Annotated in this window: 66 protein-coding genes and 1 riboswitch (1 of these 67 running past the window's edge); of the genes, 55 read left to right on the top strand and 11 right to left on the bottom strand. The window is 42.4% G+C overall.

From position 1 onward, the window contains the following. From M3204_RS13105 to M3204_RS13080, 6 genes are all read left to right on the top strand, one after another. Nucleotides 1-1,034 carry the 3' portion of an acetyl-CoA C-acetyltransferase gene (locus M3204_RS13105; RefSeq protein ID WP_251482543.1) on the top strand. The gene continues 154 nt to the left of window position 1, outside the view, so the window shows 1,034 of its 1,188 coding nt (coding positions 155-1,188); its start codon lies off the left edge, out of view; it ends in the stop codon at nt 1,032-1,034. A 102-nt stretch (nt 1,035-1,136) separates the two neighbouring features. Beyond that, nucleotides 1,137-1,826, top strand: a complete 690-nt coding sequence (locus M3204_RS13100; protein ID WP_251482541.1) for a CoA transferase subunit A — start codon at nt 1,137-1,139, stop codon at nt 1,824-1,826. Nucleotides 1,827-1,855: 29 nt separating this feature from the next. After that, nucleotides 1,856-2,524 carry a CoA transferase subunit B gene (locus M3204_RS13095; protein ID WP_251482540.1) on the top strand — a complete coding sequence of 223 codons (669 nt, stop codon included), beginning with the start codon at nt 1,856-1,858 and terminating at the stop codon, nt 2,522-2,524. 210 nt (nt 2,525-2,734) lie between these two features. Continuing rightward, entirely contained in the window at nt 2,735-2,983 is a 249-nt protein-coding gene (locus M3204_RS13090) for a YqkE family protein (protein WP_251482538.1), read from the top strand. Further along, nucleotides 2,980-3,504, top strand: a complete 525-nt coding sequence (locus tag M3204_RS13085; RefSeq protein WP_251482537.1) for a GrpB family protein — start codon at nt 2,980-2,982, stop codon at nt 3,502-3,504. Before M3204_RS13090 ends, M3204_RS13085 begins: the two co-directional genes overlap by 4 nt. Before the next feature lie 65 nt (nt 3,505-3,569). Continuing rightward, nucleotides 3,570-4,304 (top strand): hypothetical protein, encoded by a 735-nt coding sequence (locus M3204_RS13080; RefSeq protein ID WP_251482535.1) that lies wholly within the window; start codon nt 3,570-3,572, stop codon nt 4,302-4,304. A gap of 144 nt (nt 4,305-4,448) precedes the next feature. On the opposite strand, the gene M3204_RS13075 is transcribed toward M3204_RS13080, so the two are convergent. Then, nucleotides 4,449-5,360 (bottom strand): aldo/keto reductase, encoded by a 912-nt coding sequence (locus tag M3204_RS13075; RefSeq protein WP_251482534.1) that lies wholly within the window; start codon nt 5,358-5,360, stop codon nt 4,449-4,451. A 57-nt stretch (nt 5,361-5,417) separates the two neighbouring features. Continuing rightward, nucleotides 5,418-5,567, bottom strand: coding sequence for a Z-ring formation inhibitor MciZ (mciZ, locus tag M3204_RS13070; protein ID WP_251482532.1), 150 nt, complete (start codon nt 5,565-5,567; stop codon nt 5,418-5,420). Between the two features lie 76 nt (nt 5,568-5,643). Between mciZ and M3204_RS13065 the strand changes: the two genes are divergently transcribed. The 19 genes from M3204_RS13065 to M3204_RS12975 all read left to right on the top strand — a co-directional run bounded on the left by M3204_RS13065 (nt 5,644) and on the right by M3204_RS12975 (nt 23,064). Beyond that, a complete protein-coding gene (locus M3204_RS13065) occupies nt 5,644-6,195 on the top strand; it encodes an NUDIX domain-containing protein (RefSeq protein WP_251482529.1) in 552 nt (183 codons plus the stop codon). Further along, entirely contained in the window at nt 6,195-7,361 is a 1,167-nt protein-coding gene (locus M3204_RS13060) for an endonuclease Q family protein (RefSeq protein WP_251482527.1), read from the top strand. Before M3204_RS13065 ends, M3204_RS13060 begins: the two co-directional genes overlap by 1 nt. A 377-nt stretch (nt 7,362-7,738) precedes the next feature. Then, entirely contained in the window at nt 7,739-8,380 is a 642-nt protein-coding gene (spoIIM, locus tag M3204_RS13055; protein ID WP_251482523.1) for a stage II sporulation protein M, read from the top strand. 115 nt (nt 8,381-8,495) lie between these two features. Next, on the top strand, nt 8,496-8,954 hold the full coding sequence (locus tag M3204_RS13050; protein WP_251482520.1) for a Fur family transcriptional regulator: 459 nt from the start codon (nt 8,496-8,498) through the stop codon (nt 8,952-8,954). Between the two features lie 220 nt (nt 8,955-9,174). After that, nucleotides 9,175-9,402 (top strand): YqzK family protein, encoded by a 228-nt coding sequence (locus tag M3204_RS13045; RefSeq protein WP_251482518.1) that lies wholly within the window; start codon nt 9,175-9,177, stop codon nt 9,400-9,402. Between the two features lie 5 nt (nt 9,403-9,407). Beyond that, nucleotides 9,408-10,301: a site-specific tyrosine recombinase XerD gene (gene xerD, locus M3204_RS13040; protein WP_251482515.1), complete on the top strand. Its 894-nt coding sequence runs from the start codon at nt 9,408-9,410 to the stop codon at nt 10,299-10,301. Nucleotides 10,302-10,647: 346 nt separating this feature from the next. Next, entirely contained in the window at nt 10,648-11,829 is a 1,182-nt protein-coding gene (gene deoB, locus M3204_RS13035) for a phosphopentomutase (protein WP_251482512.1), read from the top strand. A gap of 12 nt (nt 11,830-11,841) precedes the next feature. Beyond that, complete coding sequence (locus tag M3204_RS13030) at nt 11,842-12,666, top strand: purine-nucleoside phosphorylase (protein ID WP_251482510.1); 825 nt, start codon at nt 11,842-11,844, stop codon at nt 12,664-12,666. A gap of 41 nt (nt 12,667-12,707) precedes the next feature. Continuing rightward, nucleotides 12,708-14,012 carry a pyrimidine-nucleoside phosphorylase gene (locus M3204_RS13025; protein ID WP_251482881.1) on the top strand — a complete coding sequence of 435 codons (1,305 nt, stop codon included), beginning with the start codon at nt 12,708-12,710 and terminating at the stop codon, nt 14,010-14,012. A gap of 454 nt (nt 14,013-14,466) precedes the next feature. Continuing rightward, a complete protein-coding gene (locus tag M3204_RS13020) occupies nt 14,467-15,639 on the top strand; it encodes a D-alanyl-D-alanine carboxypeptidase family protein (RefSeq protein ID WP_285856983.1) in 1,173 nt (390 codons plus the stop codon). 186 nt (nt 15,640-15,825) lie between these two features. Continuing rightward, complete coding sequence (gene spoIIAA, locus M3204_RS13015) at nt 15,826-16,176, top strand: anti-sigma F factor antagonist (protein WP_251482507.1); 351 nt, start codon at nt 15,826-15,828, stop codon at nt 16,174-16,176. 3 nt (nt 16,177-16,179) lie between these two features. Continuing rightward, complete coding sequence (gene spoIIAB / locus M3204_RS13010; RefSeq protein ID WP_251482504.1) at nt 16,180-16,620, top strand: anti-sigma F factor; 441 nt, start codon at nt 16,180-16,182, stop codon at nt 16,618-16,620. Between the two features lie 13 nt (nt 16,621-16,633). Further along, the gene (gene sigF, locus M3204_RS13005) at nt 16,634-17,392 is read left to right on the top strand and encodes an RNA polymerase sporulation sigma factor SigF (RefSeq protein ID WP_251482501.1); all 759 of its coding nucleotides are present in this window, start codon (nt 16,634-16,636) and stop codon (nt 17,390-17,392) included. Nucleotides 17,393-17,572: 180 nt separating this feature from the next. Further along, the gene (locus tag M3204_RS13000) at nt 17,573-18,190 is read left to right on the top strand and encodes a stage V sporulation protein AA (RefSeq protein WP_251482498.1); all 618 of its coding nucleotides are present in this window, start codon (nt 17,573-17,575) and stop codon (nt 18,188-18,190) included. Then, entirely contained in the window at nt 18,180-18,602 is a 423-nt protein-coding gene (locus tag M3204_RS12995) for a stage V sporulation protein AB (protein WP_251482495.1), read from the top strand. Before M3204_RS13000 ends, M3204_RS12995 begins: the two co-directional genes overlap by 11 nt. A gap of 30 nt (nt 18,603-18,632) precedes the next feature. After that, entirely contained in the window at nt 18,633-19,211 is a 579-nt protein-coding gene (locus tag M3204_RS12990) for a stage V sporulation protein AE (RefSeq protein ID WP_251482877.1), read from the top strand. Beyond that, nucleotides 19,195-20,673, top strand: coding sequence for a spore germination protein (locus M3204_RS12985; RefSeq protein ID WP_251482493.1), 1,479 nt, complete (start codon nt 19,195-19,197; stop codon nt 20,671-20,673). The genes M3204_RS12990 and M3204_RS12985 overlap by 17 nt, the downstream gene beginning before the upstream one ends. 262 nt (nt 20,674-20,935) lie before the next feature. Beyond that, nucleotides 20,936-22,255, top strand: a complete 1,320-nt coding sequence (gene lysA, locus M3204_RS12980) for a diaminopimelate decarboxylase (RefSeq protein ID WP_251482490.1) — start codon at nt 20,936-20,938, stop codon at nt 22,253-22,255. Nucleotides 22,256-22,689: 434 nt separating this feature from the next. Beyond that, on the top strand, nt 22,690-23,064 hold the full coding sequence (locus M3204_RS12975; RefSeq protein WP_251482487.1) for a GNAT family N-acetyltransferase: 375 nt from the start codon (nt 22,690-22,692) through the stop codon (nt 23,062-23,064). A 3-nt stretch (nt 23,065-23,067) separates the two neighbouring features. On the opposite strand, the gene M3204_RS12970 is transcribed toward M3204_RS12975, so the two are convergent. Both M3204_RS12970 and M3204_RS12965 read right to left on the bottom strand, forming a co-directional pair. Continuing rightward, nucleotides 23,068-23,601, bottom strand: a complete 534-nt coding sequence (locus M3204_RS12970) for a DUF309 domain-containing protein (protein ID WP_251482485.1) — start codon at nt 23,599-23,601, stop codon at nt 23,068-23,070. Between the two features lie 150 nt (nt 23,602-23,751). Beyond that, nucleotides 23,752-23,853 carry a YjcZ family sporulation protein gene (locus M3204_RS12965; protein WP_251482482.1) on the bottom strand — a complete coding sequence of 34 codons (102 nt, stop codon included), beginning with the start codon at nt 23,851-23,853 and terminating at the stop codon, nt 23,752-23,754. A gap of 198 nt (nt 23,854-24,051) precedes the next feature. Between M3204_RS12965 and M3204_RS12960 the strand changes: the two genes are divergently transcribed. From M3204_RS12960 to M3204_RS12900, 13 genes are all read left to right on the top strand, one after another. After that, entirely contained in the window at nt 24,052-24,792 is a 741-nt protein-coding gene (locus M3204_RS12960) for a segregation/condensation protein A (protein WP_285856984.1), read from the top strand. 6 nt (nt 24,793-24,798) lie between these two features. Further along, nucleotides 24,799-25,392: an SMC-Scp complex subunit ScpB gene (scpB, locus tag M3204_RS12955; protein WP_251482476.1), complete on the top strand. Its 594-nt coding sequence runs from the start codon at nt 24,799-24,801 to the stop codon at nt 25,390-25,392. Nucleotides 25,393-25,533: 141 nt separating this feature from the next. Beyond that, entirely contained in the window at nt 25,534-25,953 is a 420-nt protein-coding gene (locus M3204_RS12950) for a hypothetical protein (RefSeq protein ID WP_251482474.1), read from the top strand. Between the two features lie 29 nt (nt 25,954-25,982). Beyond that, on the top strand, nt 25,983-26,471 hold the full coding sequence (locus tag M3204_RS12945) for a DUF3907 family protein (protein ID WP_251482471.1): 489 nt from the start codon (nt 25,983-25,985) through the stop codon (nt 26,469-26,471). A gap of 261 nt (nt 26,472-26,732) precedes the next feature. Then, nucleotides 26,733-27,872 (top strand): D-alanyl-D-alanine carboxypeptidase family protein, encoded by a 1,140-nt coding sequence (locus tag M3204_RS12940; protein ID WP_251482468.1) that lies wholly within the window; start codon nt 26,733-26,735, stop codon nt 27,870-27,872. Continuing rightward, nucleotides 27,865-28,452 (top strand): nucleoside recognition domain-containing protein, encoded by a 588-nt coding sequence (locus tag M3204_RS12935; RefSeq protein WP_251482465.1) that lies wholly within the window; start codon nt 27,865-27,867, stop codon nt 28,450-28,452. Before M3204_RS12940 ends, M3204_RS12935 begins: the two co-directional genes overlap by 8 nt. A gap of 6 nt (nt 28,453-28,458) precedes the next feature. After that, nucleotides 28,459-28,989: a spore maturation protein gene (locus tag M3204_RS12930; RefSeq protein WP_251482463.1), complete on the top strand. Its 531-nt coding sequence runs from the start codon at nt 28,459-28,461 to the stop codon at nt 28,987-28,989. Between the two features lie 195 nt (nt 28,990-29,184). Then, entirely contained in the window at nt 29,185-29,910 is a 726-nt protein-coding gene (rluB, locus tag M3204_RS12925; protein WP_251482460.1) for a 23S rRNA pseudouridine(2605) synthase RluB, read from the top strand. 63 nt (nt 29,911-29,973) lie between these two features. Further along, on the top strand, nt 29,974-30,498 hold the full coding sequence (gene resA / locus M3204_RS12920; RefSeq protein WP_251482457.1) for a thiol-disulfide oxidoreductase ResA: 525 nt from the start codon (nt 29,974-29,976) through the stop codon (nt 30,496-30,498). Nucleotides 30,499-30,525: 27 nt separating this feature from the next. After that, complete coding sequence (gene resB / locus M3204_RS12915) at nt 30,526-32,151, top strand: cytochrome c biogenesis protein ResB (protein ID WP_251482454.1); 1,626 nt, start codon at nt 30,526-30,528, stop codon at nt 32,149-32,151. A 12-nt stretch (nt 32,152-32,163) separates the two neighbouring features. Further along, nucleotides 32,164-33,351 (top strand): c-type cytochrome biogenesis protein CcsB, encoded by a 1,188-nt coding sequence (ccsB, locus tag M3204_RS12910; RefSeq protein ID WP_251482451.1) that lies wholly within the window; start codon nt 32,164-32,166, stop codon nt 33,349-33,351. A gap of 109 nt (nt 33,352-33,460) precedes the next feature. Continuing rightward, entirely contained in the window at nt 33,461-34,177 is a 717-nt protein-coding gene (locus tag M3204_RS12905) for a response regulator transcription factor (RefSeq protein ID WP_251482448.1), read from the top strand. Further along, a complete protein-coding gene (locus M3204_RS12900) occupies nt 34,174-35,961 on the top strand; it encodes an ATP-binding protein (RefSeq protein WP_251482445.1) in 1,788 nt (595 codons plus the stop codon). The genes M3204_RS12905 and M3204_RS12900 overlap by 4 nt, the downstream gene beginning before the upstream one ends. 232 nt (nt 35,962-36,193) lie before the next feature. Here the strand turns inward: M3204_RS12900 and M3204_RS12895 are convergent, their stop codons facing one another. Further along, nucleotides 36,194-36,331 carry a hypothetical protein gene (locus M3204_RS12895; RefSeq protein ID WP_251482442.1) on the bottom strand — a complete coding sequence of 46 codons (138 nt, stop codon included), beginning with the start codon at nt 36,329-36,331 and terminating at the stop codon, nt 36,194-36,196. 381 nt (nt 36,332-36,712) lie between these two features. Here M3204_RS12895 and sigX point away from each other — a divergent pair, with 381 nt between their 5' ends. From sigX to M3204_RS12875, 4 genes are all read left to right on the top strand, one after another. Further along, on the top strand, nt 36,713-37,264 hold the full coding sequence (gene sigX / locus M3204_RS12890; protein WP_251482440.1) for an RNA polymerase sigma factor SigX: 552 nt from the start codon (nt 36,713-36,715) through the stop codon (nt 37,262-37,264). Next, entirely contained in the window at nt 37,239-38,474 is a 1,236-nt protein-coding gene (locus M3204_RS12885; protein WP_251482437.1) for a hypothetical protein, read from the top strand. The genes sigX and M3204_RS12885 overlap by 26 nt, the downstream gene beginning before the upstream one ends. Before the next feature lie 420 nt (nt 38,475-38,894). Further along, nucleotides 38,895-39,869 carry a peptidoglycan DD-metalloendopeptidase family protein gene (locus M3204_RS12880; RefSeq protein WP_251482434.1) on the top strand — a complete coding sequence of 325 codons (975 nt, stop codon included), beginning with the start codon at nt 38,895-38,897 and terminating at the stop codon, nt 39,867-39,869. A gap of 69 nt (nt 39,870-39,938) precedes the next feature. Further along, nucleotides 39,939-40,751 carry a histidinol-phosphatase gene (locus M3204_RS12875; protein ID WP_251482431.1) on the top strand — a complete coding sequence of 271 codons (813 nt, stop codon included), beginning with the start codon at nt 39,939-39,941 and terminating at the stop codon, nt 40,749-40,751. Between the two features lie 39 nt (nt 40,752-40,790). On the opposite strand, the gene serA is transcribed toward M3204_RS12875, so the two are convergent. Continuing rightward, nucleotides 40,791-42,365, bottom strand: coding sequence for a phosphoglycerate dehydrogenase (serA, locus tag M3204_RS12870; protein WP_251482428.1), 1,575 nt, complete (start codon nt 42,363-42,365; stop codon nt 40,791-40,793). A 302-nt stretch (nt 42,366-42,667) separates the two neighbouring features. After that, a riboswitch (FMN riboswitch) is annotated at nt 42,668-42,801 on the top strand. 163 nt (nt 42,802-42,964) lie between these two features. Here serA and M3204_RS12865 point away from each other — a divergent pair. Continuing rightward, nucleotides 42,965-43,546 carry an ECF transporter S component gene (locus M3204_RS12865; RefSeq protein ID WP_251482426.1) on the top strand — a complete coding sequence of 194 codons (582 nt, stop codon included), beginning with the start codon at nt 42,965-42,967 and terminating at the stop codon, nt 43,544-43,546. A 112-nt stretch (nt 43,547-43,658) separates the two neighbouring features. Here M3204_RS12865 and M3204_RS12860 read toward each other — a convergent pair whose 3' ends face one another. Next, the gene (locus tag M3204_RS12860) at nt 43,659-43,907 is read right to left on the bottom strand and encodes a ferredoxin (RefSeq protein ID WP_041965701.1); all 249 of its coding nucleotides are present in this window, start codon (nt 43,905-43,907) and stop codon (nt 43,659-43,661) included. Nucleotides 43,908-44,188: 281 nt separating this feature from the next. On the opposite strand from M3204_RS12860, the gene M3204_RS12855 reads away from it, so the two are divergent. The 5 genes from M3204_RS12855 to M3204_RS12835 all read left to right on the top strand — a co-directional run bounded on the left by M3204_RS12855 (nt 44,189) and on the right by M3204_RS12835 (nt 48,930). Next, entirely contained in the window at nt 44,189-45,250 is a 1,062-nt protein-coding gene (locus M3204_RS12855; RefSeq protein WP_251482423.1) for a helix-turn-helix domain-containing protein, read from the top strand. Continuing rightward, nucleotides 45,241-46,740, top strand: coding sequence for a RecQ family ATP-dependent DNA helicase (locus M3204_RS12850; protein WP_251482422.1), 1,500 nt, complete (start codon nt 45,241-45,243; stop codon nt 46,738-46,740). The genes M3204_RS12855 and M3204_RS12850 overlap by 10 nt, the downstream gene beginning before the upstream one ends. Next, nucleotides 46,740-47,333 carry a CPBP family intramembrane glutamic endopeptidase gene (locus M3204_RS12845; RefSeq protein ID WP_251482417.1) on the top strand — a complete coding sequence of 198 codons (594 nt, stop codon included), beginning with the start codon at nt 46,740-46,742 and terminating at the stop codon, nt 47,331-47,333. The genes M3204_RS12850 and M3204_RS12845 overlap by 1 nt, the downstream gene beginning before the upstream one ends. A gap of 1 nt (nt 47,334) precedes the next feature. Beyond that, nucleotides 47,335-48,051 (top strand): LysM peptidoglycan-binding domain-containing protein, encoded by a 717-nt coding sequence (locus tag M3204_RS12840; protein WP_251482414.1) that lies wholly within the window; start codon nt 47,335-47,337, stop codon nt 48,049-48,051. A gap of 420 nt (nt 48,052-48,471) precedes the next feature. After that, nucleotides 48,472-48,930 (top strand): YpbF family protein, encoded by a 459-nt coding sequence (locus M3204_RS12835; RefSeq protein WP_251482411.1) that lies wholly within the window; start codon nt 48,472-48,474, stop codon nt 48,928-48,930. Between the two features lie 31 nt (nt 48,931-48,961). Here M3204_RS12835 and M3204_RS12830 read toward each other — a convergent pair whose 3' ends face one another. The 3 genes from M3204_RS12830 to M3204_RS12820 are packed head-to-tail and all read right to left on the bottom strand — an operon-like array spanning nt 48,962 to nt 50,044. After that, nucleotides 48,962-49,531: a manganese catalase family protein gene (locus M3204_RS12830; protein ID WP_251482408.1), complete on the bottom strand. Its 570-nt coding sequence runs from the start codon at nt 49,529-49,531 to the stop codon at nt 48,962-48,964. Between the two features lie 25 nt (nt 49,532-49,556). Then, nucleotides 49,557-49,817 (bottom strand): spore coat protein CotJB, encoded by a 261-nt coding sequence (locus M3204_RS12825; protein ID WP_251482407.1) that lies wholly within the window; start codon nt 49,815-49,817, stop codon nt 49,557-49,559. Then, nucleotides 49,814-50,044 (bottom strand): spore coat associated protein CotJA, encoded by a 231-nt coding sequence (locus M3204_RS12820; protein ID WP_251482404.1) that lies wholly within the window; start codon nt 50,042-50,044, stop codon nt 49,814-49,816. Before M3204_RS12820 ends, M3204_RS12825 begins: the two co-directional genes overlap by 4 nt. 144 nt (nt 50,045-50,188) lie before the next feature. On the opposite strand from M3204_RS12820, the gene M3204_RS12815 reads away from it, so the two are divergent. The 7 genes from M3204_RS12815 (at nt 50,189) to M3204_RS12785 (ending at nt 56,325) form a co-directional block, all read left to right on the top strand. Further along, on the top strand, nt 50,189-50,821 hold the full coding sequence (locus tag M3204_RS12815; RefSeq protein WP_251482401.1) for a CBS domain-containing protein: 633 nt from the start codon (nt 50,189-50,191) through the stop codon (nt 50,819-50,821). A gap of 61 nt (nt 50,822-50,882) precedes the next feature. Next, a complete protein-coding gene (locus M3204_RS12810) occupies nt 50,883-51,269 on the top strand; it encodes a hypothetical protein (protein WP_251482398.1) in 387 nt (128 codons plus the stop codon). A gap of 24 nt (nt 51,270-51,293) precedes the next feature. Next, on the top strand, nt 51,294-52,082 hold the full coding sequence (locus M3204_RS12805; protein WP_251482396.1) for a metallophosphoesterase: 789 nt from the start codon (nt 51,294-51,296) through the stop codon (nt 52,080-52,082). Between the two features lie 63 nt (nt 52,083-52,145). Continuing rightward, a complete protein-coding gene (locus M3204_RS12800; protein WP_251482393.1) occupies nt 52,146-53,057 on the top strand; it encodes a MerR family transcriptional regulator in 912 nt (303 codons plus the stop codon). A gap of 65 nt (nt 53,058-53,122) precedes the next feature. Next, nucleotides 53,123-53,707: a genetic competence negative regulator gene (locus M3204_RS12795; RefSeq protein ID WP_251482390.1), complete on the top strand. Its 585-nt coding sequence runs from the start codon at nt 53,123-53,125 to the stop codon at nt 53,705-53,707. A gap of 226 nt (nt 53,708-53,933) precedes the next feature. After that, nucleotides 53,934-55,211, top strand: a complete 1,278-nt coding sequence (locus M3204_RS12790; RefSeq protein ID WP_251482876.1) for a Glu/Leu/Phe/Val family dehydrogenase — start codon at nt 53,934-53,936, stop codon at nt 55,209-55,211. Nucleotides 55,212-55,350: 139 nt separating this feature from the next. Next, on the top strand, nt 55,351-56,325 hold the full coding sequence (locus M3204_RS12785; RefSeq protein WP_251482388.1) for a YpdA family putative bacillithiol disulfide reductase: 975 nt from the start codon (nt 55,351-55,353) through the stop codon (nt 56,323-56,325). A gap of 388 nt (nt 56,326-56,713) precedes the next feature. Here the strand turns inward: M3204_RS12785 and M3204_RS12780 are convergent. Then, nucleotides 56,714-56,915, bottom strand: a 202-nt coding sequence (locus M3204_RS12780) for a transposase (RefSeq protein WP_251482385.1), incomplete at its 5' end; no start/stop codon positions are given.

The raw sequence follows: 56,915 nt of genomic DNA, 5'->3' as shown, positions 1-56,915 counted from the left end.
AAGTCATCATGGGCAATGTCCTGCAGGCTGGCCTTGGGCAGAATCCTGCGAGACAGGCAGCAATAAAAGCGGGCCTTCCTGTAAGCGCTTCCTCTATGACGATTAATAAAGTATGCGGATCCGGCTTGAAGGCCGTCCACCTGGCAGCACAGGCGATTATCGCGGGAGATGCAGAAATCGTAGTGGCTGGCGGAATGGAGAATATGAGCCAAGCCCCTTATCTTTTGAAAAATGCCCGAGATGGCTTTAAGATGGGTGACCAAAAGCTCGTTGACAGCATGATTTCAGACGGTCTGTGGTGTGCGTTCAATGACTACCATATGGGTGTAACGGCTGAAAATCTTTGCACTAAATATGAAATCGGCCGCACGGAACAGGATGAATTTGCGGCTTCCAGCCAGGAAAAGGCCGCAAAAGCAATTGAAGATGGCAAGTTCAAGGATGAAATTGTCGCGATCCAAATTCCGCAGCGAAAAGGCGACCCGATTATTTTTGATACAGATGAATATCCGAAAAAAGGGACAACAGCTGAGAAACTTGGCGGACTGCGCGCTGCGTTCAAGAAGGATGGAAGCGTAACCGCAGGAAACGCTTCAGGAATCAACGACGGGGCAGCCGCTTTGGTTGTGATGAGCAGGGCAAAGGCAGCGGAACTGGGCCTTAAGCCGCTAGTTGTCATCAAAGGAAATGCGAGTGCGGGTGTAGATCCGAGCATCATGGGAATTGGTCCGGTCAACGCAGTCAAGAAAGCATTGGACAAAGCCGGCAAGACGATGGAGGACATGGAGCTGATCGAGGCGAATGAAGCCTTTGCTGCCCAGTCATTGGCTGTGGACCGTGAACTTAATTTTAACAAGGATATTTTAAACGTGAACGGCGGTGCGATCGCGCTGGGGCATCCAATCGGTGCGAGCGGGGCAAGGATTCTTGTAACCTTGATCCATGAAATGAAGCGAAGAAACGCGAAAACCGGACTTGCCACATTATGCATCGGCGGCGGACAGGGTGTAGCTACAGTCGTCGAACTCGCTTAAGATTCACATAAGTCATTTTTTTATTACTTAAATTACTGTCTAGCTCCAGCGCTTTCCGGCAGCCGGCGGCGCTTGAGCTTTTCGAATAAGGAGGAGAAACGAATGAAAAGAATTTGTACATCCTTTCAAGAAGCAGTAGCTGATATCCAGGATGGAGCAACCTTGATGGTTGGCGGTTTCGGGCTCTGTGGCATACCGGAAAATGCTGTGTTGGCACTTGTAGAAAAAGGGGTAAAAGATCTGACCGTCATCTCCAACAACTGCGGCGTGGATGATTGGGGCCTTGGCCTGCTGCTTAAAAATAAGCAGATTAAAAAAATGGTAGGTTCCTATGTAGGGGAAAACAAAGAGTTCGAAAGACAGGTTTTATCGGGTGAAATCGAAGTTGAGCTGATCCCGCAGGGCACTCTTGCTGAAAAAATCAGGGCAGGCGGCGCTGGCATTCCGGCATTTTATACTCCAGCCGGAGTAGGCACTCCTATCGCTGACGGAAAAGAAACACGGATGTTCAACGGCAAGGAATACTTGCTGGAAGAAGCGCTGACTGCAGATTTCAGCATTGTCAGGGCCTGGAAGGGCGACAAGATGGGCAATCTCGTCTACCATAAAACAGCAAGGAACTTCAATCCGATGATTGCTGCTGCCGGAAAGGTCACCATTGCAGAAGTCGAAAATCTATATGAAGTGGGCGAATTAGATCCGAACAGTATCCATACTCCAAGCATTTATGTCCAGTCATTGATTGAAGGCAATCAGGAAAAAAGGATTGAAAGGCTGACAGTGAGAAGTTAACTCTGGCTGATCATGAAAGGAGAAGGCATATGATTAAAAACAAAGGAAATGTACGGGAGAAAATTGCGCGCCGGGCTGAAAAAGAAATCGAGAACGGCTTTTATGTTAACCTTGGAATCGGGATGCCAACGCTTGTGGCTAACTTCATTTCCGAAGACAAGCAGGTTGTCCTGCAGTCAGAGAATGGATTGCTCGGAATTGGTCCATATCCGACTGAAGACAGCGTCGACCCTGATTTGATCAACGCCGGAAAAGAAACTGTTACAGCCATTCCAGGATCAGCCTACTTTGACTCTGCTGAATCATTTGCAATGATTCGCGGCGGACATATCAATATTGCCATCCTTGGGGGAATGGAAGTCTCAGAATCTGGTGATCTTGCAAACTGGATGATTCCAGGAAAGATGATCAAGGGAATGGGAGGCGCCATGGACCTCGTTCATGGAGCACGAAAAATCATCGTCATCATGGAGCATGTGAACAAGAATGGAGAAGCAAAGATTTTAAAGGAGTGCAGCCTGCCGCTGACAGGCAAAGGTGTTGTCAACCGGATCATTACCGATATGGCAGTGATCGACGTTACGCCTTTCGGGCTGAAGCTTGTTGAAGTTGCTGCAGGTTATACAGTTGACGATGTGATCAAATCAACAGATCCTGAATTGCAGGTAGATGATTCAGTAGTGTTAGATGCATATTGATTAATCCGGGGACGCCTTTAGTGGGGCGTTCCTTTCTTCTTTAGGAGGAGGAGCGTTAGATTTATTTAATTTACCTCAATTCGGTGATATAATTTTAAAAAAAAGTCTCAGTTATAGCCTAATGTAACAGAGCCGAAAAATGGTTCTGTTAAGCTGGTAAAATGAGAAATTGTAAACAAACTTAACAGACAAAGAACTGAGGGATCCACTGTGAAGAAGAAACAGAAACGCCAACAACCAGTTAAAAAAGAGGAGAAACCAGCAACATTGGGGGATCTTCTAAATCAGGATATCATGCAAAAATTAAAAGCCCAGCAACAGCAATTAAAGGAAGAAGAAGAAAAGAACAAGCAGGAAGAAATAAAGCGTAAAAAAGAAGAGCAGCGATTAAGGGAGAAGAACAAATCATTTGAAGAATTGTTTTCCGAAAGTGATATGGATTGGAAGAAGTTCAAATGACCAGAAGAAGAGTAGAGGTAGTGCCTTATCGAAGTGAGTGGAACGAGCTTTTTGACCAGGAGAAGAAACTCCTTGAATCACTATTAGAACCAGCAGAAGTGATCATCCACCATATCGGCAGTACGTCTGTTCCCGGACTCAGTGCCAAGCCGATCATAGACATAATGTTAGCAGCAGACAGTCTTGAACAAGTGGAAAAAGCAACTCCTGCCATTGTGGCTGCTGGCTACGATGCAAAGGGAGAAAACGGCATCCCAGGCCGCCGCTATTTTCAAAAAAGTGATGAAAATGGCATCAGAAAAATTCATCTGCACTCGTATGAAAAAGGCAGTCCTGAATTGCACAGGCACCTTGTTTTTCGCGATTATCTAAGGGCACACCCGGAGGAAGCCAGCAGATACGCCGCAGTAAAAGAAGAAGCTGCCCGCAAATATGAATATGATATCGAGTCGTACATAGAAGAAAAGTCTCCGCTTGTGAGGGAGCTTGAACAAAGAGCTATGCAGTGGAAACCTAGTTAATATACCCAGGTTTTGCTCCGGTTGCCAAAGGGCAATAAGGTAAAAAAGACAAAGGGGCAATTTTTGTGGTATTTTTTACATTTATACTGGCACTGGGATTCGTAGCAGTCCATTTATTTTCAAGGTACCTCCCATTCCTTGACAGCGCTCCGAGAAGCAGGCTGTTGTCAGCCGCCGGAGGTATTTCGGTCGCTTATGTATTCATCCACCTGCTTCCGGAATTGAATAAACATAATGAAGTTCTCGATAAAAACATCCAGTCAGATGCCCTGAAGTTTTTCGAAAACCATACTTATATTGTAGCTATGATCGGCTTGGCCATTTTTTATGGATTAGAACGTATGGTAAAAGTCTCAAAGAAGAAACAGCAAGAGCAGAACAATTTTAACCGTACGTCAAAAGGTGTGTTTTGGATCCATATCACCGCATTTCTCCTTTACAATGGCTTGATTGGATATCTATTGCTGCACGGTGAGCAAGAAACAGTTATAGGATTATTTTTTTATTTTATCGCGCTCGCGGTCCATTTCATAACGAGTGACCATGCACTTAGGGAAGCTCACAAAGAAGTATATGACAGAATCGGCAGATGGCTCCTGGCCGGAGCGATTGTGGCTGGCTGGGCAATCGGTATTGCTGTAATGGTGAACGAAAGCGTCATTGCCGTTTTATTTGCATTGCTGGCCGGCGGGGTAATTTTGAATGTAATGAAGGAAGAACTGCCTGAAGAACGTGAAAGTAATTTTTGGGCATTCGCGGCCGGGTTAATGGGATATACGATTTTGCTAATGATTGCTTAAGGGTAAATATTTAAAAACTTTTTAGCATACATTGAGTAGTCTAAAATACCCTTATTGGCAAACAAGGCGCCAAAGTTTAAAAAAAGGAACACATTTCGCAGGTAATTAACGAAATGTGTTCCATATTGAGGTTCAATTTAATTTTCACCTATGCTGCTCATACTTATTTGCTTTAGTAAACGAACGAATAAAGCTGAGTTCCTCTGGTGACAGCGAATCGGCTCTCGCTGCTCGGGCATTTTCTTTTATTTGCTCAACTGTGCTCGCGCCAGCAATTACAGATGCTACGGCTGGCTGTGCTAAATTATATTGAATGGCGACTTCAGCGAGAGAGCGTGTTGAAGCAAGATTTTCTTTTAATGACGGCAGCACCTTTTGCAGTTCCTCATAGGTATAGTCAAGATAGCCTTTGGCTGATGCCTTCTCTAGCATTTTGTCGCTAAGCATCCCTTTAGCGACTGTACCTCGTGTTACGACGCTGATGCCTTTTTCATGAAGCAGAGGAAGCACTGCTTCTTCTGGGCGGCGGTCAAGGATGCTATACTGCATCATAACAGATACGATATTTGATTTTTGAGCATACTCACGAATGACATTCGGCCTGATGGAGGAGATACCATAATACTTGATATATCCTTCAGATTTTAATTCTTCAAAGGCCTCAATCGTTTCTTCGATATTATCTTCGATTGTTCCGCCGTGCAGCTGATAGAGGTCGATATAATCGGTATTAAGCCTCTTTAGGCTCTGCTTGACGGCTTCTTTGATGTAGGCTTTTGAAGGATCCCATGTCCAGCTGTCCTTCGCCTCGTTCCATCGGTTCCCAGCTTTTGTTGCAATGATGATTTGATCTCTGACATTGCGCAATGCTTGTCCGACGATTTTTTCATTCTGGCCGAAGTCGTATAAATCCGCAGTATCGAAATAATTGATGCCTTCATCAAGTGCAGCTTCTAATACAGCCGCAGCATTTGCTTCATCAGTCCCCAGTGACATGCAACCAAGTCCAATTTCACTTACAAACAAATCAGATGAGCCTAATTGCCGTTTCCTCATAAAAATCACTCCGTTCTTTCGGGCTGGTTCCATTTTAACGAAAGGGAGGGAGTGCGTTCAACTTATCCGATTGTTAACTGTTTTATTGACGGAATTGATCCAGTCTTTCACCAGCTTGTGCTGTTTTTGGTATTCTTTTAGCTTTTGCTTGATCTCCCATGCCTTCCCTGCAAGTGTTATGCCTTGATCATGCACGTAAATCTTCATCAGCATACTCCTTTCGGATAAGTATGATAAAATGTATGAGCATTTAATAACGGAATAGAACAGGAGAGAATAAGTAATGAGACCTCTTGATGAAAAAACATTGAAAACGGAACAGATTTTTGCGGGAAAGGTAATCAGTCTGCAAGTAGATGATGTAGAACTGCCGAACGGAAAAGTTTCCAAAAGGGAAATCGTCAAGCATCCAGGGGCAGTAGCGGTGATTCCTGTAACTGCTGATAATAAGATCATCATGGTAGAGCAATATCGAAAAGCTCTGGAAAGGACGATCGTCGAGATACCCGCCGGGAAGCTTGAGGCTGGCGAGAAAACGGAGATTTGTGCTGCTCGCGAGCTTGAGGAAGAAACAGGCTATGAGTGCGCCAGCATGGAATGGCTCATTTCGTTCTATACGTCACCAGGGTTTGCAGATGAAATCATTCATGTATATAAGGCGATCGGCTTAGCAAAAAAGGAGAACCCTGCGACTACTGATGAGGATGAATTCGTCAACCTTATGGAAGTTACTTTGGAAGAAGCTGTCCAGTTAGTAAAAGAGCAAAAAATTTACGACGCGAAAACTGCCTTTGCAATCCAGTATTTGCAGCTGCAAGAGGCTTTGGGGAAATAATGCAGCAATACTTCGTCGATCTACATATCCATATTGGCAGGACGAAATCAGGACGGGCAGTTAAGATTACGGGCGCGAAATCGCTTACCTTCCACAATATAATCAGCCATGCGAGGGATCATAAAGGTCTGAATATGATCGGTATCATCGACAGCCATTCGCCTGAAGTACTCGAGGAAATGGAACAGCTCCTTAACGCAGGTGAGCTGCAGGAAAATCCTGATGGCGGTTTAATGTATGGTGGAATGAGCATCATCCTCGGGTCTGAACTCGAGATAAATGATAAGGATACACTGGGGCCAATCCATGTATTATGTTTTTTTCCATATTTGCAAACGATGAAGGATTTTTCCGGATGGCTGGCAAGGCATTTGAAAAACGTACATCTGAGTTCCCAAAGAGTGTACGTTTCAGGCAGAGATTTGCAAAAGAAGGTTAAATCACTTGGAGGAATCTTCATTCCTGCTCATGTGTTTACTCCTTTTAAAAGCCTGTATGGGAAAGGTGTACGTCAATCTTTAACCGAAGTTTTTGACCCGGAAATGATTGACGGCATTGAACTTGGTTTGAGTTCAGATACGAGGATGGCAGACCATATTTCGGAGCTCCATCGATATACGTTTGTCACGAATTCCGATGCCCACTCCCTGGCAAAAATCGCGAGGGAATACCAGAAAATTGAGATGGTCGCACCTTCATTCCATGAACTCTGTCTTGCTTTGAAACAAACAGACGGGAGAGGCATAAAAGCGAATTACGGCCTGGATCCGCAGCTCGGAAAGTACCATCGCACCGTTTGTGCAGAATGTTTCAGGCACAGCCTCTCAAACGACGCAACCTGTACCGAATGCGGGTCAATGAAAAAGGTAAAGGGAGTTGCCGACAGGATTTCGGAATTAAAGACAGCTGAGGAAGCGAATGTCAGCAGACCGCCATATATTCATCAGGTACCGTTGGAATTCATACCCGGTCTTGGCCCGAAAATGCTAGAAAAGCTTTTGGACCACTTCGGTACAGAAATGGCTGTCCTTCATTCAGTGCCTCTTGAATCATTGAAAGAAGTAATCCCGGAAAAGACAGCAATAATGATAGATAGAGCCCGCAACGGCCAGCTCGCCTTCCTTGCAGGGGGCGGGGGCAAATACGGAAAAATTGCGGATGTGTAAACCCGGTCATCTTTGGCCGGAATTTTTTTATCTAGGCTCTGTTAAGCTCAATGTTGTTATTTAACCCTGTTGATTGTAGTGGAGGGCGCGCAGACTCCTCAGAAAATGCTAACGTATTTCCATCGTGCGTGGGCAGTTTCGACGAAGCTCAGGTCAATGTCCTGCGGGCTTAGCTGGTCAGGTGAGACCCCGCAGGAGCTTGCGACGAGGCGGCTCAGCGCCAAGCCCCGCGGAAAGCGAAGCGCCTGGAACGAAAATCAACAGCCTAATTTAACAGAGCCTTTATCTATTAAAAGGACCGGAAATTCATCACTCTTAGTCATAGACTGCTAGACCGTGCATATGATGATAGTAACCAATATGCAGGAGGAAGAGTGATGAAGAAACGAAAGTACCAGGACGTCGTAGCAAATCATTTGCGAGAATATTCCTCAATCTATCTTTTTGTTATTGTCCTGTTTTTGATGGGAGTCATTTTTGGCGCTGTTATCGTAAACAGCCTCAGCTTCACACAAAAAGAGGATTTATTCTATTATTTATCGCAATTTTTTGGACAGGCAGCAACCGGCAAGGTAGCCGATGGCAGGGATCTATTTCTGCAAAGCTTCTTGCACAATGGGAAATTCATTGGTCTCATCTGGATTTTAGGGGTCTCAATCATTGGCCTTCCTGTAATATTGATCCTTTTATTCATGAAAGGTATGGTCGTTGGCTTTACGGTAGGATTCCTTGTAAACCAAATGGGCTGGGATGGCTTCCTGTTATCATTTGTCTCCATTCTGCCGCAGAACTTTATCATCATTCCGGTATTCATCATTACAGCGGCAATGGCAGTTACTTTTTCATTGAAGATGATCCGCAATCAATTCATGAAAAAAATAAACCAGCCGATCATGCCGCAGTTTTTCAGGTACATTTTTTCATTTGTAGCTGCAATCGTGTTCCTGGCTGCAGCGGCAGCAATCGAAGCTTATTTATCACCGGCGCTTTTAAAAGCGGTTATCAACTCGGTTAATTAAAATGATTTTTATTTTATAATAACTATTGTTTCTTATTTGTAATAATTTTATTTTGAATCTTATTTCCCTTCTGATATAATAAAAGAACAGTGGCGGGGGAGTGAGAGTTATCGAAATGGAAAACAGAATTGAGAGAATCAAGAAACAGCTGCATTCGTCCAGCTATAAATTAACGCCGCAGCGTGAAGCGACCGTTCGCGTTTTACTTGAACATGAAGAAGACCACTTGAGTGCAGAGGATGTTTATTTGCTTGTCAAAGAAAAATCTCCTGAGATCGGGTTGGCAACAGTATACCGGACACTTGAACTACTGACTGAACTGAAAATTGTCGATAAAATCAACTTTGGGGACGGCGTGTCCCGTTATGATCTCCGCCAGGAAGGCGCTGCCCATTTTCATCACCATCTTGTCTGCATCGAATGTGGAGCGGTTGATGAAATCCAGGACGACCTTCTCGAAGATGTAGAAGAAATCGTTGAAAGAGACTGGAAATTTAAAATCAAAGACCACCGCCTGACTTTCCACGGCATTTGCTATAGATGCCAGGAAAAAGAAACGGCTGCATCTGAATGATATGATACCCTTTTCTCCCTAGAGAAAAGGGTTTTTATTTTAGCTGCGTTTTTTTGGCTGTGAAATCAACAAGTCTACGAAAAGAGCCTTTGATAAAGAATTCGTAGTAGTTGGGATGATAAAGTGACACAGGTTCTGAAAATAGCGAGGCTGCAAGGTATAATTCTTGTCCAACATGGCATAAAGATTAGTAAATGATCTATAGACGGGGGCAAGAAATATGAAATCCTGGTTCGGATTGATCCTGCACACTTTGAAAGTGTTTATATTGTTCACTGGATGCACAATCTTATTCTATTATGGTATCATGTGGATTAACGAAGAATATGAGAGTTACCACCGATATGACGCACCGGAGGGAGCAGCCATAAAGGTTTCGGGTACGACTGACCAAAAGGATGGAAGTTTGCTCGAAAGGCTGTTACTGTTTTATCTGAATGGGGAGTAATAATAATGGAAGACAGGCTTGATGACTTTATCCACTTTTTAGTTGTTGAAAAAGGACTTTCGAAAAATACGATCGTATCCTATAAACGAGATTTGAAAAGCTATATTACTTATTTGAAAAATGTAGAGCAGCTGGCTGATTTAAATGAGGTTCAGCGCCCGCAGATCGTCCATTTCCTGAGCCACCTGAAGGACTCGGGGAAATCTTCAAAGACCCTCGCAAGGCATATTGCTTCTATCCGGGCCTTCCATCATTTTTTGCTGCGCGAAAAAGCAGTGGACCATGATCCAACCGTACACATTGAGAGTCCGCAGCATGAACGTTCATTGCCTAAGGTACTTAGTATGGAAGAGGTCGAGACCCTTCTTGAAAGCCCTAAGCTTACCGACCATTTTGGCTATCGAGATAAAGCGATGCTCGAGATGTTGTATGCTACCGGGATTCGCGTCAGCGAACTGATTGGTCTTAAAATGTCGGATGTGCACCTGACGATGGGCTTTGTCCGCTGCATGGGAAAAGGGAGCAAGGAACGGATCATTCCGATTGGCAAAACTGCTTCGGGTGCAATTCAACAATATCTCGAAAATGGCCGGCCCAAACTCGTTTCAAAAAAGCACCGCGATGACTCATTGTTTTTGAATCATCACGGGAAGGGTCTGTCACGCCAGGGTTTCTGGAAGATTTTAAAACGGCTTGCGAATGATGCAGGAATCGAGAAGGAATTGACACCACATACAATGCGCCATTCATTTGCTACTCATTTGCTTGAAAATGGTGCCGATCTGCGAGCGGTCCAGGAAATGCTTGGGCACGCTGATATATCAACGACACAAATATATACGCATGTCACGAAAACGAGGTTAAAGGATGTTTATTCGAAATTCCATCCTCGGGCGTAGTAGTTGGCTGTTTCCTCATTAATGGTTGATTCTGGTGTCGAGCTCTTTTAGAGAAGTTTTCTGAACCAAGAATGCAAGGTGAAATGAAAAATCCTGAAGCCGATTTTTACTTCTGTGTGAGAAAGCAACAAAGTTTGCGAAAAGAGCAATAGTTTCATAGAATTGTCATAAAAGCTGGCGCAGATGTCAGCTTTTTTTCTTGTTTTTTTCATTTTATTTAGTACAATGAGGATGTCAGACTTCTGACAAATGAAAACGCAAGCATCAGATTATCCTGAATAAAAAAGGGTAACATAAAATTGTTAAAACGGTGGAAACGCATTTAAACTTTTAAGGAGGAGAAGGAATGTCGCATACATATAAGCGGGTGTTTTTGATCGTCATGGACTCCGTCGGGATCGGTGAAGCACCAGATGCAGAAAAGTTCGGAGATAAAGGGTCACATACACTTGGTCATATAGCTGAACGGATGAACGGTCTGAACATGCCAAACATGGGAAAGCTTGGACTGAGCAATATCGAGGAAATTAAAGGGATTGAGCCTGCACAAAAGCCGTTGGCTTACTTCACAAAGATGGAAGAAGCCTCAAACGGAAAGGATACAATGACTGGACACTGGGAAATCATGGGCCTTAACATCCAAACGCCGTTCCAGGTGTTTCCGGATGGATTCCCAGATGAATTGATTTCGGAGCTTGAAGCACGGACAGGAAGAAAAATTATCGGCAATAAACCTGCAAGCGGCACTGAGATCCTGGATGAGCTTGGCGAAGAGCATATGAAAACAGGCGCTTTGATTGTCTATACTTCTGCTGATTCTGTATTGCAGATTGCTGCTCATGAAGAAATCGTGCCTATCGAGGAACAGTATGAAATCTGTAAAATCGCAAGAGAACTGACTCTTGATGAAAAATACATGGTAGGAAGAGTGATTGCAAGACCTTTCCTTGGAGAACCTGGAAACTTCAAGCGTACTTCAAATCGCCATGACTATGCATTGAAGCCATTTGGCAGGACGGTTATGAATGAATTGAAGGATTCCGGCCTTGATGTGCTGGCAATTGGTAAAATCGCGGATATTTATGACGGTGAAGGAGTGACTGAATCACTTCGAACTATTTCGAATATGGATGGAATGGATAAGCTGCTCCAGACATTGGATCAGGATTTCACCGGTTTGAGCTTCTTGAATCTTGTTGATTTTGATGCATTATTCGGACACCGCCGCAATCCTGAGGGCTACGGGAAGGCACTAGAAGAATACGATGCTCGCCTGCCTGAAGTATTCTCAAAATTAACAGAAGATGACCTGCTCATCATCACTGCAGACCATGGCAATGACCCAGTCCATTACGGGACAGACCACACACGTGAATATGTGCCTCTGCTTGTATATTCAAAGGGAATGGCAGAAGGAAAAGAATTGCCTGTGCGTAAAACCTTCGCAGATATCGGTGCTACAGTTGCGCAAAACTTCAATGTGCAAATGCCTGAGCATGGCACAAGCTTCCTAAAGGAATTGAAATAAGGAGTGGAATTCATGGATTACAATCAAATTCAAACAGCAGCATCTTTTATTAATGAAAAGCTTCAACAGCAGCCTAAGATCGGGTTGATCTTAGGTTCCGGACTAGGTGTCCTTGCTGAGGACATCGAGAACCCTGTCAAAATCCCTTATAACGAAATTCCAGGTTTCCCCGTTTCCACTGTTGAAGGGCACGCAGGTCAGCTTGTGTGCGGACAGTTGAGCGGTGTGGAAGTCATTGCGATGCAAGGACGCTTTCATTATTATGAGGGCTACAGCATGGATAAGGTCACTTTCCCTGTCCGCGTGATGAAAGAGCTGGGTATTGAAAGGCTAATTGTTACGAACGCAGCGGGCGGAGTGAATGAAAGCTTCGAGCCAGGCGACTTAATGATCATCACGGACCATATCAATAACATGGGAACAAATCCTCTGATCGGGCCAAATGACTCGCGTTTTGGCGTGCGATTCCCGGATATGAGCGAAGCATATTCTAAAAACTTAAGAGGCATTGCGAAAGAAGTAGCTGAAAAGTGCAATATTACTATTAAAGAAGGCGTTTATGTTGGAAATCCGGGACCTGTTTATGAAACGCCTGCAGAAGTAAGAATGGCTCGTACAATGGGCGGAGACGCAGTCGGAATGTCTACCGTACCGGAAGTCATTGTCGCAAGGCATTCTGGATTAGAAGTGCTGGGTATTTCTTGCATTTCAAATATGGCAGCAGGAATCCTAGACCAGCCATTGAGCCATGATGAAGTGATCGAAACGACTGAAAAAGTAAAATCAAGCTTCCTCTTGTTAGTAAATGAAATTGTGAAGAAAATTGGGGATAAGTAAATCATAGCTTCCCGGCTAAATATAGATAAGTGGTGATAATGATGAGAATGGTTGACGTTATCGAAAACAAACGTGACGGACACGAGTTATCAACTGAAGAGATTCAGTTTTTTATCGATGGATACACTGCGGGTACGATTCCTGACTATCAGGTAAGTGCTCTTACAATGGCAATTTTCTTTCAGGGAATGACTGAAAAAGAACGCGCAGATCTAACAATGGCAATGGTGAAGTCCGGTGACCAGATTGATCTATCTGCTATTGAAGGCGTAAAAGTCGACAAACACTCAACTGGCGGCGTAGGCGATACAACAACTCTTGTATTGGGGCCATTAGTAGCCGCTTTAGGTGTTCCAGTCGCAAAAATGTCAGGGCGCGGCCTTGGCCACACAGGCGGAACAATCGATAAGCTTGAGGCAGTTGAGGGCTTCCATGTAGAAATTGACAATGAGGAATTCATCAATCTTGTTAATAAAAATAAGATTGCGGTTATCGGCCAAAGCGGGAATCTGACTCCGGCTGATAAAAAGCTTTATTCATTGCGTGATGTAACTGCTACTGTTGACAGCATTCCTTTGATCGCAAGCTCAATCATGAGCAAGAAGATCGCAGCTGGCGCAGATGCAATCGTTCTTGACGTTAAAACTGGTGCAGGCGCATTCATGAAGACGCTTGATGATTCCCGCGAACTGGCTAAAGCGATGGTTAGAATCGGAAACAATGTCGGCCGCAGGACAATGGCTGTTATTTCTGATATGAGCCAGCCGCTTGGATACGCGATTGGTAATGCTCTCGAAGTAAAAGAAGCAATCGATACCTTGAAGGGTGAAGGACCTGAAGATTTAACAGAACTTTGCTTGACGCTTGGCAGCCATATGGTGTTCCTTGCTGGAAAGGCAAACTCACTCGGAGAGGCACGGAGCATGCTTGAGGAAGTCATCAATAATGGTTCTGCCCTAGAAACTTTCAAAGTATTCTTAAGCTCTCAGGGCGGTGATGCTTCTGTTGTCGACGATCCAAGCAAACTCCCTCAGGCCAAGTATACGTTCGAACTTGAAGCAAAAGAAGCAGGCTATGTTTCTGAAATCGTTGCTGATGAAGTTGGAACTGCCGCAATGCTCCTAGGAGCAGGAAGGGCGACAAAAGAATCTGAAATCGATTTGGCTGTTGGTCTAATGTTACGCAAGAAAATTGGCGACAAGGTAGAAAAAGGCGATTCACTTCTGACTATCTACAGTAATTTTGAAGATGTAAATGAAGTAAAAGAAATGCTTTACGAAAATATCAGGATTTCAAGTGAGCATGTCGATGCACCGATTCTTGTACATGAAGAAATAACTGAATAAATGTAATCATGCAAAGTAGCTGATCCAAAAGGTCGTTAGAATACGATCTAGTGGGTCAGTTTTTTTTTCAAAGGAATAATTTAGTGATTGTCGTTGTTAAAATGAACGATTTTTTATATGAAAAAATAATAACCTTCTTTTATTGGAGAATAAGCCCCATAACATCTACCACAACCGGAAATGTCCATAAAAGCTCCTCTCTTAGACATTTTGACATCTACCACGACCGGAAATGTCCATAAAAGTACCTTTCTTAGACATTTTGACATCTACCACAACCGGAAATGTCCTAAAAGCTCCATTCTTAGACATTTTGATTTCAAATGAGTAGATAAGTGCTACAGACGAGACCTCTTATTTACAAAAATCACGGATTTACATCCCTTGCCTGTATAAAATTGGATTCATTGGAAAAAATAGACCCTATAAAGATAGGAGGGTTATGGCCATGAATCTGAAAAAGTTAGCGAGTTTAATGCTTGTTTTTATTATGGGCACTGCTGTTATATCTCCAAAAGGATTTGCAAATGAAGGAGATCCGGGACTGGCGAAGGATGCCAGCTCTGCAATTTTGATTGAGCGGGACACAGGCCAGGTCTTATTTGAAAAGAACAGCAAGGAGAAGCTTCCTCCAGCAAGCATGACAAAAATTATGACAATGCTTCTTATCATGGAAGCTCTCGATGAAGGAAGACTCAAAATGGATGAAAAAGTCCGTGCAAGTGAGTATGCAGCTTCTATGGGCGGTTCACAGATTTTTCTTGAGCCTGGAGAAGAAATGACTGTCGAGCAAATGCTCAAAGGAATCGCGATTGGTTCAGGGAATGATGCCTCTGTGGCAATGGCAGAACGGATTGGCGGTTCAGAAGAAGCGTTTGTGAAAATGATGAACGATAAAGTAAGAGAACTGGGCTTGAAAGATACCGTTTTTAAAAACACAACTGGATTGCCAGTAGATGGTCATTTCAGCTCAGCTTATGATATGGCGATGATGGCGAAAGAACTGCTGAAATATGAGAAAATCACTAAATTTACAGGAACATATGAAGATTATCTCCGTGAGGATTCCGAAAAGAAGTTTTGGCTTGTCAACACGAACAAGCTTGTCCGTTTTTATCCAGGAGTGGATGGTTTGAAAACTGGATTCACGAATGAAGCTAAATATTGCTTGACTGCCACAGCTCAGAAAGATGGTATGCGTGCAATCGCTGTCGTATTCGGTGCACCAACATCGAAGGCAAGGAATGCTCAGGTAACGAAGATGCTTGACTATGCTTTCAGTCAGTACCAAACACATCCGATGTTCAAGAAAGGTCACCCGCTTGGCAAAGCAGTGATCAGCAAGGGCGATAAGAAAACGATCAATGCAGTTACATCTGAAAGTGTCTCCCTCCTGACAAAAAAAGGTGAAGACATAAAGGATGTAAAACAGAAAATCACATTAGATAAAACCATGAAAGCACCAATTGAAAAAGGTGATAAAGTAGGGACTTTGAAGCTCGTGAAAAATGGAAAGACACTTGCCGAAACTCCGCTTGTCGCAGATAAATCCGTAGAAAAAGCAAGCTGGTGGATCCTGTATAAACGCTCATTTGGAATGTTTACTCGCGCAGGAAGCCAGAATTAACAATTAACAGCCAGTGGAAAGCACAGCTCAAACGCAGTATCTCTATCTAGCTGGCGTGTGGCAATGTCGAATGGTCTGCCATTCCATCTAGTTTTAGCGAAATCGCACTAGTTTTGTTCTTAAGAAGGATTTGCCTTAAGAAATGGAGAATTTGACTCACTATACCAGATAAGGAGGCTTTGGATAGTGAGTCTTAACATTGATATGGAAGTGAAGCATGACGTCTTATTGATTCGAGTTAGTGGTGAATTAGACCACCATACAGCAGACCAGCTTCGCGCGCAGGCAACAAAAGCCCTTGAAAACGAAGAAGTCCGCCACATTGTCTTGAACCTCGAACACCTCACCTTCATGGATAGTTCGGGTCTAGGGGTAGTTTTAGGAAGGTATAAACAAATCAAGCAGCTTCATGGAGAGATGGTAGTTTGCGCGATTTCTCCGCCAATCAAGAGGTTATTTGATATGTCGGGATTATTCAAGATCATCCGTCTTGAACCGTCAGAAGAATATGCATTAGAGAGATTGGGGGTTGCTTGATCTATGAAGAATGAGATGAATCTTCATTTTAGCGCGTTAAGCCAAAATGAATCTTTTGCCCGTGTGACGGTCGCTGCATTCATTGCTCAGCTGGACCCAACGATGGATGAGCTAACCGAAATCAAGACAGTTGTATCTGAAGCAGTCACGAATGCGATCATCCATGGCTATGAAAATGATGCCACTGGAATGGTATTCATTTCTGTGCTGCTGGAGGATGGGACTGTTGAAATGCTGATAAAAGATGAGGGAATTGGAATCCCAGATATTGATGAGGCGATGCAGCCTCTTTACACATCCAAACCTGAACTTGAAAGATCAGGGATGGGATTTACGATCATGGAAAATTTCATGGATGAAGTACAAGTGAGATCAGAGCCCGGCTTTGGGACAGAGATTCGTTTGAAAAAGCACCTGTCAAAGAGCAAAGCGCTGTGCAATTAAGGGAGTTCTGCCTATGGATGTGGAGGTAAAAAAGGATAATAGCCAAACGTATCTTAAGGACCATGAAGTCAAAGAACTGATTTTGAGAAGCCAGCAAGGGGAACAGGCCGCCAGGGATTTGATTGTCCAGAAAAACATGCGGCTTGTATGGTCTGTCGTCCAGCGCTTCCTCAACAGGGGGTATGAACCTGACGACCTGTTCCAGATTGGCAGCATCGGCCTCTTAAAATCAGTTGATAAATTTGACCTGTCTTATGACGTGAAATTTTCAACGTATGCCGTTCCGATGATCATTGGTGAAATCCAGCGGTTCATCAGAGATGATGGCACAGTGAAAGTGAGCAGGTCATTGAAAGAAACCGGCAATAAAATCAGGAAAGCGAAAGACGAGCTTTCCAAGAATTTTGGCAGGGTGCCTACTGTCAATGAACTAGCTGAGTTCCTTGATCTCTCTCCTGAAGAGGTCATCATGGCTCAGGAAGCAAGCCGCACTCCTGCTTCCATCCATGAAACAGTATACGAAAATGATGGAGACCCTATTACTCTGCTCGACCAGATTGATAATGGGGAAGAAGGAAGATGGTTTGATAAAATCGCCCTGAAAGAAGCAATCAACGAATTGGATGAACGTGAAAAGCTGATTGTTTACTTGAGGTATTATAAAGATCAAACGCAGTCTGAAGTGGCATTGCGGCTGGGAATATCCCAAGTGCAGGTGTCACGTCTGGAAAAGAAAATACTCCAGCAAATGAAAGGCCGCATGGATATCTAATCCATGCGGCTTTTCTTTTTTTTTGATTTATTGAATTAATCAAATCTCCGCGAGTGTATTCAATATCATTTAAAAACCTCTGTTCCTGTTGGATTCTTAACCAATTATTGGACTTCATGAAAAAACTGCAGCTATACATACTAAATATACAAGGAAAACAATGTGTTGGAAGTGAATCTGATGGAAAAAACGATTTATATCCGCATGCGTAATCGAGTCCAGGTCAAGCCAGAGGAATCACTTTTGTTGAAGGATATTGCGCAGATCATCGCTGGCGAAGAAATATATGACAAGCTGGCAACGCTGCAGGTCATGAAAATTACACCCAAGGACCATATCCACATTATTGACGTCATGAAGGTCATCAAGTTTATCACAGGGATATTTCCTGAGTATGAAGTTCAGGCTCTCGGACCGCCACAGACAATTATTGAAGTGATCTATAGGAAAAAAGGAATGTCAATCCCTTACTTTTTCCTCGTCTGGTTTTTATTGTTTTTCGGTGCAGCCCTGACCATCATGAATTTCCATGAGGATGTCAGCATGCAGAGTGTCCAGGAAAGGCTTTATACAATGTTGACTGGAAAAGAAGAAGAAAAACCGTTGTTATTTCAGATTCCTTACTCAATCGGAATTGGTCTTGGAATGATTTTATTTTTTAATCATGTATTCAAGAAGAGGATTAATGAAGAGCCTAGCCCGCTCGAAGTTGAAATGTTCAATTATCAGCAATCACTTGATCAATATGTGATCCTGCATGAAAACAAAGAAAGTGTGAAACACATCGATGACCATTAGTGTCCTATTCATCTTGTTAGTAGGATTTGCAAGCGGGCTGGCGGTGGGCTCGGGATTTGTGGCGTTTTTGACCGTGCTTGGAGTGATACCGAGACTTACCCAACTCACTAAGACGATGAAAATGATTTCCTGGTATGAATGGGCAGTGGTTTTAGGCGCATTATTGGGTACAGCCGGAAGCTTAAGGGACCCGATCCTGAACTTCTCCCCGTACGTTACCATTCCGCTGGGACTGGCAGGAGGTGTTTTTGTTGGCATGCTGGCCGCTGCGTTAACGGAAGTACTGAACGTTCTCCCTATCCTGGCAAAAAGAATCCGGGTGGATGACAAGCTTGAGACATTACTGATGGCAATCGTTCTAGGCAAAGTATTTGGTTCTTTGTTTCATTGGATTTACTTTGTTGGACGATAAAAAATGAAGAAGCAGAAAGGACGGCACCGAATGGCCGAGAAAAGGAATGTAATCTTAATTACAGATGGCGATGATTACGCCCGGCGTGCAGTAGAACGTGTAGCTGCAGACGTTGGCGGGCGGTGCATTTCTCTTTCCCACGGCAATCCTTCCGTCCTTTCAGGGCCAAACCTTGTCAAGCTGATCAAGAAAGCAGCCAATGATCCTGTACTGGTAATGTTTGATGACAGCGGCTTCCTTGGTGAGGGAGCCGGTGAGAAGGCGTTGAAATATGTGGCGGAGCATGAAGATATCACGGTTCTTGGTGTGATTGCCGTCGCATCGAAAACCCATATGGCGGAATGGAGCCGAGTGGATTTTTGCATCGACAGAGATGGTGAGCTAACCCCGTACGGCGTGGACAAGCATGGCCTGCCCGAGCTGGAAATGGGGAGGATAAATGGAGATACGGTTTATTGTTTAGACACACTTGATATTCCATTGGTCATTGGGATAGGCGATATTGGCAAAATGGCCCGCCGTGACCATTATGAACGCGGGGCACCGATCACGAAAAAAGCAGTGGAAATCATCCTTGAAAGGAGCGGGTTCTATGCCAAAGAAAAATAACATGCTGCCAATACCAGAATCTTTGCGTGAAGCAGAAAAATATATGAAGGAACGCGTTGGGCTTGAAGCGAGTTTTGACTTAGGTGTCAGAAAGCTTAAGGTACTGAAAAAGGAAGTCCATTTTTATTATGTCAATGGTTTGTGTGATACCTCCTTCATTATCCATATAGTCAAGGAACTGGTACGGATTAATGATCATGAGAAGTTGTCCACTCACCTGCAGATGATTGTGGAGAACAGGATCACCCACCAATCAGTCGAAACGATTAAAACGATGGATGAATTGGTGGACCAGGTACTCTCAGGTTTAATAGTCATCTTAGTAGAGGGTGAAACTACTGGTTTTGTCGTAGATGTCCGGAGCTATCCTGGAAGGCAGCCGCAAGAGCCAGATACCGAAAAGGTCGTACGCGGTTCGCGGGATGGCTTTGTCGAAAACATCATCGTCAATACCGCTCTTACGAGAAGAAGGATCAGGGACGAGAACCTTCGTTTTGAAATGATGAAGGTAGGGGAACGTTCTAAATCTGATGTAGCTATCGCATACATTAAAGATATAGCAAATCCTGATATGATCGAGGTAATAAAGAAAGAACTTAACACAATTAAAATCGATGGAATTACAATGGCGGACAAGACGATTGAAGAATTCCTCGTCAAACAAGGCTACAATCCTTACCCGCTCGTAAGATACACAGAGCGCGCCGATGTTGCCGCAACTCATTTGCTTGAAGGACACGTCCTGATTTATGTCGATACATCACCAAGTGTAATCATTACGCCAACAACTTATTTCCATCATCTCCAGCATGCTGAGGAGTACAGGCAGTCGCCCGGCGTAGGAACAATGGTCAGATGGATCCGGTTCCTGGGTGTTCTGGCATCATTGCTTTTATTGCCATTATGGTATTTATTTGTCCAGAATCCGGATCTTCTGCCGGATAAAATAGCTTTTATCGGGCCTAATGAAGATTCAAATATCCCGATATTCCTGCAAATCATGCTGGCGGATGGAGGGATTGAATTCCTGAGGATGGCTGCAATCCATACTCCTACCCCACTTTCGACAGCGATGGGTTTGATTGCTGCAGTCCTGATTGGCCAGATTGCGATCGACGTTGGAATGTTCGTTCCAGAAGTCATTCTTTATGTGGCAGTGGCGGCGATTGGGACGTATGCGACTCCAAGTTATGAGCTTAGTATCGCAAATAAGATGGGAAGGGTATTCCTCTTGATCGCGACCGCCATTTTCCATGTACCGGGCTTTGTTGCAGGAACGACAATATGGCTCCTGCTGCTAGCAAATATTAAATCGTTGAATACACCGTATCTGTGGCCTTTTATTCCTTTTCACCCTATAGCATTCATGCAAATTGTGATTAGGAGAGCAGTGCCGGGTTCTAAAATACGGCCGAGCATCGTCCATGCCAGAAACCGTCAAAAGCAGCCTTCAAATTCTTGACCAAGTTACAATTGCGCGTTCCCTCAGATTATGGTAAAGTGTTTTTAATTTACTAAAGACTTAAAGTGAAACAAAAATAAATAGACAGTCCGCCAAAGGAACTGTCTATTTATTTATTAGGCTTTTTCAAAATATTGTGGCGATATATGCCGGCTGAAAAAACAGGAGAATGAGATTGGAATTTACCGAATTTCAGCTCATGAAATCCAGCAGCAATTTTAACGGACTGGCCTTATATATTGGCAAGAAATGAGGGGACAGCATGGAATTTCAAGGTACTGCAAAGGTAAATCGTCTAGGACATTTGGAAATTGGCGGTGTCGATACAGTCCAATTGGCTGAAAAATATGGAACCCCGCTGTATGTATATGATGTAGCCTTAATAAGGGAACGGGCGAGGGCATTTAAAAAAACATTTGACAAGGCTGGTATCACAGCTCAGGTCGCATATGCGAGCAAGGCTTTTTCTACAGTCGCCATGGTCCAATTGGCGGAGGAAGAAAATCTGTCATTGGATGTCGTTTCTGGCGGGGAGTTGTATACGGCTCTTGCGGCAGGATTCCCTACAGAAAAAATTCATTTTCACGGAAATAATAAAAGCCAAGATGAGCTGAGAATGGCCATCGAACACAATATCGGCTGTATCGTCGTTGATAATTTTTACGAATTGCAGATGCTCATGGACATTTGCAAGAAAAAAAACACTAACATCAAGGTATTGCTCCGAGTAACACCTGGAATCGAAGCGCATACTCATGATTATATTTTAACCGGACAGGAAGATTCAAAGTTCGGATTTGATTTACAGAACGGACAGGCTGACAAGGCAATGGAGATAGCCCTTGAAGGAAAAAACATTGATGTATTGGGACTTCACTGCCACATCGGTTCGCAAATTTTTGAAACTACTGGTTTCATCCTTGCTGCACAGAAGATCTTCGAGAAATTGAACGAATGGAAAACAAGCCTGGCGTTTGAATCAAAGGTCTTAAATCTTGGAGGCGGTTTTGGCATCCGCTATACAAATGAAGATGATCCGATCCCTGCAGCTCAGTACGTTGAGGAAATTATCGCGGAAGTGAAAAAACAAGCTTTACAATATTCGATGGAAACTCCTGAAATTTGGATTGAGCCGGGTCGTTCACTTGTCGGAGATGCAGGCACAACGCTGTATAGCATCGGCTCAAGGAAGGATGTACCTAATGTCCGCCAGTATGTTGCCGTTGATGGTGGAATGAGCGATAATATCCGTCCGGCATTATATCAGGCTAAATATGAAGCGGTCCTTGCAAACAGAGTGATGGAACAGCCTGAAGAAACGGTATCGATTGCCGGCAAATGCTGTGAATCTGGGGATATGTTAATTTGGGACTTGCCTCTTCCTAAGGCAGGGGACCAGGATATCCTCGCTGTTTTTTGTACAGGTGCCTACGGGTATTCAATGGCGAATAATTATAATCGTCTGCCGAGGCCTGCAGTTGTTTTTATCGAGGATGCGAAGGATACGTTAGTCGTCCGCCGGGAAACTTTTGAAGATATGGTAAAATTGGACCTGCCCTTTAAAGAAAAAATAAAAAATTAAGCTGCACTGCTGCAGCTTTTTTTTATCCTTTCCCGTCAGTAACACAATGTTAAGTTGGCTAAAAGCCGGGTCTTATTGTAGAATTACAGATTGGGAGGGATTCCGATATGAAAAAGAACAATTGGCTATTATTTGTGTTATTATTATTGATGTCTGTCGCCTGGGGTGCTTACTACTGGTTTTTCATTGTCCCTGGCCAATAGAAACTAAGAAATTATTTGAAGAATTGATGCGATTTATGTATGATATTATCGATTCAACTTCCTATGAACCTGTATAGTTTAAAAACATATTATATTAAAAGGCTGTTTTTCCTTTAGTTTTCAAGATCTTCTGTGGAATGGAGCATGAAGGTTTAATTTTAAAGAATTATGGAAAAAATGGTTTTGTTAATCATTCCATTAATACCGTCAAACCACTAATGAGGGATATCTATGTTAATTCGATATAAAAAGGCATTTGAAAAAATCGCAATGGGATTATTATCTTTCATGCCGAATGAGAAAGATTTAAAAAAACTTCAGCAAACGATGAGGAATTATGAAACTGATGAATCGTGGCAGCTGTTTTTATGGAAGGAAGGAGAAGATATCATCGGACTATTGGGTGTTAACTTCTCTGAACAAAAAGTGATGCAGCTTCAGCATATATCAGTGAATCCTTCACATCGGCACCAGGGGATCGGCAAACGTATGGTCAATGCCCTGCAGGAGATGTTTCCTGACTGGACGCCAGCAGCAAATGAAGAAACTGCTGCTTTTTTTGAAAAGTGTAACGAAGGGAATACAGCAGAAGGCAGTGGATGTTAAATCTCACTGCCTTTTTTCTTTTTTTCTATCTTCAAGTGCCAAATGGCGGTCTGAAATGACATCGCTCCGGTCTCTGGAAGAATGTCTGTTGATTAAGTCAAAATCACACAGGTCGCTTTTTGCTCCCCACTTAAATCCGTTTTCTTTGCATTCCTTCTGGCAAAGCTTCAGAAGTTCCGGGTCTGAAATGGGCAGGTTAAAGCTTGTGTAAGCAACCGAGTTGAGGAGGTTTTTTTGGCGTTTTTTTAATAAGTCGGCCAGAGCGTCTGGGGTGATGCCTAATCGAATCAAGCCTGGCTGGTCATGGGAAAAAATATCTTCTGCTTTGGTTAATGTCCTTATTGCTCCCGCAAAGTTGCTGCGGCGGTAATGGTAATTGGAAACGGCAAGCAAGATGAAAGCTACCCAGATTGATTTCTTATTTCCAGTATCTGTTGCTTTCCAATATTCTTCCAGAATTTCATGGCACTCAAAATAATCTCTGTCTCCATGGAAATGGGTGAGATATTGTATATAGGATTTTGGATATTTAGTCATGAAAAAACCCCCAATCGAGTAACACTAGCTTAGCACATTTTAAGTCTTCATAAAATTAGAAGCTGGTTTTAATTTGCAAGCTTACAAAAAGAGAAACGCCCGGCAGAAGCCGGGCCAAGTAGAATTTTTTATAGTTGTTGGTTTTTATTCTTATAACCAGGCTGCACCAACAATGATGAGCAAAATGAATAGCACAACAATCAGAGCAAATCCTGCTCCATGACCGTGGCCGTGGCCTTTTTTATCTGACATGTACATAACCTCCTGATAGTAAAATAGCCTAATCTACAATTTCAGCATATGACAGAAAAGGGATATTGGTTTGGGCGAATGCCTGTATTCATCAGGATTTTCTGGATTATCTGAGTAAATTTGTAATGGATAACACGAAGTTAATCAACTATACTTATATAATGATGCAGTTCAAAATAGGAATTTTGGTGGGAAATGATGCAATATAATGTGAAAATCGAGGCCTTCGAAGGCCCTTTGGATTTACTTCTTCACTTGATCAATCGATTGGAGATTGACATTTACGATATACCAGTAGCGAAAATTACAGAACAATATCTTATGTATATCCATGCAATGAAAGAATTGCAGCTTGATGTGGCGAGTGAATATCTGGTGATGGCGGCGACTCTGTTAGCGATCAAAAGCAAAATGCTCCTTCCAAAACATGAGGAGGAGCTGGATGATGACTTTGAGCTAGAAGAAGATGATCCGCGAAATGAACTAGTGGAGAGATTGATTGAATATAAAAAATTCAAAGAGGCGGCAAGCGACCTGAAATTGCTTGAAGAGGAACGCGGGCTGATGTATACAAAGCCTCCAAGCGATTTAACCGAATATGCCAGGGAAATTAAAAACGAAAATACCGACCTGGATATTTCTTTATACGATATGCTGGGCGCCTTCCAAAAGCTTTTAAGAAGAAAAAAATTACAGCGGCCGATGTCGACGAAAATCGCCCGCCAGGAAATATCGATTGAAAAAAGAATGGACGAGATCGTAAGCTTCTTGAAAAAAAGCGGTACAAGGAAGAGCTTCAATGACTTGTTTCCAGACTCTGACCGAGAGCATATCGTTGTTACTTTCCTTGCGATACTTGAGTTGATTAAAAGGCAAGAAATTGACATAGAACAGGAAAGAAACTTTGCAGAAATATATATGACGGCAAGAAAGGAGTAGGCAATCGTGGAAATAGTTAAATGGAAAGGAATTTTGGAAAGTCTGCTTTTTGCTGCGGGCGATGAAGGTCTGAGTTTAAAGCAGATTTCGTCTGTGCTAGAAGTAGAAGAAATAAAGGCGAGTGAAATTGTCACAGAGCTGCAGCAGGAATATGAAAAGGATGACAATCGCGGGATCACCATCGTTCAGCTGGCAGGTGTATTCCAGCTGGCTACGAAAAAAGAACATGCTGTTTATCTAAAAAAACTCGTCGAATCGCCTAGTTCGGGCCACCTGTCCCAAGCAGCACTTGAAACTCTGGCAATCATAGCGTATAAACAGCCAATTACCAGGGTGGAAATTGAGGAGATACGCGGTGTGAAAACAGAAAGGCCGCTGCACACTCTATCTTCCAGGGCTTTGATAAAAGAAGTTGGCAGAGCAGAAGGAACAGGCAGGGCAATATTATATGGTACAACAAAAGAATTCCTCGATTATTTTGGTTTGAAAAATATCAAGGAACTTCCTCCGCTTCCTGAAAAAATCGATGAGGACGAAACGCAGGACGATGCCGACCTATTCTTCGAGAAATTCCAGGAAACGCTGGACATGGATCAATAGCTTTTGTGCACAAAGTTTGAAAATTATGATAAAATCAAACTAATTATATAATTAGCTTTTGGATTTTTAAGCTGCAGCGCTTTTTTCCAAAAGCAATCGTTATACATAATATAAGAATGAATGTCCAACAGGAGGAATAACATGCTTATTAAGCAATGTGTTGGTTATGAACTTGAAAAAGAAAAGTCGAATACATCGGAAGATTTTTTCAACCGCAGTGAAGTAACTTTTGTGGAAGACGGCAAAGAAAAGACGCTGCACGTTTTATATGTCAGGTATTTTGACGAGTTGATTGGCAGCATCACCCCATTTGCAGCAGATCCAGTATTTAAAGCCGAGTCAAGGGATATCTGTCTAAGAGATCTTGTCGCCGTTGCTGCTTTATTGAAAAATCCCGGATATCGCCATCGTAAGAGGGTATATATTAATGTACAAAGCGAATTCGCAGATATTTTCAAGGGGCTGGAGTTTAACAAGTTTCATGAAATTTTCGAAGGCATCGAGCAAAGAGGAGCTTTTGAAGTGCGATCTCCGTTAGATTATATTGTACAGCCAGTATAATTGATTGAAATTCCTTTGGGGGTGTAATTTTGGGAAATACAATTGTCAAAACACAAATTGAAGAAGTCCGGGAATTCCTGGCGGAAACCGTAGTGAAGCTGGAGAACTTCCTTAATGAAACAACCCTTTCCAAGCTTGGGCAGGAGCAGCAAGCTGACGCAGAGTATTATAAATCAATTCTCTCAAGCCTGCGCAAATTGACCGTATATTGTGAAGAAGGGCTCGATGCCTGTAAGGTTATTCTTAAAGCCGATGTCTTTTCGAAGCCGGCAGCGGAAAAGACATTGTACAGGATTTATTACCAATGTATTGAGGAATTTTTCTCTCCAAAAAGTGATGCGTGGTACGAAGACAGCCGTTCTGCTTATACAGGAAAGAACGCAATCAAATTCAGGCAGCCTGTTTCAACAGAACTTAGTGAGCTGCTGCTAAGCCTTGAAAGCAGCTTTCAAAGAATCAGGGAAGAGCTTGAGTATTACGAAACAGATTACCGCACGAAAATGCTCCAGTCGAAATAAAGCATGTGAGGAACAGCTATTGATGCTGTTCCTTTTTTATATGAGGATTTTGATCGTTCATTAAGGAAGCTGCGTGAGCATAGATTGTTGATTTTTGAACTAAGTTTACATTCTCCGTTCCGCTTAACTTTAGATCTTTTCGAGGAGATTTCTAAACATTTACATTTGTCTCCAAAGCTATATCGTCATCTTTTTTAAGTCATAACCCTCCTTGTTTCGCATAAACTTGTACAAACTGCCAAAGGAGACGAGGGTTTATCGATGAAAAGGATTTGGATAAAATTATCATTAATCACTTTCCTGTTGATATACAGCATACCAGGTACTGCCCAGGCTTCTGTTTCGGTCAGTGCTCGGAGTGCTATTTTGATAGAACAGGGATCAGGCAGGGTGTTATTTGAAAAAGATGCGCATAAAGTCAGCAGGATTGCCAGCATTACCAAAATCATGACGGCAATTCTAGCAATTGAATCAGGTAAACTGGATGGAATGGTCAAGGTGAGCGACAAGGCTGTCCGTGCTGAAGGTTCTTCCATCTATTTAAAACCAGGCGAAAAAATTAAGCTTGAGGATTTGGTTTATGGCTTAATGCTGAGATCTGGTAACGATGCAGCAGTTGCTATCGCTGAATATGTTGGCGGCAGCATGGAAGGGTTTGTATTCCTGATGAATGAAAAAGCCCGGGAAATCGGGATGGAAAATACCCATTTTGCAAACCCGCATGGGCTTGACGACCATGAAAATCATGTATCTACTGCATATGACATGGCTCTGCTGACTCGGTATGCAATGGAGAATGATGTCTATAAGAAGATTTCAGGTACAAAAGTTCACAGAGCGCCTAATCCGACAGAATCCTGGGACAGGGTATGGAAGAATAAAAACAGGCTTCTGACTGAGCTTTACGACCACAGTACCGGAGGGAAGACCGGCTATACAAAAAGAGCCAAAAGGACATTGGTATCTACAGCCGGGAAGGATGACTTTGAATTAATCGCAGTAACACTCAACGCACCAGATGACTGGAACGACCATATTCAAATGTTTGAAACGGCGTTCGCCACTTATGATATTGCTGAAATACTTTCTAAAGGGAAAATCAAAGGGATTAAAAAATCTTACTATAAGAATAAGCTCTATCTCGATCACTCTTTTGAATACCCGCTTACTTCCGAAGAGGAAGAACTGGTAAGGGTTGAATACAAGCTAAAGAAGGCGCCGAAGGACGGAGCGGAAGTCCGCAATGAGGATATCGCCGGCAGGGCCAATGTGTACTTAGATGATAAAAGGATTGCCAGTTTACCCATCTTCTATAAAATGGAAGAAAAAGATGAAAAATCCTTTTTCGATTACTTTAAAAGTATTTTCACCTCGATAACACGGGTCGAGTATCATGGTTAACTATATTTGGGTAGTCATGACACTGATTGGACTCGGTTTTGCCGTGGTGAATGGAACCATGGCCGAGGTAAACGAAGCCATTTTCACTGGTGCTAAGGATGCAGTGGCTCTTTGTATCGGATTGGTCAGCATCCTTGTGTTTTGGCTTGGCATGATGAGGATCGCTGAAGATTCCGGTTTGCTTTCAAAACTCTCCAGACTTTTCAGGCCATTGGTTTCAAAGCTATTCCCGGAAGTTCCTTCAAACCATCCTGCGATGGGTTACATCCTGTCCAATATGATCGCCAATATGTTTGGGCTGGGAAATGCGGCCACACCGCTAGGTATCAAAGCGATGGAAGAGCTGAAGGAGCTTAATGGCGGAAAAAAAGAGACAAGCCGTTCGATGATTACGTTCCTCGCAATCAATACTGCAAGTATTACGCTAATCCCGACGACTGTCATCGCAATCAGGATGAACTATAATTCTGCCAATCCTACTGACATAGTTGGCCCGACTCTTGTGGCAACGGCGGTATCAGCGGTAGCTGCGATTTTTATAGACCGTTATTTTTACTATAGAAGAAGCAAAAAGGGGTAAATGGATATGGAAATCGTTTCAGCTATATCGCTCTGGTTCATCCCTGTTTTAATCGGCTTCATATTGATTTATGGGACCTATAAAAAAGTTCCCACGTATGAAAGTTTTGTAGAAGGCGGAAAAGAAGGAATCAAAATGGCTGTATCTATCATCCCGTTCTTGGTAGGCATGATGGTAGCCATTGCTGTTTTCAGAGCATCAGGCGCACTTGACCTTATGGTAGATTGGCTCAGGCCAGGGCTGAATAAGGTGGGGATACCGGCTGAAATCGTTCCGCTTGCACTCATCAGGCCAATTTCAGGTACAGCTGCACTTGGGATAACGAGTGACCTTATTGGTGTATATGGTCCTGATTCATTTATCGGCACACTCGCCGCCACGCTTCAAGGAAGTACTGACACCACCTTTTACGTGCTAACCGTTTATTTTGGCGCTGTCGGTATCAAGAAAATGGGCGATGCGGTCAAAGTCGGGTTGCTCGCGGATGCAGTTGCGATCGCCACGGCCATTATAGTGGTGACATTAATGTTTGGATAACACAGGAGGATACCTTTAAATAGGTATCTTTTTTGTTTTCAGCTTCTTGGAAGTATCTGAAGAAATCCGCTTTTAATTTCTCTTTTTTAAGAATTGCTGACTTTGAAAACAACGCGAGTTATGTCATAATTCATAAGGATGGATTAGATTTTACTATTAACCATAGTTAATTGATATTATTAGGAGTGGACCTTCATGGAAAGACTGCAAAAAGTTATTGCCCACGCTGGCATTGCATCAAGAAGAAAGGCTGAGGAATTGATCCTCGAAGGAAGGGTCAAGGTTAATGGCAGTGTTGTCAAAGAACTTGGCCGAAAGGTGACCTCATCTGACAGGATTGAAGTTGATGGAGTCCAAATCGAGGGAGAAGAACCAGTTTATTTCTTATTCTATAAGCCGCGCGGAGTCATTTCAAGCGTGCAGGATGATAAAGGACGGAAAGTCGTCACGGACTTTTTTGAAACAATCAAAGAACGAATTTACCCGGTAGGCAGACTTGATTACGATACGTCAGGATTGCTGCTGCTGACAAACGATGGTGAATTCGCCAATTTGCTGATGCACCCAAGCAATGAAATTGACAAGGTTTATGTCGCGAAAACCAAAGGCATTCCCACAAGAGAAAAGCTGACAAGTCTTTCAAGAGGTATTGTACTTGAGGATGGCAAGACAGCGCCTGCAAAGACGAAGTTATTGAGTGTTGATAAAAAGAAAGATAGTGCAATCGTAGAAATAACGATTCATGAGGGACGCAACAGACAAGTCAGAAGGATGTTCGAGGCGATAGGCCATCCAGTGTTAAAGCTTAAAAGAGAAAGATATGGATTCCTTACCCTCAATGGCTTGAGGACAGGAGAAATTAGAGAGCTTACTCATCATGAGGTGAAGCAGCTCCGTGTCCTGGCAATGAAAAAATCTTAGACTTTTCAACATAGATTTAGTTGTAATGATATAATTAGGGAGAAATACGGTAGGAGGTTTAAAATGAAAAAGAAACGTCTTGTCACCAGGACTATAATTCTTGCGGTTTTGGCCTTAGCGGTCGGTTATACGTTGTATGCCAACATGAATAAAGATAAAAATCAGAAGATTGAAGTTGGCAAACCCGCGCCTGATTTTGTCCTTGTTGACATGGAAGGCAATAAGCACAGGCTTTCTGAATATAAGGGCCAGGGGGTTTTCGTGAACTTTTGGGCTACATGGTGCAAACCGTGTGAAAGGGAAATGCCTTATATTGAAAACCAGTACCAGCAATTTAAAGACCAGGGCGTACAGGTTCTGGCAATTGATTCAAGTGAATCAGAATTGGTGGTAAATAAATTCGTTGAACGTAAAGGGCTTAATTTTCCAGTGCTGATCGATAAGGACGGACAAGTCCAGGCAGCTTACGGAATCAATCCGCTGCCAATCACATTTTTAATTGATAAAGAAGGAAATGTCGTAAAAAGTCATACTGGTGAACTGACAGAAGAAACAGTCCGTGAATTCATGGAACAGATTAAACCTTAACAGTAAGGGTAACAGGGAGTTTTTACAATGAATGAAATAAAATGTGAATGCGGCCATGTTAATCCGCATGGAACCATTCTTTGTGAATCATGCGGGAGAGTGCTGGAGGAAAAGGAAAAAGAAAAGCAGCTTGTAGATATGCGGTATGAGGGAAGCGCGCGACGCTCACAAACCTACAATAAGACGATCATCGATAAAATATGGAATTTTTTCTCCTCGGTAAAAGTTGGAGTATGGTTGATTATCATTCTGTTGGTTGCATCTTCGCTTGGAACGATTTTCCCGCAGGAAATGTATATCCCGCCGTTAATGCCTGCAGGGGAATATTATCAAGAACAATACGGATGGCTGGGAAAGCTTTATTATGATTTAGGTTTTCATAATCTTTACAGTTCGTGGTGGTACTTACTTCTGATTGCAGCGCTGGGTATTTCGCTAATTATTGCCAGCCTTGACAGGGTGGTGCCTTTATATAGGTCACTTACAAATCAGAGGGTTTCAAGGCATGAAAGCTTTTTGAAGCGCCAAAGAATGTTCAGTGTATCTAATGCTGACTTGTCAGGGGAAACTGTCGACAAAATCAAGAATCTATTAACTCAAAAGCGATACAAAATCCGTGAGGAAAATGGGAACATACTCGCTGAAAAAAACCGATTCTCAAGATGGGGCCCATATGTCAATCATTTAGGTCTTGTGATCTTTTTGCTCGGCGGCATGCTGCGTTTCGTCCCGGGAATGTATGTGGATGAAATTCTTTGGCTGAGGGAAGGAGAAACGAAAGCCATCCCCGGCACTGAAGGACAATATTATCTGAAAAACAATGCATTTATCTTTGAAGTCTATGATAAAGAAAAAGATGATGAAGTTTTTCAGAATGCGATCGATAAAGTAGGAACGGTTGTAAAAAATTATCAAACAGACGCGACATTATACAAAAAACAGGGTGACACGGTCCCAGGCGAAAAGCCAGAACTTGAAAAAGTCCGTGACCAGTCTATCCAGGTAAACAAGCCGCTGAAAATTGATGGATTTGCATTGTACCAGGTAGATTATAAGCTTGATGAAATGAACAAGATGGCTTTTAAACTCGAAAACAAAAAAACTGGGGATCAATTTGGTGATGTAGCAGTCGATTTATATGATCCAGAAATGAATTACGATCTTGGCAATGGCTATAAAGTCGAAGTCATGAGCTACTTCCCTGACTTTGAATTCAATGAGGATGGTGAACCTGCCACTAAGTCGAGAATTCCTAATAATCCGGCATTCATCTTTAAGATGTTCACTCCGGATAAGCCAGAAGGGGAAATTAGTTTCGTCGCGATCAGACAGACAATCGAGCCGATGGGTGACAATGATTATAAGATGATATTCAACGGTGTCGAGACTAAGAATGTGACTGCCCTTACAGTCAGAAAAGATCTTACACTCTGGCTCATTGGCCTTGGCGGCTTGATCTTCATGATCGGTGTTGTCCAGGGAGCCTATTGGAACCACCGCCGTCTATGGATCAGAAGAGTAGACAGCCAAATTTGGACAGCGGCACACACAAACAAGAACTGGCATGGTTTGAAAAGAGAGCTTGATACAATTTTTGCTGATTCAGGCATTAAGGCTCCAGAAGACCAGCTGTCAGACGACAAGAAGGAATAAGGAGGGAAAATCATGGTTGAATTAAGTTCAAACTTCCTGTTTACGGCGTTTATCCTATATTTAGTCGGCATTTTGTTTTTCGGGGGAGCAATTAAGGATAAAAGGCATGCGGACAAGAAGGATTCCCCTAATAAATGGGCGAAAATAGGTATTGTTGTTACAATAGCTGGCTTCCTGTCCCAGCTTACATTTTTTGTATTAAGATGGATTGCATCCGGCCATGCACCGGTAAGCAACCTGTTTGAATTCACGACGTTTTTTGGAATGGCGTTGGTAGGTGCATTTATCGCTCTATATTTTATGTATAAGACGCCGCTGTTAGGTCTGTTCACGTTGCCTGTAGCTGCATTGATCATTGCTTATGGAAGCATGTTCCCAAGAGACGTGACTCCATTGATTCCTGCGCTTCAGAGCTATTGGCTGCACATCCATGTGACGACAACGGCTATTGGCCAAGCAATTTTAGCTGTAAGTTTTGCAGCTGGCTTGATCTATCTTGTTAAAAGTGTTGACCAGACGAAGAAAAGCAAAAGCACTTTGTGGCTTGAAGTAGTCTTGTTTGGTTTGATCAGCACGCTTGGTTTCGTGTTTGTTTCCAGCTTCTTTGCAGCAACGGATTATCAGGCAAACTTTAACTATGTTAACAAAGAGGGTCAGCCAGCAACAGAGAAATACACGATACCTGCCGTTGTCGGCCCACACCAGTTTGAGCTGACAGACAAGGACCGCTTTGAACCGTTGATTGAAACACCTGCAATTATCAGCGCGAAAAAACTGAATACTGTTATTTGGTCCCTAGCTTCGGGTATAGTATTATATGTTTTATTAAGAGCTATACTGCGTAAGCGTATTGCAGCAGCACTAAAGCCTTGGACGAAAAATATCAATCTTGACCTCGTCGATGAGATCGGCTATCGATCTGTACTAATCGGTTTTCCTGTATTTACACTTGGAGGACTCATTTTTGCGATGATATGGGCGCAAATCGCCTGGACACGATTCTGGGGATGGGATCCGAAAGAAGTATGGGCATTGATTACTTGGCTGTTTTATGCAGCATTCCTCCACTTGCGCCTTTCAAAAGGCTGGCACGGGGAAAAATCCGCATGGCTTGCCGTAATCGGATTTATCATCATCATGTTTAATCTTGTAGCTGTAAACCTAGTCATTGCTGGCTTGCATTCTTATGCAGGTTCGTAAATGTGTCGAAATTTTTAAGCCTTCACTGTATTAGTGAAGGCCTTTTTCAAAAAAGCGTGGCAAGAACGCCCATGTTTATGTAAAATATTCGCAGGGAGGGATATACCTTATGGAAAAAGACGTAAAGATTTTAGTAGTGGATGATGAAGAAAGAATCAGACGTTTATTAAAGATGTATCTTGAAAGAGAGAACTATATTATTGATGAAGCTGAAGACGGAAATGAAGCGCTGGCGAAGTCGCTTGCCAACGATTACGACGTTATCCTTCTTGATTTAATGATGCCCGGGAAAGATGGCATCGAGGTTTGCCGTGACTTGCGGGAGAAGAAATCAACTCCTGTGATCATGCTGACAGCGAAAGGTGAAGAAGTGAACAGGGTACAGGGTTTCGAGGTTGGTACAGATGATTATATCGTTAAGCCATTCAGCCCACGGGAGGTAGTGCTGCGCGTAAAGGCAATGCTGCGACGTTCTTCAAGCACAAGTTATCTTCAGACAGAAACGACTGCTAAAGATGTGATTGTTTTCCCTCATTTAACCATTGACAACGATGCCCATAGGGTTTCGGCTGACGGCAAAGAAGTAAGCTTGACTCCTAAAGAATACGAGCTTCTATATTTCCTTGCAAAATCTCCGGATAAAGTTTTCGATCGTGAGCAATTATTAAAGGAAGTTTGGCACTATGAATTTTTCGGTGACCTGCGAACAGTAGATACACATGTTAAGAGACTCCGCGAGAAGCTGAACAAAGTTTCTGAACAGGCCGCGAAAATGATCGTAACTGTCTGGGGGGTTGGCTACAAGTTTGAGGTAGTCAATGAATGATGTTCTGGCGGAGTGTAGTAGGTAAACTTTGGGTTACCATCCTTCTGCTTGTTTCATTTGTACTTTTTATCCTGACAGTTATGCTGCTGGAGTTTTTTGAAAACTATCATATTAATGAAACACGTAAAGGACTCACCAATACTGCTGAAAAAATTGCTAAAGTTCTTGAGGACCATCCTGGCCAGGAGGAAGAATTAGGACTTGAAATAGCATGGGAAATGATTGATGACGATTCCAGGGTGACCGTGATCAGGGATGAAAATAACTATTTTTATTCGCCAGGCGGGGAGAACGCTGTCCATGTTCCCATTTCTTTCTTTAAGTCAGAAAAAACTTTGGCACATGTTTTTAATGAAGATGAAAAAGTGGATATTATTACTTCATTGCCTGAAGTATCAAGCCAGGTCGATGATACGCAATATTTGATGATCGGTGTACCGCTGAACCAATATGAGAAAGAAAATGGCGCCGTTTTCATTTACCAGTCCCTCGAGGTTATGGAAGAAACGACTAGGCTGACCACAAAATTCATATTGCTAGCTGCGGGAGTAGCGATTGTCCTGACCACAATATTTGCATTTTTCCTATCGACCAGGATCACGTCTCCGCTCCGAAAAATGCGGGAAGCAGCTTTTGAGGTAGCGAGAGGTAAATTTGATACGAAAGTACCGATTCTTACCCACGATGAAATCGGTGAACTTGCGACCGCCTTCAACCAGATGGGCAGACAGCTAAAGTTCAACATGAATGCCCTGAGCCAGGAAAAGGAGCAGCTGACAAGCATATTAAGCAGCATGGCGGATGGTGTGATCACGTTTAATCGAGATGGGACCATCTTGATCACCAATCCGCCCGCTGAATTGTTTTTGAGATACTGGTATTATGAGCAAGGTCTTGCTTCAGAAAATACAGATGCTGTACCTTCTGAGGTCATGGAACTGTTTCAGCTCGCCGTGAATACTGAAAAAGAGCAAACCGGTGAGGTAACAGCCCAGGGAAGAACTTGGGTTATCATCGTCAGCCCGCTCTATAATAAACGGTTTATCCGCGGCGCGGTGGCCGTTGTCAGGGATATGACCGAGGAACGTAAACTTGACAAACTTCGGGAAGATTTCATTGCCAATGTTTCACACGAACTAAGGACCCCAATATCAATGATGCAGGGTTACAGTGAAGCGATTGTCGATGATATCGCTCAAACTGATGAAGAGAAAAAGGAAATGGCTAAAATCATCTATGATGAATCGCTTCGTATGGGTAGACTAGTAAATGAGCTGCTCGACCTGGCGCGAATGGAAGCGGGCCATATTCTTCTGAACTTGGAGTCAATCGAGATCGAGCCTTACTTAAATCGGATTATCCACAAATTCCATGGTTTAGCGAAGGAAAAAGGCATTGAATTATCACTCAAGTTGGACGCCGAGGAGCAATTCTTCAGGTTTGATCCTGATCGGATTGAACAGGTTCTGACCAATCTGATCGATAATGCGATTAGACACGTGCCTGATTCTGCTTCCGTTGTCATTAGCGGAAGAACTGATGAGCGTGGTTTATATTTCGAGGTCAGCGATCAGGGCCCTGGGATTCCTGAGGAAGATTTGCCATTCTTGTTCGAGAGATTTTATAAAGCGGATAAATCGCGAACTCGTGGTGTTTCCGGTACAGGACTTGGGCTTGCGATTGCAAAGAATATCATTGATGCCCACCGCGGAAATATTGCAGTAAAAAGCAAACTTGGACAAGGAACGACATTTTCCTTTTTTATTCCTCGAAATATTGAGTAAATTAGGATTACTTGCCGACTATTCTTGATTCACAAGGAACATTTAGCATAACTTGCCGAGGTCCATCCCATATTGGGATGGGCTTTTTTTGTTTTCTTTATGAAATTATAAAATTATTTAGTTGTGGATAACTAGAAGTAGTTTTCTTAATCCAGCTCCAGCGCCTAGCCCCTCGAGTCGCTTGTCTATCTCCGGCTCCTAACTCCTCGAGCCGCTTGTCTAGTGTCGACTCCTAGAACTCCGAAACTTCACCTCCCCCGGCAGAAGCAAAAAGCGCTTCTTTGGTGGAGTCTCCAGTTTCTGCGTTTCTGGACAGTCGGCTATACATTTCGATTTCGGTCCTGCCAATGAAGTCAAAGAACGACTTCACTGTCAGGCCCTCCAGCGCTTGTCGGAGTTGAACAGTCGCCTATACTTTTCGATTTCGGTCCGCTCGGGTGGAGTCAAAGAACGACTTCATCGGTCGGCCCTCCAGCGCTTGTCATGGCTGAACGAGGCGCTTGCGCTTTTTGTTCCCCTTTGACGACCTTTCCTGAACAAATAGCCGAAATGCTTTGCAGTGCCCCTTTTATATGTTTTTTTGACCTATTTTTTTATGTTTGTCTGTTAATTACGTCAGAACATATGAAGAGCGTGATTATTTTGTCCACGAAAAATCCTTTCATTTCCAATCTAAAAATAATATAGTTAATATGAAACTTTTATTGTCTACATAACGACTAATCTTATGAATACGGAGGCGAAAAGACCTATGAACTCCGTTTTTGATGAATTATATGATAAATATCATCATGACGTTTTTCAATTCTTATTCTATATGGTAAAAAACAGGGAAATGGCAGAAGACCTGGTACAGGAAGTGTACATTCGCGTCTTGAAGGCATACGATCGGTTCGAGGGCAAGAGCAGTGAAAAGACCTGGCTTTTTTCAATCGCCAAGAACGTAGCGATCGACCATTTCCGCAAGCAGAAGGGCTGGAAGCAACGCCTGCTGGAATCCTTCGATATGTCCGCGCGTGAGGTAAGGGATGACCAGCCCTTGCCAGAAGATTTGGCTCTGCAAAGTGAAGAAATCCAAATGATGTACAGGTGCCTTGATCAATGCACGGTTGACCAGCGAATGGTCATCATTATGCGCTATATTCATGAATTAACGATCACGGAAACCGCTGAAGCTTTATCCTGGACGGAAAGCAAGGTTAAGACGACACAGCACCGTGCTTTAAAGACGTTGAAAAAGCTGATGGAAGAAATGATCGAAAAGGAAGGGATGACTAGTGAAAAAGTCACAGTTAAGCGATAAGCAGCTAGAAGAAATCCTCGGCCGGATGCCTAAGATAAAAGATCATCGCGACCCTCGTGACATTTATCAAAATATTGCCCATCGTGTTGAAAAAAGAAGGATGCCTGCTTGGGTTATTCCAAGTGCTGCCCTTGCAGCTGTGCTTTTCCTCGCATTCATTCTTTCACCTGGATTAATGGGTGTAAACCATTCTGCAGACAAGAGCATCGACAGCAATTCAGCCTCAGATGCTAAGTCATCCATGGAAATGGATACAGCCACTAGGGACGATGCTGCCAAAGAGAGTGGGGACGAGCAGGAAAACACCTTAATGATGGATGCAACAGATAAAGAACAGAAGGCAAAAGACTTCAGGGCTCTGGATGATACAAATAAGTATTCAGATTTGACCGCTTTATATAACGAAGAGATCGCAGGAGATAATATCCAGGCTCTTACCTATTCCATTCCAGATGACAACATGCAGGTGAATATTCCTGTAACGGTCACTGTGTCGGCGAATGAGAATGAAAATTGGTTCGACCGCTACACACAAACGATGGATCAATTAAAAGAAGAGGAATGGGGCCTAAGTGAATTTTATCCTTTAGATGGAACTATATCTTATGATGAAGAATCCAAGGCAATATTAATGAATCTTGAAGAAGATCATATTTATAGATATGGTAATTCTAGTGTTTTGTTACTTGAAGCGATGGAAGAAAATTATAAAGAATATGGTGCGGACTGGGTTAAATTCAATACAAATAGTAAGTCTGGTGCTGATCTGAGTAATTATGGTGAAACTCATCAATTGAAAATAGCTCCTTATCAAAAAGGAAGCCGGGCGTATTACCTATTTAATCCCACCGGGGAGAGAAAAAGTTACATTGTTCCTGTGAAAGGGAAGTTTAATTCGATTTCCGATGCATTTGCACAAATGAGGAACAATATCGAATCTCACAGATTGAAGGCTTCCATTCCTAAAGATTTAGAATTGGAAGGCGTTGAATCAAAGGATAATCCTAAGTTATTAATAGTCGACATTAAAAACATTCGATTATTAAATGAGAATTTTCTCCCAAATCTCGAAGCTATTCTTTTGACAGCTAAGGATTTTGGATATGATGCCGTAAAAATAGAGAATGCCGGTACCGAGAAGCTAGGACCATTCAATCTGAACGAGCCAATTCAAGTTCCGGTCGCGCCAAACAAGAAAAATATAGAATAAAAAAGAAAGACCAATTCGGTCTTTCTTTTTTTATTGGCTGTTTTAAAGGTCACTGTTGATCTTAAGCCATAATGATTAAGGCGGAAGCGCGGGACTTCTCGGAAAATACCCCATAGGCGCGAACAGCGTTGAGGTGCCTCCCCGTTCCGAAAAAAAGCGAAGAGCCTGAAAAGGAATCTACAGTCTAATTTAAACAAGCCATTTATAAAAAGTAGAATCGCCAATTACAAGTATTGTCAAACTGATAATGGTATAACAATATCCAACTAAATTTTCCTTCTTTTGCATAAAAAAGCAGCATCTCACCAATTATAACGAATGTGCTTTTTTTAGCTATTTCTTTTTCCATTATGAGAGTTCTATTTCTGTACATGCTGTCATAGTGATGGAAAGGGAGTACAAAAGTTAAGGAGGAAGAAAATGCAGGATTACATAAAGCGTTTACTCATTGTTGGGTTAATGGCACTCTGTATCAGCTTGCTATTTCTCGGCGGAAAGCACTCTCAGGCAGAAATGCTCGATATAGCTGATTTAACATCACACTGGGTCTGGCCTGCAGAAGGGGTTATAACAGACCTTTATGGTACAAGGCATGGCCATCATAAGGGGCTCGATATTGCGGGTGAATTTAAAACTCCTGTACATACTGTAGATAAAGGCGTTGTAACTAAATCTTATTATTCTGGCTCTTATGGCCATGTAGTTTTCATCAAGCATGAAAATAATCTTGAAACTGTATATGCCCATCTTAACAAAAGGAATGTTAAGGAAGGACAAGTTGTCAAACAGGGGGATATCATCGGTTTGATGGGGAATACTGGAGATTCTTCAGGGGTTCATCTCCATTTTGAAGTCCATAAGGAAAAGTGGACATATGGAAAAGAGAACGCCCTGGATCCGGTAGCAACTCTCGGGGAAGCAGCAGTGGGCCAGCCAGTCATCTCCCTGGCGAAATCAATAGACCCAGTTTCGATGGAAACAGTGGCTAAGCTAAGAATGGCTGATGATGCTGAGATTGGAGAACACACCCACTCTCAAAAGGACGAACAGATTGAAAAACAGGATAAATCACAAATAGCTAAAAATGTCCCTGCTGCAAACGATGAATCAAGAAAGCATACTGTCCAAAACGGGGAGACACTATGGTCGATAGCAGCCAAATACAAGACTTCTATTGAAGCCATAACGCATATGAATAATCTTAAAAATGACCATATCGCTGCAGGAGATATTCTTGTAATTGAAGCTGCATTAGAAAATAGATATATTGTAGCTGCAGGGGATACATTGCATTCAATTGCTGTAAAGACAAAAACACCTGTTCAGGAATTAAAAGCTCTAAATCATCTTGCGTCTGATGTGATCCAGCCGCAGCAAATACTGATTACCCGGTAAGTAATTTCTTGTCCCTTAAATTATCTGACAGTATAATAGTGAAAACGTCATTAGGGGGATGGAAAGGATATGCTTACGGATTACCATAATCATTTGGAGCGAGGAACGTTAACGCTGGATTATTTGAAAAAGTTTACAGATACTGCAATAAAACAGAATATAGAGCATTTTGGGATATCAGAACATGCATATCATTTTTACCAGACTTCAGACATCCTGCGCAACAGCTGGGTGGATGAACGCAGGTTCTATGATATGGACGATTATGTGCAGCTTTTTAAAGAGGCTTGGAGTAATGATATTGATGTTAAAATGTCGATTGAAATGGATTACACACCTGGCAAGCATAAAGAAATGGAAAGGTTTATCAGGAGCTATGACTTTGACTATGTGATCGGTTCAATCCATTGGATAGGCGACTTCGGGATTGACCTTGCTGAATACCGGAAGGAATGGGATAAAAGAGATATTTTTCAGGTTTATCAAAGTTATTTTGACCAGGTTGTTACCCTCGCCGAATCGAATCTTTTTGATATTATCGGTCATCTTGATCTTGTTAAGATTTTCAAGTACGTTCCTGATGATGAAACGTTTCTGATGGAACAGTATGACCGGGCGACAACGGCGCTTGCACAATCAAAAACATGTGTTGAAATCAGTACTGCGGGTTTGAGGAAGCCGACACAAACTTTATATCCTGACCAAAGACTTCTCCAGATGTGCCATGATAAAAAGATCCCGATTGTCTTATCATCAGACGCCCATGTACCAGAGCATGTAGGTGCCGATTTCGACCAGGCTTTGCTGCTTGCAAGAGATGTGGGCTATAAAGAAATCATGACGTTTTCTAAAGGGGAACGTAAAGCATATCCTTTAGGTTAAAAGAAAACAGGCCTCGCTTTGGAGGCCTGCTGATTTCGTTTAAAGAATAATACTGTTGATCGTCACAATGTCTTGCAGTGACTTGAGCTTTTCTTTCATTTCCTCAGCCAGAGGTTTATCAAAAGAGAGGACCATGATCGCTTCGCCGCCTGCTTCTTTTCTTCCTACCTGCATGGTGGCGATATTCACTCCATGGTCGCCAAGAACCTTTCCTACATGGCCGATTACCCCCGGCCGGTCCATATGCTGAATATAAAGAAGGTTTCCTGATGGGTGAAAGTCAATATTGAATCCATCGAGATTGACAATCCTCGGTCCATAATGGCCGATATAAGTCCCTCTCACTGTAAAAGTTTCTTCGTCGCCTTTTGCCGTTACAGTAAGAGTATTGGCGTAGCCAAACGAATTGCCGGTGACTTTTTCGCCAACCATGATTCCGCGTTCCTTAGCAATGTGGATCGCATTTACTTCATTCACAGTCACATCGATGCGGTTTTGGAAAAAGCCTGATAGAAGTGCTTTTGTCAAAAAAGAGGTCTCCAGCTCCGCGGCAGTTCCTGAATAGGTAACAGACAGTTCACTGATTCCTTTATTGTGGCATTCGGAAACAATTTTCCCCATTTCTTTGGCGAGCTGGTGGAATGGCTGGATTTTTTCGTATATCTCCTTAGACATTGCCGGCAGGTTGATTGAGTTCGCCACAGTCTTATTTTCAAGGAATGTCCGGATTTCTTTGGCCACCTGAGTTGCTACATTCAATTGTGCTTCTTTCGTTGATGCCCCAAGATGGGGAGTGACGATTACCGAATCAAGCTTTAACAAAGGATGGTCCCCAGGAGGTTCAACCTCAAAAACATCAAGGGCAGCACCGGCCACATGTCCTTTTTCTATGAAGTGGGCAAGGGCTATTTCGTCAATGATTCCGCCTCTCGCGCAATTCAACAAATAAACTCCTTGTTTCGTTTGGCTTAATGTTTTTTCATTGAGCAGTCCTTTTGTTTCTTTCGTTAGCGGTGTGTGGACCGATATGATGTCAGCTTCACTCAAAACCTCTTCAAAAGTAGACAGCTGTACTCCCAATACTTCCGCTCGTTCCTTAGTGAGGAAAGGATCGAATACTTTCACAAGCATTCCGAAAACCCTGGCTCTCTTTGCTAACTCAGAACCGATTCTTCCCATGCCGATAATGCCTAATACTTTTCCGTACAATTCAGTTCCGATATATTTATTTCTCTTCCATTCACCATTTTTTACAGTCGAGTGAGCCTGAGGAATATTTCTGAGGAGCGAGGCCATCATTGCGAATGTATGCTCAGCAGTGGATATCGTATTCCCGTCAGGTGCATTTACGACGACGATCCCTCTTTTAGTCGCCTCGGCAATATCGATGTTATCAACACCTACACCGGCACGGCCGACGATTTTCAGCGAAGGCATCCTATCTAGCAGCTCCGCTGTTACTTTTGTGGCGCTTCTCACCAGCAATGCATCAATCCTGGTTAAATCAATGCTGCCAGAGTCTATACTGTCCATATGTACCTGTGCATCTTCCGATTCAAATAAAGGCTGCAAGCCTTCTTCCTTGATTGAATCCGTTGCTAAGACCTGAAACATTCTATTACTCACTCCTCACAATAAAAGTATTAATTTTCTGATTATTTTACAAAACGAATATTTTTTTGTCAAATCCTAAGAATGTTAATGAAAATATGAAAACGCTAACAAAAAAACTCATTCCAGGGATGATTATTTGCGAATTTCCGAATTTTGCTTCTTTGAAGGAGTATTATATATATATCCTATTCTGATATATGTCTGAATAGGATAAGAATGGTGACGGACAAAAAATCGTCACAAGCAAACGCCTTCCCAAATATTCTTTTTTTCAGTATAATAAACTTGTAAAATTAAATATGGTCTATCTTCGGGGCAGGGTGAAATTCCCGATCGGCGGTAATGAGTTGTTTTTCTCTAAGCCCGCGAGCCTTTTGGGGCAGGATTTGGTGCGATTCCAAAGCCGACAGTATAGTCTGGATGGGAGAAGATGGAGGTTCTGCAGACGTTCAAAAAATGCAGGTTTGAACGTTTATTAAGCATGCCTTAGTCAATTCTCCCTCAAGCATAAAACTTGGGGGATTTTATTTGTCTATGGGTATGTGAATGCTGAATCTTTCTTCTTTATGTGAGATGGATCTCTATAAGGAGAGAGGAAAATGAAAAAATTTAGTGTGAAAGCAATGGTTTCAATTGGAATGTTGAGCAGTATATCTTACGTATTGATGCTGCTGAATTTTCCGCTACCGCCGTTTCCAAAATTCTTGATGGTCGATTTCAGCGATATTCCTGCATTGATTGCTGCATTGATTTTTGGGCCGGCAGCAGGTGTTTTAGTAGAATTGATCAAAAACATTCTCGATTATTTCATGACTGGCAGTGAAACAGGTGTGCCTGTAGGCCATGCGGCAAACTTTGTCGCAGGAGTGCTATTCATTCTGCCAACTTACTATATCTACCAGCGACTGAAGACAAGGAAAGGAATGACATTCGCCCTTGTAGCAGGGACCGTCAGTATGGCGATCCTGATGAGTGTCCTAAACTATTATGTATTCCTTCCTGCTTACACGGTATTTCTGAATATGCCAGCCATGTCCGGGCCGGAAGCGCGGGCTATGATTGTTGCAGGGATTTTGCCATTCAATTTTGTTAAAGGTATATTGATGTCTATCGTTTTCATGCTGATGTTCACAAGAATGAAGACATGGATTGAAAGGCAGCAATCTTTTAAAAACGCATAATGAACTCAATTGAGATAAAATACAAAAAAAGTAACGGCCTGCACCGTTACTTTTTTCCTTTCCTTTCAAATATAAAAAAAATTCCCGCTGGTAAGCGGGAATTATGTACTATTTATTCGAACTTAGTTGCATCTCCGTTGAATGGCTCATCTGCAACTTTGATTGAATCAGTTGGGCAGCCTTCAAAAGCATCCATCATATCATCAACTAATACGTCTGGAATTTCAACGATTCCTTCGTTTTCGTCAAGGGTTACGAATGCAATGCCTTCATCATCGTAATCGTAAATATCTGGAGCAGCTGCACCGCAAGCTCCGCATGCAATACATGTTTCTTTGTCAACAATCGTGTACTTAGCCATGATCTTATTCCTCCCAAATGTATAACAATAATATGCTGTCTTCACAAAAAAAACGTGAAAACGTATTCCTCATACCTATTGTAAAACTGTATCGCCAACATTTCAATAAAAAAAGTATTGAGAATGCTTATCACACAAGGCATTGCGTCATTTCAGCGTTGAAAATAAAACATTTTAATGGATATTTTCATGTTAAAATAAATCTATAATATTTTCCTGCTATAAAGTGAGTGCGAGAAATGAATGTAAGATGATCGATTTTTTATTTCAAGGGTGGTTAGATGGCGATCACATTTTTACAGGCGGTTGTCCTGCATATCTTTAAAAAAATTAATGGTGAACGGACAATATATTCCCTCTATCATCTGTTTCAGGGTAAGCGATCTTCGCAAACGATACAGGATGCTCATTTATACCAGCTTACGCCGTATTTTCATACTTATCCATCTGTAACGCGGGAAAAGCTTGAAAAAATGGTCGATCGCCTTATTAAGGACGGTCTCGCGGCGGAAATAGCTGAATCAAAAGTCATATTAACTGATAAGGGGATAGAAACCTTGGACGGGCAGTTAGCTGAACATCCTCTGCCTGTTTTTTTAAATGGCTGGAAATACCATCAGATTACAGATTCATTTTGGGAAAGGCTTACGCTGCTCATTCAGGTAAGTTCTAATTTGATACACCGTGAACGCAGGTTTATACCGGTTCGCAATAAAAGAGAAACGCTTAATTGGGTAAAGCAATTTATCAGGGAGCAAGGGGAAGACAGATATCATCTGGCAGAGAGGCTGTATCTGGAATTAGTGACAGCGCTGGATAACGAAAATACCATGCCAGAGTTAATCGTCGTTAGGCTGAGCGGGTTCAAGAAAATCGGTTTGACAACGATGCAGGCTGCAGAAATAACTGGTCTGGATCCTGCCCGCTACCATTTCGAGTATTTAAACTGTTTGCATGCCTTGTTTGATAGGATACTTGAGGATCCGGCCAGATACCCTTTGCTTAACGGCTTAATAAAGCAGCCGGAAAGGAAAGTTCCTTTAACTCTCTCAACCGAAAAGACGTATAAATTGTTTCAAAAAGGCTATTCCATTGAGGAAATTGCGGCGGCCAGGAACCTTAAGGGCAGTACAATAGAAGACCACATTGTGGAGATCGTCTTATCAATGAAGGGTTTCAAGATAGATTCGTTTGTGCCTCCTGAGAAGGAAGAAAGAATCCTTCAGGCAGCAAAAAAAAATTCGGCGAAAAAATTAAAGCAAATAAAAGAACGAGTTGATGATGCTTCTTATTTTGAAATCAGGCTTGTTCTTGCTAAATATGGTGATGCGGAATGGAATTAAAGGGTTATTTAAAAAAATATTTTAATTTTGACGAATTCCGTCCAGGACAACAAGAAGCAGTGGAATCGATTATTGGAAATCAGCATACAATCGCCATGCTCCCGACTGGAACAGGGAAGTCCCTTTGCTACCAGTTACCAGGTTACATGAGTGAGGGCCCTGTGCTGATTGTTTCACCGCTTTTGTCATTGATGCAGGACCAGGTTGAACAAATGATGGCCATGGGCGAAAAGCGGGTAGTCGCTTTAAATTCCTTTTTGACACCTCCACAAAAGGCTAAAGCTCTTGAAAATCTTCATCACTATAAATTTATTTTCATTTCACCCGAAATGCTGGGGATGGAATCAGTTATAGATCGGATAAAGGGATTGTCCGTTTCCTTGTTTGCAGTGGATGAAGCACATTGCATTTCGCAATGGGGATATGATTTCAGGCCGGATTACCTTAAACTGGGGGAAATTCGCAGGAAGATTGGCGAGCCGCTCACACTTGCACTAACAGCTACAGCTACTAATGAAGTTAGGCGGGATATAGCGGATAAGCTCCTTCTCGAGAAGTGGAATGAAATTGTTTTTTCTGTTGATCGCCCGGCGATTTCACTTGCGCTCGAGAAAGTAAGCCATTTCCAGGAGAAGCAGCAACGGACGATGCAACTAGTAAGATTCTTAAAAGGGCCAGGCATTATTTATTTTTCAAGCAAAAAGGTGGCTGAACAAACTTCAGCCTATTTGAGGGAGCATGGTATCAGTAAAGTGATGGCGTACCACGGGGGATTGGACTCGGAAAGCAGAATTCTGATCCAACAGCAGTTCATCAATGGACAGCTTGACGTTGTGTGTGCCACAAGCGCCTTTGGAATGGGGATTAATAAAGAAAACGTCCGGTATGTCATTCATTTTCATATGCCAATGCAAATCGAATCCTATCTTCAGGAAATTGGGCGGGCGGCAAGAGATGGAGGAGATTCAGTCGCTATTCTAATATATTCACCTGGAGATGAACAGCTAGCCTTTCAGTTGGCTGAAGCAGAACTTCCTGATGAGTTTCAGATTGAACGGCTGTTCACATTCTTAATCGAAAATAACGTAGTCTATCAGGATATAACCCGGTTAGAGGAAGAGCTCGCAATGTTCTGCGGATTCACTGACATCCAATGGAGGATTGTTGAAAATTACCTGTCCAACCTCGAAAGTGTTGATTATAATCAGGACAAGCGAAGCTTATTACATCTGCTTGACAATCGCCTGAAGGTAAAACAATCAAAAATTAAGCAAATGCTGGAATGGATTCATTCTCAGGAGTGTAAAAGGGCTGTCATTCTTAGAACATTCAACGAAAAGCTCGAGGATAGGCCTGAGAATTGCTGCAGCTATTGTGGTATAGAAATGGAAGATTTTAAAGAAACGGATGCTTCATCCGATGAACGACCAATTGGGGTTGATTGGAAACAAGATTTGGCATCAATATTATTATTAAGCGAGCGGATATAATGAAGGATCGATACAAGGAAACTGTAGCCGGACTTACTGAAAAAGAACTGTTTTTCCATTTAGTTGCTACGCAAATTTTACTATTAACGATTTCGGCGATTTTAGGTATGATATTGTTTGATAGTTTAAATGAATTTCAGGATTTGTTGATTTGGGATGATAGCAGAGTCATAACAATCGGAATTGGTGCTGGTGCAGCAGTGGTGGCATTCGACCTTTTGCTTATGAAATACCTGCCTCCTTCTTACTATGACGATGGTGGACTGAACGAAAGAATATTCAGGAATAAGAAAACCTATCAGATCGCTGTGATTGCCGCCATGGTAGCCATCAGCGAAGAAATTTTATTTCGAGGAATCATACAGACCAACACAGGATTGATTATCTCCAGTTTAATTTTTGCGCTTGTCCATTACCGCTATTTGTTCAACTGGTTTTTATTTTCGAATATTGTCCTCTTGAGTTTTTTTATTGGGTATATCTATATGGTGACTAATAACCTGCTTGTAACGATTATGATGCACTTTTTCATTGATTTCTTGCTAGGGTTATTTATTAATTTCAGGGCGAGAGCAGCAAATGGGGGTACATAAAGTGAATAAAGAGAAACCTATCCGGGACCAGGCAGAACGCTTGAGAAAAAGGGTTGAACGAAAAACGGATCATACTGTTGAAAAAAAGACAGCACTTCCACCGAGAAGTGATATACACAGGCAGAAACAGAAAAAGACGAAAGTCAAAGTAAAGTATCCTGTAATCAGGCTGATGGCACTCTTTTTCATTCTCCTTCCAATTTCTTTTTTCAGTATCATCTCCTATCTTGATGGAGCTAAGGGACCACTGAATCGTTCACTCGAACGTGCTGGAGTTGAATTGATTAATGTGCAGAACCATACCAATGAAGATGATAACGGGAAAGAAGATACAGAAGAGGATGAAGCTGCTCCTGCAATCGAAGAAGTTACTGAACCAAAGCGAATTGAAGTTGCGGCTGCCTCACCTGCCCCAGACAGCAGCGGTGATAAAAATTCTCCTGAAAGTCCGGCAGGTGCTGGCGAGCAGGAAAAACCTGCAGAAGCAGAGAATTCTTCAAAGCCCGCAGCTGAATCAACTGGCATGCCAGCGGAAGGTGAAACAGGAAATGGTGAAAAAATCATTTACCATACCGTGAAGCCAAGCGAAACGCTGTTCAGGGTAGCGATGACCTATTACAAATCCCAAGAAGGAATCCCTATCATAAAAAAAGCCAACAACATTCAGGGGAATGAAATTCAAGCAGGTCAAGTTCTAAAAATACCGATGAAAAATTAGCCGAAGCGTAGCTTACGGCTTTTTTCATTCTTAGTGCTTGTCTATTCGATGCAAAACAGGAAGAAATTAATCTGCTATCATGTATGGTATATGGGAGGAAAACCACTTCAGGGTTCCAATTGGTATCCCTGAATCCCCAATAGTTTGAAAATAGTATCCCTCGCATCACTGTTTTTTTCGGTTGAATATCATATCCTGGCGGACAAGCTCATAAATTTAGATAAGGCACTTTTCGTGAACTTTGTTGTTTTCACATCTAAAAAGACAAATCGGCAATTGGGTTTTACGAGTTTTCATGCATTACCTGTTAAGGAATCTGCTTGAAAAGAGTACGAAGTTAAGAGGTATACGGGATGAAAGCTTGTTTCTAAAAACAACAATCTATGCGAAAACAGCATTAAAGAAAGAGGAGGGCTTGCCATGGAAGCAGAAATAGTTAACCTTGATGAAAAAACAGATCCGGCAACGAAGAAGATGCTGCAGAATTTAATAGAGAGAAAAAAGAAGTTCGACCGTTATAAATCAAGGCACCTTATGTCTGTCTGGGTGACAATCGGCCTTATATCTATCTATTTTTATTATCTGTATATAACAGTAATGAAGCCATATTCATACTCTTTCGCGGAAATTTTTTCAGTGTATGTCCAGAACTCCGCCAATCTATATTTTTTGATATTGACGGTTGGGACTTATGGGTTAATGATTCTATTCAAGGAGAAGCGCGAGAAGGCAGAGAAGGAATACCATGCGCTTCGCTGTGAAATCGTCGACCGGAGCAAGGACTTATGGAAAAAGGAAGAGGAATGGAAGAATCGCCATATTGTTTTTGAAATGATGAAAAAATCCTTTGATATTAATCTCTACCATGAAAATAAATAAGAAGCATCCGAAAAAAGATGCTTCTTGATCTTTAAAATATTCTTTTTTTCCCTTGTTCATCCTTCAGGATTTCTACAGCTTCACGGAAGCGCTGGGAATGGATAATTTCGCGTTCACGAAGGTATCTTAGTCCGTCATTAAGGTCAGTGTCATCGCTCATATTGATAATCCACTGGTAGGTTGCTCTCGCTTTTTCCTCTGCAGCGATATCTTCATACAAATCCGCGATTGGGTCGCCTTTCGCGGCAATATATGATGCGGTCCAAGGAACCCCGGCAGCATTATGGTAAAAGAGGGCGCTGTCATGATTAGCGTAATGGGCATCCAGGCCTGCTTGTTTCATTTGATCTGGTGTTGCATCCTTAGTCAGTTTATATATCATCGTAGCGATCATTTCCAGATGGGCAAATTCTTCTGTACCTATGTCCGTCAATAAACCGATTACTTTATCCGGAATTGTGTATCTCTGGTTTAAATATCGCAGCGCTGCTGCAAGTTCCCCATCCGCTCCGCCATACTGTTCCACCAAAAATTTAGCCAGCATGGGGTTGCAGGTACTGACCTTTACTGGGTATTGTAATTTCTTTTCATAAACCCACATTTTCCTTACCCCCTCCTCAATTCAATTAGAGCTGCCATGGCCACGGGGCGTCGTTCCAATTCCATGGATACCCTGAATAGCTGTTTCCATATTGCATCAACGGTCCATAATTGCTTTCAATGATTTTTTTCAGTCGTTTTCGTTCTTTTGCGAATTGATTGAACTGATTGATTGCATCAAAGTCATCTGGATGGGTATCTAAGTACAAAGTAAGTTCCACCAGGACAAAATCAACTGCCTGCAATTGTTCCATGGTGGTGTAAAATTCCTGGGGCATCTGTTTCATGAGTGATCATCCTCCCTTGGAGCTTCATACGGTGAATACCAGGGATCATAAAACACCTTCCACAACGTACCTGTTCTTAAAGCTTGCATTGGAGTGAATTGTTCTAAGTTTGGCGGCTGGAATCCCAGGAACAGATTTGGCGGAGTAGAATACGTTTTGGACTTTATTGGCGGACAGGGGTCGAAGGGACTGACGTACGGATACCAAACTCTTCTATTTGTAGACAAACTAAGCCCTCCTCTAAATAAACTTCAGTTCATTTTATGAGTAAAATTTTATTTCATGTTAATTTTCTCTGCATTAGAAGGGATTTTTGTTTATTCGTAGAAATATATAAGATAAGGCAGTACTTTAAACCAGAGGTGAATTGAATGTTTGTTAAAAGTATCATGATTCCAAAGTATAAGTGTGTTACCGTCCAGCAAGATGAGACATTGCAAAATGTATTAGAGAAGTTAGATGGAAATGAGATTGATGGTGTTCCAGTTTTAGATGGAGATAAATATGCCGGTGTAGTTACCAGACACGGGATTTATCAGAAATATTTTAATACCGTTGTCGAAAAGGACGATTTCCTTCAAAACTCAACAGCTAAGGATGTTCTTACATTGCAGGACCAAATCCTGCACGGCAGTGAAATTTTCGAAAGCACATTAGTAAAGCTTAAGGATATTCCATTGCTTGCAGTAGTAGATGAGAATGGGAAATTCCAGGGTGTTGTCACTCGCTCGGATGCTCTTGATCAATTCCAGAGTGCTTTTGGAGTTCACAGGGAAGGTGTACGGATTGCGTTTACTTCGGTGGAAACTGAAGGCCGTATCGCAAGGCTGGCGGACATTGCTCACCAATTCCATGAGCACATCATTTCTTTAGTAACTTTCGATGAAACTGACAAACTTGTCCGCAGGATTGTAATGAAAATTGAAAAGAAGGACAATATTGATAAATTCATAAAAAAGCTTGAAGATTCAGGGTTCCGTGTTCTTGATATTCACGAAATTTGATTCTGGCAAGCAGAAATAAAGACAAGGGCCTCTCATACATTGTGTATGGGAGGTTTTTAATATGCTTTTGAAGGTTTTAAGGCTGGTTTTCGGATTGATATGCGGGTATCTGGCAGTTAATTGGCTGCCGGTGCTTATACCTTTTCACCCGGATGAATTCCTGGGTGAATTTATTTTAGAACCATTAGAGTTCCTTGCGGGTGCGATTGCGCTCACAATTGGCATGTATGCAAAGGGAGGTCTGATCCGTGATGGTATCATTGCTGCGGTCGAATCATTTAAAGGTAAAAAGGCTGATGTTTCTGATATAATTTTAGCTATTGGAAGTGTCGGCTGCTTTTTCCTGCTCTTACCATTCGGATTTTGGCAGACCAGTGTTTTTTTCAGTTTCTGTTTTCTATATGGTATGATTTCATTTAGCCCATCGGGGACAGAGAAGGAAACTTAGATTATGGATAAGCGGGAGGCATAAATGGAATTTATTTACTTTTTACTAGTGATACTTATTTTTGGCGGAATCCTGCTGTTATATATGTACCGTCAGGCATTCGGGAACACTGTCCTGGAACATGAACTTCGATTTAAGGAATTCCCGGCAAGTTTTGGTTCTGTTACGATTTTTTTTATCTCGGATATCCATAAGCGAATCATTTCCGACTCAATAATAGACGAGGCAAAAGGGAAGTCTGATATCGTCATTATTGGTGGAGACCTCGTTGAAAAAGGTGTTTCGCTGGATCAGGCTGCAGGCAATATAGAAAAATTGAAAAAAATTGCTCCCGTTTTTTTTGTGTGGGGAAATAATGATTACGAATCCAATTCCCATGAACTGGACTCGCTTCTCTACCACTCGGGAGTTAAAGTCCTCGATAATACCGCGATAAAATTCGAATCAACTGCCGGTGACCCATTGTATATTTTGGGGGTTGATGATTATGGAACTGAAAAAAGCAGACTCGACCTTGCCCTGCAGGATGCCGGCGATTCAGGTTTCAAGATACTGGTCAGCCATAATCCGTATATCGTTAAGGAGCTTGAGCCGGGCCATAACATCAGCCTTGTATTAAGCGGGCATACCCATGGCGGCCAGATCAGGATCTTAGGGTTCGGACCTTATGAATTAGGTGGGATTAAGCAGAAAAATGGAACAACACTGCTGACGAGCAATGGATATGGAACAACAGGCGTGCCGTTAAGACTCGAGGCAAAGGCGGAGGCACACTTGATAACCTTGCTTCCGGAACAAAATTCAGCAGATTGAAGTTTTACATCAGAATAGCTGCATGCCTATAATCGTTGTTAGGGTTATTACGGAGGAATGAAGATGGGAAACAGCGATGGAAAATATAATATTAAAGCAGTATCCAATATGCTCGGAATCCAGCCAGGTACTTTAAGAGCCTGGGAACGGCGATATCAAATGATCGCTCCTGTCAGGAATGATTCTGGCCACCGATTGTATACCGAAGACCACCTGAAAATTCTTAAATGGCTGATTTCAAAAGTGAACCAGGGCTTTACAATAAGCCAGGCGATTTCTTTAATGGAAAACTCTGCGCCTTCTTGGGAGCGTGCGGAACCGCCTAAAAAGGATATTTTGGATGATCTGGGGGACAAGCTGTTGACGGCCCTGCTTGATTTTAACAGTTCACGGGCTCATGAATTAATCAACCAGGCGTTTAGTCTTTTCACAATTGATAAGACTGTTATCGATTTATTAGGGCCTATTTTGATTAAGGTAGGCGATTTATGGGAAGAGGGAAATATAACGACTGCACATGAGCATTTTGCTTCTTCATTTTTACGTTCTAGAATTGAGGGTTTATCAAATTCCTTCCCGCATAGTTCCTTTCTTCCTAAAGCCGTTGCTGTATGCGGCCCAGGAGAAAGGCATGAGCTTGGCTTGTTGATCTATACATTGTTCTTGAGGCGCAAAGGCTTTGAAGTGATATTCCTTGGTACAAGTATTGCTGAAGACGATATTGAAGTGGTCCTCGATAAAGTGAAGCCAAAGTTCTTATTTTTATCATGTACCCTTGAAGAAAATATAGAAGCGACACTTGGCCTGGCAGGGGAAATCAGCAGGAATTACCCAGATGTGATGATTGGGATTGGGGGGCTGGCTATTGACTCCTTGCCACTTCAGCAGCGCCAAAAACACAAAAAACATATTGTAGGGATGACAAGGCTGGAATGGGAAAAATGGTTGAAAAAGCGCATTGAGCAATTTAAATAACTCACCAACCTGCAATTATTTCATAAACTAAAACAAGAGCTTTGTCGATGGCAGGGGGCATGATTATGCGCTTGGAACGCTTAACGAACAATAAAATTAAGATTTTCCTGACGGTTGATGATCTTTCTGACCGGGGGCTTACTAAAGAGGACATTTGGAAGGATTCGCTGAAGTGGCACCAGCTTTTTCATGATATGCTTGAGGAAGCGAGCGATGAATTCGATTTGGAGATCATTGGTTCAGTGGCGGTTGAGATTTTTTCATTGCATGCCCAGGGAATGGTCATGATTGTTACGATGATCGAACAAGATGAAGATGAAGAGCAGTTTGATGATGGAATCATAGAAATGCAGGTCACTGTCGACGGAAGCGAAGATATTCTTTTTTCATTCAATAATATCGAAGACGTGATCCAGCTGGCAAACAGGCTTTTGCAGGCTGGCATTACTGGCGGCAGCCTTCATTTCATGAATGACTATTATTATTTGCTTATGAATGGAATATTGCCAGAAGATGCGAATAAAACAGTATCTTTAATGGCCGAATATGGCGTTCCTTCTATTTTAAGCATCCATCGATTGCTTGAATACGGGAACGAAATTATGGAAGAACGCGCAGTCGAAACTCTTGTCCATTATTTTATAAAATAATGGAAAGAGCTTCGGCTTTTTTTATGCCTGGAACCGTCAGAATGTCTTATTATTCAGTCAATTTATTATCAAGCCAATAATGATAAGGGCTCGGATGACAGCGTTTACATTTAATAATCAAAAAATGCGGAAAACTGTTTTTTTCTTCTTGCATAAAATAACCAAAGGTGTATACTATGTCATGAAAGCAGACAACATCCGCAATAGTGATTTAGGAGGTTTATCAATGGTAGCCGCAAACGGTAATGAAAATCCAAATAGAGAAGACAAACATGACGTCTTACGATCTACACAAACTGTTATTCACAAGGCTTTGGAAAAACTCGGATACCCTGAAGAGGTTTATGAGCTTTTAAAGGAGCCGCTCAGGATGATGACAGTGAAAATCCCTGTCAGAATGGATGACGGATCTGTTAAAGTCTTTACTGGCTACCGGGCGCAGCACAATGATGCAGTGGGTCCAACAAAGGGAGGAATACGTTTCCATCCGAACGTAACGGAGAAAGAAGTTAAAGCCTTATCAATCTGGATGAGTTTGAAGTGTGGTATTGTCGACCTTCCTTATGGCGGCGGCAAAGGCGGAATCGTTTGTGATCCGCGCGACATGTCATTCAGGGAATTGGAAAGATTAAGTCGAGGTTATGTTCGTGCAATCAGCCAGATTGTCGGGCCGACAAAGGATATTCCAGCACCTGATGTATTCACTAACTCACAGATCATGGCTTGGATGATGGATGAATACAGCCGTATTGATGAATTTAACTCTCCAGGATTCATTACAGGCAAGCCGCTAGTTCTCGGTGGTTCACATGGTCGTGAATCAGCAACAGCAAAAGGGGTCACAATTTGTATCCGTGAGGCTGCTAAGAAAAAGGATATCGTGCTTGAAGGCGCAAGGGTGGTTGTCCAGGGATTCGGGAATGCCGGAAGCTACTTAGCAAAGTTCATGCATGATGCTGGTGCGAAAATCATCGGTATTTCAGATGCGTACGGTGCGCTCCATGACCCGGACGGACTTGATATCGATTACTTGCTTGACCGTCGTGACAGCTTTGGCACAGTTACTAAACTCTTCAATAATACTATAACAAATAAAGAGTTGTTGGAGCTCGATTGTGATATTCTTGTTCCAGCTGCAATTGAAAACCAGATTACAGAAGAAAATGCCCATAATATCAGGGCAAGCATTGTTGTTGAAGCTGCAAACGGCCCAACAACTTTGGAAGCGACTGAAATCCTTACAGAACGCGGCATCCTGCTCGTACCTGATGTACTCGCTTCTGCAGGCGGCGTAACAGTTTCTTACTTTGAATGGGTCCAAAATAACCAAGGTTATTACTGGACAGAAGAAGAAGTGGAAGAGAAGCTTGAAAAGGTTATGGTGAAATCATTTGACAGCATCTATGATACAGCTCAGACACGCAGAGTAGACATGCGTCTTGCTGCTTACATGGTCGGAGTCAGGAAAATGGCTGAAGCGAGCCGTTTCCGTGGCTGGATTTAATATCCTCAACCGCACTTTAATAAATAAAGGGTTCTTCATTGAATCTTACGTTGAAATCTCCTATCATTTAAAGATAGGAGATTTTTTATTGCGCCATTTAATGTGGTTTCGTATAGATCAATAAGGAGTGTAGGCTTAAATGAAGACAGAAGAAATAATTATCGTCGGCGGCGGTCCCTGTGGACTGGCTGCGGCTATCGCATTAAGGAAAAAAGGGAAAGATCCGCTTATTATAGAAAAAGGGAATATTGTTAACGCAATTTATAATTATCCAACCCATCAGACCTTCTTCAGCAGCAGTGAAAAACTAGCAATCGGCGATGTACCGTTCATAACGGAAAATCATAAGCCGAAACGGAACCAGGCACTTGTGTATTACCGTGAAGTTGTAAAGCGTGAAGCGTTAAGGATCAATAAGTATGAAAAAGTGATCGGAATAGAAAAATCCGGTGAGTTCCACTTTAATGTCAAAACAGATAAACAGGAATACACAGCTGGAAATATAATCATTGCTACAGGTTATTACGATAATCCTAATTTCATGGGAATTCCTGGTGAAGACCTGCCAAAGGTATCCCACTATTTCAAGGAAGCCCATCCGTATTTTGATATGGAAGTTGCTGTTATAGGGGGGAAAAACTCAAGCGTCGATGCTGCGATTGAATTAGTCAAAGCAGGCGCCAGAGTAACGGTTCTTTACCGCGGAGCTGAATACTCCCCAAGCATTAAGCCGTGGGTGCTGCCTGAGTTTGAGGCCCTTGTGAAAACAGGGATGGTTAACATGGTTTTCAATGCGCACGTCAAAGAGGTTACATCAGAGTCCATTATTTATGAGCAGGGCGGCTCAACAATAATACTGAAAAATGACCATGTTTTTGCTATGACTGGCTATCGGCCGGACCATGCGTTTCTGGAAAAAATGGGAGTTAAAATTGAAGAAGAAACAGGTCGGCCCTATTTTGATCCAGAAACAATGGAAACCAATGTTTCGGGAATTTACATTGCAGGGGTAATAGCTGCCGGGAACAATGCGAATGAAATCTTTATCGAGAATGGACGATTCCATGGCGGACAGATTGCTGATGCAATATCCAGTAGAACCAGGAATGGATAATGGGCGGGAGATATCCTGCTTTTATACTTTTCAAAGGTGAAGGTTGTTGCGAAACTAAAGTTGTAGAAGCAATCAGTATTATAAGTGCCCTGTTTTTCCCGAAACTGAGTTTTTAGGTCACCAATCCACGCAATTGGTGCCCTGTTTTTCCCGAAACTGAGTTTTCAGGTCACCAATCCACGCAATTGGTGACCTGTTTATCCCGAAACCGGATTTTCAGGTCACCAATCCAAACTATTGGTGACCTGTTTATCCTCGAAACAGTCAAGCCCACTATTATGTGTAAAATCATTCCTTAGGAAAATCAAGTTATACAGCTGATATGTTTTTGATGTCCTGGAAGGTGGGGCCCCCCTTCCAGGACATCAAAAATTTCGCTTCGCGGGCCCTACTTCTGCTTACCTTTCTTTTCTTCCTTTTCTTTGATGATTCGTTTTCCAACTTCCTCTGCGTAATCCATCAAGACAGCTCCGATCAATCTGAAAGCTGATTGTGTGTTAGGAAAGATCCTAATTACTTGTTCTCTTCTACGGACCTCTCCATTTATTCTCTCTAATGAATTTGTGCTTCGAATATGCTTATGGAACATT

This window comes from Mesobacillus subterraneus (assembly GCF_023715485.1).
Taxonomy (GTDB): domain Bacteria; phylum Bacillota; class Bacilli; order Bacillales; family Cytobacillaceae; genus Mesobacillus; species Mesobacillus subterraneus_B.
The sequence above is the reverse complement of the archived record's forward strand: the minus strand, read 5'-3'. Positions and strand labels throughout refer to the sequence as shown.

Bases quoted from the DNA above. Each gene is read 5' to 3' on its own strand.
- M3204_RS13100 (WP_251482541.1), top strand. From the start codon at position 1,137: ATGAAAAGAATTTGTACATCCTTTCAAGAAGCAGTAGCTGATATCCAG.
- M3204_RS13095 (WP_251482540.1), top strand. From the start codon at position 1,856: ATGATTAAAAACAAAGGAAATGTACGGGAGAAAATTGCGCGCCGGGCT.
- M3204_RS13085 (WP_251482537.1), top strand. From the start codon at position 2,980: ATGACCAGAAGAAGAGTAGAGGTAGTGCCTTATCGAAGTGAGTGGAAC.
- M3204_RS13075 (WP_251482534.1), bottom strand. From the start codon at position 5,360: ATGAGGAAACGGCAATTAGGCTCATCTGATTTGTTTGTAAGTGAAATT.
- mciZ (WP_251482532.1), bottom strand. From the start codon at position 5,567: ATGAAGATTTACGTGCATGATCAAGGCATAACACTTGCAGGGAAGGCA.
- M3204_RS13065 (WP_251482529.1), top strand. From the start codon at position 5,644: ATGAGACCTCTTGATGAAAAAACATTGAAAACGGAACAGATTTTTGCG.
- M3204_RS13060 (WP_251482527.1), top strand. From the start codon at position 6,195: ATGCAGCAATACTTCGTCGATCTACATATCCATATTGGCAGGACGAAA.
- spoIIM (WP_251482523.1), top strand. From the start codon at position 7,739: ATGAAGAAACGAAAGTACCAGGACGTCGTAGCAAATCATTTGCGAGAA.
- M3204_RS13050 (WP_251482520.1), top strand. From the start codon at position 8,496: ATGGAAAACAGAATTGAGAGAATCAAGAAACAGCTGCATTCGTCCAGC.
- M3204_RS13045 (WP_251482518.1), top strand. From the start codon at position 9,175: ATGAAATCCTGGTTCGGATTGATCCTGCACACTTTGAAAGTGTTTATA.
- xerD (WP_251482515.1), top strand. From the start codon at position 9,408: ATGGAAGACAGGCTTGATGACTTTATCCACTTTTTAGTTGTTGAAAAA.
- deoB (WP_251482512.1), top strand. From the start codon at position 10,648: ATGTCGCATACATATAAGCGGGTGTTTTTGATCGTCATGGACTCCGTC.
- M3204_RS13030 (WP_251482510.1), top strand. From the start codon at position 11,842: ATGGATTACAATCAAATTCAAACAGCAGCATCTTTTATTAATGAAAAG.
- M3204_RS13025 (WP_251482881.1), top strand. From the start codon at position 12,708: ATGAGAATGGTTGACGTTATCGAAAACAAACGTGACGGACACGAGTTA.
- spoIIAB (WP_251482504.1), top strand. From the start codon at position 16,180: ATGAAGAATGAGATGAATCTTCATTTTAGCGCGTTAAGCCAAAATGAA.
- sigF (WP_251482501.1), top strand. From the start codon at position 16,634: ATGGATGTGGAGGTAAAAAAGGATAATAGCCAAACGTATCTTAAGGAC.
- M3204_RS13000 (WP_251482498.1), top strand. From the start codon at position 17,573: ATGGAAAAAACGATTTATATCCGCATGCGTAATCGAGTCCAGGTCAAG.
- M3204_RS12995 (WP_251482495.1), top strand. From the start codon at position 18,180: ATGACCATTAGTGTCCTATTCATCTTGTTAGTAGGATTTGCAAGCGGG.
- M3204_RS12990 (WP_251482877.1), top strand. From the start codon at position 18,633: ATGGCCGAGAAAAGGAATGTAATCTTAATTACAGATGGCGATGATTAC.
- M3204_RS12985 (WP_251482493.1), top strand. From the start codon at position 19,195: ATGCCAAAGAAAAATAACATGCTGCCAATACCAGAATCTTTGCGTGAA.
- lysA (WP_251482490.1), top strand. From the start codon at position 20,936: ATGGAATTTCAAGGTACTGCAAAGGTAAATCGTCTAGGACATTTGGAA.
- M3204_RS12975 (WP_251482487.1), top strand. From the start codon at position 22,690: ATGTTAATTCGATATAAAAAGGCATTTGAAAAAATCGCAATGGGATTA.
- M3204_RS12970 (WP_251482485.1), bottom strand. From the start codon at position 23,601: ATGACTAAATATCCAAAATCCTATATACAATATCTCACCCATTTCCAT.
- M3204_RS12965 (WP_251482482.1), bottom strand. From the start codon at position 23,853: ATGTCAGATAAAAAAGGCCACGGCCACGGTCATGGAGCAGGATTTGCT.
- M3204_RS12960 (WP_285856984.1), top strand. From the start codon at position 24,052: ATGCAATATAATGTGAAAATCGAGGCCTTCGAAGGCCCTTTGGATTTA.
- M3204_RS12950 (WP_251482474.1), top strand. From the start codon at position 25,534: ATGCTTATTAAGCAATGTGTTGGTTATGAACTTGAAAAAGAAAAGTCG.
- M3204_RS12940 (WP_251482468.1), top strand. From the start codon at position 26,733: ATGAAAAGGATTTGGATAAAATTATCATTAATCACTTTCCTGTTGATA.
- M3204_RS12935 (WP_251482465.1), top strand. From the start codon at position 27,865: ATGGTTAACTATATTTGGGTAGTCATGACACTGATTGGACTCGGTTTT.
- M3204_RS12930 (WP_251482463.1), top strand. From the start codon at position 28,459: ATGGAAATCGTTTCAGCTATATCGCTCTGGTTCATCCCTGTTTTAATC.
- rluB (WP_251482460.1), top strand. From the start codon at position 29,185: ATGGAAAGACTGCAAAAAGTTATTGCCCACGCTGGCATTGCATCAAGA.
- resA (WP_251482457.1), top strand. From the start codon at position 29,974: ATGAAAAAGAAACGTCTTGTCACCAGGACTATAATTCTTGCGGTTTTG.
- resB (WP_251482454.1), top strand. From the start codon at position 30,526: ATGAATGAAATAAAATGTGAATGCGGCCATGTTAATCCGCATGGAACC.
- ccsB (WP_251482451.1), top strand. From the start codon at position 32,164: ATGGTTGAATTAAGTTCAAACTTCCTGTTTACGGCGTTTATCCTATAT.
- M3204_RS12905 (WP_251482448.1), top strand. From the start codon at position 33,461: ATGGAAAAAGACGTAAAGATTTTAGTAGTGGATGATGAAGAAAGAATC.
- M3204_RS12900 (WP_251482445.1), top strand. From the start codon at position 34,174: ATGATGTTCTGGCGGAGTGTAGTAGGTAAACTTTGGGTTACCATCCTT.
- sigX (WP_251482440.1), top strand. From the start codon at position 36,713: ATGAACTCCGTTTTTGATGAATTATATGATAAATATCATCATGACGTT.
- M3204_RS12880 (WP_251482434.1), top strand. From the start codon at position 38,895: ATGCAGGATTACATAAAGCGTTTACTCATTGTTGGGTTAATGGCACTC.
- M3204_RS12875 (WP_251482431.1), top strand. From the start codon at position 39,939: ATGCTTACGGATTACCATAATCATTTGGAGCGAGGAACGTTAACGCTG.
- serA (WP_251482428.1), bottom strand. From the start codon at position 42,365: ATGTTTCAGGTCTTAGCAACGGATTCAATCAAGGAAGAAGGCTTGCAG.
- M3204_RS12865 (WP_251482426.1), top strand. From the start codon at position 42,965: ATGAAAAAATTTAGTGTGAAAGCAATGGTTTCAATTGGAATGTTGAGC.
- M3204_RS12860 (WP_041965701.1), bottom strand. From the start codon at position 43,907: ATGGCTAAGTACACGATTGTTGACAAAGAAACATGTATTGCATGCGGA.
- M3204_RS12855 (WP_251482423.1), top strand. From the start codon at position 44,189: ATGGCGATCACATTTTTACAGGCGGTTGTCCTGCATATCTTTAAAAAA.
- M3204_RS12850 (WP_251482422.1), top strand. From the start codon at position 45,241: ATGGAATTAAAGGGTTATTTAAAAAAATATTTTAATTTTGACGAATTC.
- M3204_RS12845 (WP_251482417.1), top strand. From the start codon at position 46,740: ATGAAGGATCGATACAAGGAAACTGTAGCCGGACTTACTGAAAAAGAA.
- M3204_RS12835 (WP_251482411.1), top strand. From the start codon at position 48,472: ATGGAAGCAGAAATAGTTAACCTTGATGAAAAAACAGATCCGGCAACG.
- M3204_RS12830 (WP_251482408.1), bottom strand. From the start codon at position 49,531: ATGTGGGTTTATGAAAAGAAATTACAATACCCAGTAAAGGTCAGTACC.
- M3204_RS12825 (WP_251482407.1), bottom strand. From the start codon at position 49,817: ATGAAACAGATGCCCCAGGAATTTTACACCACCATGGAACAATTGCAG.
- M3204_RS12815 (WP_251482401.1), top strand. From the start codon at position 50,189: ATGTTTGTTAAAAGTATCATGATTCCAAAGTATAAGTGTGTTACCGTC.
- M3204_RS12810 (WP_251482398.1), top strand. From the start codon at position 50,883: ATGCTTTTGAAGGTTTTAAGGCTGGTTTTCGGATTGATATGCGGGTAT.
- M3204_RS12805 (WP_251482396.1), top strand. From the start codon at position 51,294: ATGGAATTTATTTACTTTTTACTAGTGATACTTATTTTTGGCGGAATC.
- M3204_RS12800 (WP_251482393.1), top strand. From the start codon at position 52,146: ATGGGAAACAGCGATGGAAAATATAATATTAAAGCAGTATCCAATATG.
- M3204_RS12795 (WP_251482390.1), top strand. From the start codon at position 53,123: ATGCGCTTGGAACGCTTAACGAACAATAAAATTAAGATTTTCCTGACG.
- M3204_RS12790 (WP_251482876.1), top strand. From the start codon at position 53,934: ATGGTAGCCGCAAACGGTAATGAAAATCCAAATAGAGAAGACAAACAT.
- M3204_RS12785 (WP_251482388.1), top strand. From the start codon at position 55,351: ATGAAGACAGAAGAAATAATTATCGTCGGCGGCGGTCCCTGTGGACTG.